Below are 55,431 nucleotides of genomic sequence, written 5' to 3'. Positions count from 1 at the left end.
AGGTCCGCACGGCCGCGTAGATCGAAATCAGGAGCAGGCCCGCGAACGTCGCCAGCGGCGGTAGCCACCACCGGTCTGTGCGCAACGTGCGCTGGGCGATCTGCGCCCTCATACCTCACCTCGTTCCACGTCGTTGTGGTGCGGGACACATTGTGGTTTGGGACACATCACCGGCCCTGAAACGGGAGCGGCCCCCGCGTTCGCACGCGGGGGCCGGTCCTCTCCTCAGCTCAGGTTCGGTGACTGCGGTAGCCGCCGAGTCCTTCGTCGTCGGCGTCGTGCCACAGCTTCGGGTCGTACGGCGTGTCCGGGACGACGACGACCTCCCTCTCGACCCGAGGCGCTTCACGCGGCCGTGGCGTGCTGTCCAGTTCCGCCAGCTCGGTCGCGTCGATGTCCATGCGCTCGACGTCGTTGGCCAGCCTCTGCACCGCGGCCACGTCGCCGTACCGCGCGCGCAGGCCGCCGACGCAGTGGCGCAGTTGGCCAAGCGCCCGACGCAGCTCCACGATCTCGGAGGACGTCATGGTCAGCACCTCCCTCGGGTCGATCCGTGTGCCGACTCTGCCAAGCGGAAGCCCTTGTGACAAGAACCACAGTGTGTCCCGAGTCGCGTCCCAGGATCTGAATCGTTTTTGTCACGATCATGTGTCGTGACATACTGTGCCTGCTGTCACGTCCGTCCGTGCGACGCCAGCGCTGTCGTCCCACCGGGCCCACCACGGCCCGTGATCACCACCGGAGACAGCGAACCATGAGCGTGCATCCCGTCGTCGCCGAAGTGACGGCTCGAATCGCCGCCCGCAGCGCCGCCGGCCGGTCCGCCTACCTGGAACGACTCGCCCAAGCCCAGCAAGACGGCCCCGCCCGCCGCGACATGGCGTGCAGCAACCTGGCCCACGGCTTCGCCGGGATCACGGGCGGTGACAAAGACCTCCTCCGGGCGCTGCGTCGCCCGAACGTGGCGATCGTGTCCGCGTACAACGACATGCTGTCCGCCCACCAGCCGATGCACGAGTACCCCGCGTGGATCAAGGACGCGGCCCGGGCCGTCGGCGGCGTGGCGCAGTTCGCGGGCGGCGTGCCCGCCATGTGCGACGGCATCACCCAGGGCCGCGCGGGCATGGAGCTCTCGCTGTTCAGCCGCGAGGTCATCGCGATGGCCACCGGCATCGCCCTGTCGCACGAGATGTTCGACTCGGCGCTGCTGCTCGGCGTGTGCGACAAGATCACGCCCGGCCTGCTGATCGGCGCGCTGTCGTTCGGGCACCTGCCCGCGATCCTGGTGCCCGCGGGCCCGATGAGCTCCGGCCTGCCGAACTCGGAGAAGGCCCGCGTGCGGCAGCTGTACGCGGAGAACAAGGCGTCCCGCGAGGACCTGCTCGAAGCCGAGGCGCAGTCCTACCACAGCCCCGGGACCTGCACGTTCTACGGCACGGCGAACTCCAACCAGCTCGTGGTCGAGGTCATGGGCCTGCACCTGCCGGGCGCGAGCTTCGTGCCGCCGGGCACCAAGCTGCGCAAGGCGCTGACCGAGGAGGCCGCGCGGCGCGCGGTGGAGATCAGCCGTGGCGAGGACTACACCCCGATCGGGCACGTGGTGGACGTGAAGTCCGTGGTCAACGGCGTGATCGCGCTGCTGGCCACCGGTGGGTCGACCAACCACACCATGCACCTGGTCGCGATCGCGTCGGCCGCGGGCATCGAGCTGAGCTGGGACGACTTCTCCGAGCTGTCCTCGGTGGTGCCGCTGCTGGCCCGCGTCTACCCGAACGGGTCGGCGGACATCAACCACTTCCAGGCCGCGGGTGGCGTGCCGTTCCTCGTCTCCACCCTGCTGGACGCGGGCCTGCTGCACGCCGACGTGACGACCGTGGCCGGCCCCGGGCTCGACCGCTACCGGCAGGAGCCGGTGCTGGTGGAAGGCGTGCTGATGTGGCGGCCGGGCCCGCCGCGCTCGCTGGACACCGACGTGCTGCGGCCCGCCTCGGAGCCCTTCGCGGCCGACGGCGGCCTGCGCATGCTGTCGGGCAACCTCGGCCGTGCGGTGATCAAGGTGTCGGCGGTCAAGCCGGAGAACCGGGTCGTGGAGGCGCCCGCGCGCGTGTTCACCTCGCAGGAGGCGTTCAGCGCCGCGTTCCAGGCCGGTGAGCTGGAGCGGGACGTGGTCGTGGTGGTGCGGCAGCAGGGCCCGCAGGCCAACGGGATGCCCGAGCTGCACAAGCTGACGCCCGCGCTGGGCGTGCTGATGGACCGGGGCTTCAAGGTCGCGCTGGTCACCGACGGCCGGATGTCCGGCGCGTCGGGCAAGATCCCGGCCGCGATCCAGGTCACCCCGGAGGCGGCCGTGGGCGGTCCGCTGGCCCGCGTGCGTGACGGCGACGTGCTGCGGCTGGACGCCGAGACCGGCACGCTGGAGGCGTTCGTGGACCCGGCGGAGTTGGCCGCGCGCGATCTGGTGGACTTCCCGCCGGACGCGCAGGCGTGGACCGGCACGGGCCGGGAGCTGTTCGCCGCGCTGCGCCGGGCGATCGGGCCCGCCGACCGGGGCGCGAGCGTGTTCGGACCGATCGCGGCCTCGCACTTCGAAGGCCAGTTCAACCAGGAGGTGTCCCGGTGACCAACGCCCCGGCTCACGCGACGGCGGCGGACCTGCTCGCGCTGTCCCCCGTCATCCCGGTCGTCGTCGTGGACGACGCCGAGCACGCCGTGCCGCTGGCGGAGGCGTTGCTGCGCGGCGGGGTGCGGGTGATCGAGCTGACGCTGCGCACGCCGGCCGCGCTGGCCGCGATCGAGCGGGTGGCGGCGGAGGTGCCGGGCATCGTGATCGGCGCCGGCACCGTGACCGCGCCGGAGCACGCCGAGCAGGCGGCCAAGGCCGGTGCGGCGTTCCTCGTCACGCCGGGGTCGACCGACCGGGTGCTGGACGCGGCCGAGGACACCGGGCTGCCCTTCCTGCCGGGCGCGGCGACCGTGTCGGAGGCGATGCGGCTGGCCGAGCGCGGGCTGACGTCGCTGAAGTTCTTCCCGGCCGAGGCCGCGGGCGGGGTGGACTACCTGAAGTCCATCGGCGGTCCGCTGCCCGGCCTGCGGTTCTGCCCGACCGGCGGCATCACGCCCGCGACCGCGCCGAACTACCTGGCGCTGCCGAACGTCGGGTGCGTCGGCGGGTCGTGGCTCGCGCCCAAGGACGCGCTGGTGGCCGGCGACTGGGCGCGGATCGAAGAGCTGGCGCGGGCCGCGTCGGCGCTCTGACCCGGGACGTTCCGGTGCGCTGGTCCCGGACGTTCCGGTGCGCTGAACCCGGGCGTTCCGGTGGTCTGAACCCAGGCGTTCCGGGTGCGCTGAACCCGGGCGTTCCGGTGGTCTGATCTCGACGGAGGGCGTCTTCCCGTGACGGGGAGGCGCCCTCGTCGTCAGGCCAGGTGGGCGAGGGCTTCGGGGATCGAGTCGGCGACCGGTGCGCCGGTGCGTTCGAGCACCGCGCGCGAGCTGGTGCCGGTGGCGACCAGGACGACCTGCGCGCCGACGTGCCTGGCGGCTTCGGCGTCGTCGGCCACGTCGCCGATGAGCACGACATCGCGCGGGCGCAGCCGCAGGGCCGCCAGGTGCTCGGCGAGGTGCTCGGCCTTCGAGCCGCCGTCACCCGCGGCCTTGAGTCCGTCGACCCGGCTGAACAGCTCGCCGAGCCCGAAGCGGGCGACCAGCGGCACCAGCTCGTCGTGCAACCACATGGACAGCAGCGACTGGCTGTGCCGCAGCGCCCTCAGGTGGTCGGGCACGCCGGTGGCCAGCCCGCAGCGGTCCATCAACGCGCGGTACTCGGCGTGGTAGACGGTGTCGATGCGAGCCCAGTCCGCCGCCGTCAGCGCACGGCCGAACATCCGCTCGTAGCAGTCCTTGATCGGGCGGCTGAACACCTCGCGCCAGTGCTCCAGCGTGATGGCGGCGTGGCCGAAGTCCGCGCAGACCCGGTTGACGGCGGCGAGCACGGCGTCGTTGTCGGCGAACAAGGTGCCGTTCCAGTCCCAGACGACGTGGTCGGCCCTGATCCTCACTCGAACAGGTTACGACGATAGGTTGAGTGCTCACTTCTGGGGAGGTAGTGGGGGATGGACGCGCGACGAACCACGGTGGTCGCCGAGCCGCGCGGGCAGGTGGCGCTGGTGTCGGTCGGGTTCCCGGTGCTGGGCGCGCTCGTGGTGTGGGGCTTGAAGTCGATCGCCGGGTGGGTGGCCGACCTGTCGTGGGCCCCGATGCAGGGACCGTTCCGGTTGGTGGCGTCCGTGCCGGAGCCGTGGGCGACGATCGGCTCGGTGGCCGTCGGCGCGCTGCTCGGGCTGGTGGTGGCCGGGATCGCGGCGCACGAGCGGCTGGTGGTCGAGGTGTTCAACGAGGGCGTCGAACTGCTCAGGGGCGGCCGGCACCGCAGCTTCGACCGGACGCTGGTGTCCGGGGTGTTCCTGGACGGCAAGAAGCTCGTGCTGCTCGGCGTGGACACCGGCGAGTTGGCCCGGGAGAGCCACGACCTGAAGCCGGAGGTGCTGGCCGAGGCCTTCCAGACCCACGGCTACCAGTGGTTGGACGGCGACCCGTACCGGGAGGACTACCGGCGGTGGGTCGACGGCACGCCGGACCTGCCGCCCGGGGCGAACGCGCTGCTGAAGGTGCGGGCCGAGGCGTTGCGCAAGGAGGACAAGGAGGACGCCGCCGAGTTGCGGGAGGAGTTGAGCCGGCTCGGCGTCGTCGTGCGCGAGGAGAAGAAGCGCCAGTACTGGCGTCTCACCCGAACGCTGCCGTGAGTGCGCATACGCTCACGGAGTGATCACCGGCGGGGGCGGGAACGCCAGGCAGGCGGAGACCGACGGCGCGGGTGGGCGGTTGTGGCTCAGGGGGCAGCGCGGTGCTGTGCCGGCTGTGCGCTCTGATCCCACTCGCGGTGTGGTACCTCGAAGACCTCGACTGGCCGTGGTGGGCGTTGGTCGGCGTGGTCGTCGGGCTGGAGGTGGTCCACCAAGAGGAAGGGCCCGACACCTCGGTGCTGGGCCTGCGCATCAGCGGTGACGACGTGCCGCCGTTCGACGCGACCTACCGCGGCCGGCACCGGCCGGACCACCGGGTGGGCGCCGGCTTCGACGCGGTGGTCGACCCGCCCGACGACCTGTTCGCCCTCAAGCCGGGCCTCGGCCCGCGGTGACCGGTCGCCGCATCCGCTCCCGGCGGCGGTCCGCCCTTCAGTCCTGAGCCAGGTCGTCCAACGTCGTGGTGTCCTCGCCGGCCCGGCGCAGTTCCTCGCGGACCACGCGGTAGGCCAGGCCTTCCGCGTAGCCCTTGCGGGCCAGGGCGGCGACCAGGCGGCGGATCTTGGTGGTGTCGTCCAGGCCCGCCATGATGCGCAGCTTCTTGCGCACCAGGTCGCGCGCCCGGTCTTCCTCGGCCTCGTCGTCCACCGCGGCGACGGCCTCGGCCGCCACCTCGTCCGCCACGCCCTTGCGCCGCAGTTCCACGGCCAGGGCACGGCGGGCCAGGCCCTGGTGCGCGTGCCGCGAGCGGACCCAGACCTCGGCGAACGCGGCGTCGTCGATCAGGCCCGCCCGGTCGAACTTGGCCAGCACCAGCTCGGCCGTCTGCTCGCTGATGCCCTTGCGCAGCAGGGCGTCCTTCAGCTCGACGCGGGTACGGGCCCGGGCGGTGAGCAGCGCGTAGCAGATGTCCGTCGCCTTGCGCTGCTCCTTCGCCGGGTCGACCGGGCGCGGCTCGGTGTCCTCGGCCGAAGGGTCGCGGGACAGCCCGCGACCACGGCCACCTCGTCCCGCCACGCCGGCTTAGAACTCGACCGGCGCCGCGGCGGGCTCCTCGGCGTCGAGGGTGGCGCCGATGCCCAGCTTGTCCTTGATCCGCTTCTCGATCTCGTTGGCCACGTCCGGGTTGTCGCGCAGGAACTTCCGCGCGTTCTCCTTGCCCTGGCCCAGCTGGTCGCCCTCGTAGGTGTACCAGGCGCCCGACTTGCGCAGGATGCCCTGGTCGACGCCCATGTCGATGAGCGAGCCCTCACGGCTGATGCCCTGGCCGTAGAGGATGTCGAACTCGGCCTGCTTGAACGGCGGGGCCACCTTGTTCTTCACGATCTTGACCCTGGTGCGGTTGCCGACCGGCTCGCCGCCGTCCTTCAGGGTCTCGATGCGCCGCACGTCCAGCCGCACCGACGCGTAGAACTTCAGCGCCTTGCCACCGGTCGTGGTCTCGGGCGAGCCGAACATCACGCCGATCTTCTCGCGCAGCTGGTTGATGAAGATCGCGGTGGTGTTGGAGTTGCTGAGCGCGCCGGTGATCTTGCGCAGCGCCTGGCTCATCAGCCGGGCCTGCAGACCCACGTGGTTGTCGCCCATCTCGCCCTCGATCTCGGCGCGGGGCACCAGGGCCGCCACCGAGTCGATGACCAGGATGTCGAGCGCGCCGGAGCGGACGAGCATGTCCGCGATCTCCAGCGCCTGCTCGCCCGTGTCGGGCTGGGAGACCAGCAGCGCGTCGGTGTCGACGCCCAGCTTCTTCGCGTAGTCCGGGTCGAGCGCGTGCTCGGCGTCGATGAACGCCGCGATGCCGCCGGCGCGCTGGGCGTTGGCCACGGCGTGCAGCGCCACCGTCGTCTTACCCGAGGACTCGGGGCCGTAGATCTCGATCACGCGGCCGCGGGGCAGGCCGCCGATGCCGAGCGCGACGTCGAGCGCGATCGCACCGGTGGGGATCACCTGGAGCGGGGCGCGGACCTCGTCGCCGAGCCGCATGACCGAGCCCTTGCCGTACTGCTTGTCGATCTGGGCCAGGGCCAGTTCGAGGGCCTTGTCCCGGTCGGGTGCCTGGGGTGCCATCTGGAAGTCCACCTCGGAGTGTCTTGGGTTCGCGGTGCGATGTCGGGGCCGACGTTACGGGTGGGGTCCGACATTTTCCGGTGGGGACCAGGTCACCCGCGGGGTGGTGTCACCCGGTCGTGTCGGGGAGTGTAGCCGAACAGGTGTTCGACCACCGGGTCGACACGCCGGGTCACCGCCGCTGTTCCGGCACGTCGAAGGCGTCGCAGACGGCCAGCCAGATCTCCTTGGCCTCGAGACCCGCCTCCAACGCCTGGTCGGGAGTCCGACCGCCGAGGGCGGACAGCACGTGGTCCCGGGCCACCATCTCCGCCCTGACCTGGCCGAACTCCCTGGCCATCAGCTTGCGGAACATCGTGATGCGCATCGGGTCCAGCCTAACGCGCGGCCGTCCGGACCGGACCGCCGACGTCGGCGAACGCGCCCGGTCAGCCCAGGGCCGCGGCGACCAGGCCACCGTCGACGACCAGGTCCTGCCCGTTGACGTAGGACGCCTCACCGGAGGCGAGGAACGCGACCGCGGCGGCGACGTCCTCGGCGGTGCCGAGCCGACCGGCGGCCACCGCGGCGACGACGGCGGCTCCCGCCTCGGCGGAGACGTTGTCGTGGAACATCGGGGTCTCGATGTAGCCGGGGCTGACCGAGTTCACCCGCACTCCCCTGGGCGCCAGTTCGGCCGCGAGGGTGTGCGCCAGGTTGTGCACGGCCGCTTTGGTCGCCGCGTAGAGGGACGCGCCGGGCAGGCCGCGGTGCAGCGTCCACGACGCGTTGATCACGATCGCGGCGTGGTCGGCCAGCAGCGGGAGGGTCTTCTGGATGGTGAAGAACACGCCTTTGAAGTTGATGCCCACGAGGCGGTCGAACTCGGCCTCGGTGACGTCGCCGCTCGGCTGGAACGAGGCGACGCCCGCGTTCGCGAAGACCACGTCCAGCCGGCCGTGCCGGTCCCTGATCGCGGCCGTCAGCGCGTCGAGGTCGGTGAGGCTCGCCACGTCGCCGCGCACCGCGAGGACGTCGCCTGCCAGCTCGTCGACCACGGCGTCCAGCCGGGCCTGGTCGCGCCCGGTGACGACCACCCGCGCGCCCTCGGCGAGCAGCCTCCGCGCGGCGGCCAGCCCCATGCCGCTCGTGCCGCCGGTGATGAGCGCGACCTTGTCCTTGAACCGGGAAGTGCTGTGCGTCATGGGATCCAGCGTGCCGACCGGCGCCGCGGGCAGGCAGTGCGCGCTCAACCCGGGAGTGCCACCACCACCCTCGCGCGCCGGTCAGACCGAGACGGCCGCCCCCGCGCGCGCCAGGCGTTCGAGCTGCTCCGCGGTCGCCGTGCCGGGCCGCGGGTTGCACAGCTCCAGGTACCGGTCCGAGCCGTCGGCCACGGCCAGGGTCGTCACGTCGAAGACCAGGTCGCCCGCCTCCGGGTGGCGGACCGCCTTCACCGCCTGCACCTGGGCGCCCACCTCGTGGCGCGCCCACAGCTCGGCGAACTCGGTGCTCACGGCGCCGAGCGCGTCGACCACCCGGTCGAACCCCGGGTCGCCGGGCGCGTGCGCCGCGTCGGCGCGGAAGGCGGCGACGACGACCGGTGCGACCGACGCCCAGTGGACGTGCATGTCGCGGTAGCGGGCGTTGGTGAAGAACGTGACCAGGCAGTTGTGGTCGGTGTCGTCGTAGCCGAACACGGTCCGGGTCGCGTCGTTGATCGCGAGCAGGTTCCAGTACCGGTCCCGGAGGATCGCGGGCCGCGGCATCCACGCGTCGAGCAGGCGGCGCAGCTCCGGGCTGACCTCGTCACCTCGCGCGCCGCCGACCCGCGGCGGGTTGAGACCGGCCAGCAGGTACAGGTGGGCGCGTTCGAGGTCGGTCAGGCGCAACGCCCGGCTGATCGCGTCGAGCACCTCCGACGAGACCGTGATGTCGCGGCCCTGCTCCAGCCACGTGTACCAGGACACCCCGACCCCGGCCAGCGCGGCGACCTCCTCGCGCCGCAGTCCCGGCGTCCGGCGCCTGCCCACCGCCACGAGGCCGACGTCGGCGGGCGTGAGCCGGGCGCGGCAGGTCCGCAGGAAGTCGCGGAGCTGCTCGCGCCGACGCGGTCGGACCGCAAGGGATTCGCTGGTCATGTGCCACGGTAACAACGAGCCCGGTCAGCGCGCCGCCGTCCAGGCCGGGCTGTCGACGTAGTGGTTGTCGAACCGGTCCTGCGAGTCGCGGATCTCCTGAGGGCTCGCCTCGCCGCGCTGCACGCGGTCGAGCAGGCGGTAGTAGTCGAACCGGCCCACGCCCGGCGTGAAGACGTACAGGACGTCCGCGTCGGCGCCCTTGAGCGCACCGAACGCGTGCGGCACGCGTGGCGGCACGACGAGGAAGTCGCCGCGCTCCAGGGTCACCACGTCCTGGTCCAGCAGCACCTGGAGCGTGCCGTCGAGCACGAAGAACAGCTCCGAGGCGCGGGTGTGGAAGTGCGGCGGCGCGCCGTCGGCGCCGTCGCGGAAGGTGGACCGGTTGCTGGTCAGGCCGTCGAGGTCGGCGAGGAGGGTGACGACGGCGGCGGGGTCGGCGGCGAGCTTCTCGGCCTGGTCGGCGCGGACGAGCAGGGTGTTTTCCATGTGGTCGAGCCTCGTCGCCGGCAGGGCCCCGAACAACGACCACGATCGAATGGAACGATAACCTGACGGTTATGGAACGACGTGACCTGGAGGTCTTCCTGGCGCTGGCGGAGGAGCTGCACTTCAGCCGCACCGCCGAGCGGCTGCACGTCTCCCAGGCGCGGGTCAGCCAGTCCGTCAAGCAGCTGGAACGCCGCATCGGCGCGCCGCTGTTCGAGCGGACCAGCCGACGGGTCGCGCTCACGCCCATCGGCCGCCGCCTGCGTGACGACCTGGCGCCGGCCTATCAGCAGATCGTGGACGGCATAGCGCGCGCTGTGGAGGCCGCACGCGGCACGTCCCTGCTGCGCGTCGGCTTCGAGGCGCCGGCCCTCGCCGATCTCGTCGCCGACGTCCTGAACACCTTCCGCGCCCGCCACCCCGACAGCGAGGTGCGCGTGCGGGAGGCGCCGTTCACCGACCCGTTCGCGCTGCTCAGGGCCGACGAGGTGGACGTGCTGGTGACGTTGTTCCCGGTCCGCGAGCCGGACCTGACGTGCGGGCCGGTGGTGCACGAAGAGCCCTTGGTGCTCGCCGTGTCCGACACCCACCCGTTCACGCGGCAGGAGGCCGTGACGCTGGAGGACCTGGCCCGCGACACGGTCTTCCGCGCCGCCTACTGGCGCGACACGACGCCCGCCGGCGCGCCGATCAAGCGAGGTCGGGAGGTCACGACGTTCCAGGAACTGCTCACCGCGATCGCCGACGGCGAGGGCGTCTGCCCGCTGGGTGCGCACGCGGCCGGCTACTTCGCGCGCCCGAAGATCGCGTTCCTGCCGCTGGTGGGCGCACCGCGCCTGGCCTGGGGCATGGTCTGGCGCACGGCGGGCGAAACGGTCCGCGTGCGCGAGTTCGCGGCGGCGGCGCGCTAACCTCGACGTGTGCTGTTGTTGCAGGAAGACCCCACGGGCATGTCGTCGCCGATCGCCACGGTCGCGGTGATCGCCGGCCTGGTCGCGGCGATCGTGGTCGGCCTGCGCGCGCTCTGGTACAACCGCAAGCGCTGATCACCGCACCCGCTGCACGGACGCGAACAGGCACGTCACCAGCAGCGGCAGCGCGGTGAACCCGACCACCAGGCCGAGCGCGGCGTAGGACCACGCGGTCACCACGACGCCCGCCACGACGCCGCCGAGCGCGCCGCCGACGTTCATGCACAGGTCCGACAGGCCCTGCGCGGCCGGCCGGTCCGCCACCTCGGCCGACTCGGTGAGCAGCGCCGATCCCGCCACCACGCCCGCCGACCAGCCGAACGCCAGCAGCGCCATCCCCGCGGCGAGCTGCGGCGCGCCGTGCGACGGCGCCATGCCCGCGATGCCGGACGCGGCGACCACGAGCGCCGCGCCGATCGCCAGCACCGGCACCCGGCCGAGCCGGTCGGCCATCCACCCGAACAGCGGGCTCGCCACGTACATGGCGGCGACGTGCAGGCTGACCACCACGCCCACGACGCGCAACGACGAGCCGCCGTGCTCCATGTGCACCGGGGTCATCGACATCATGCCCACCATCGCGGTGTGGCACAGCGCCAGGCCGCCCAGCGCGAGCTTCCCGGCCGGGGGCAGCGACCGCCACACCACCACCGACCGCCGGGCGCGGGGCGTGACGGCCGCCCTCGCCACCGTGAGCGGATCGGGCCGCAGGAACCGCAGGACGACGAGCGCGGCCAGGCCGAACAGCACCGCCGACAGCAGGTACGGCCCGGCGCCCACCGGCAACCCCAGCCGCACGGCCACCCGCCCCGCCGGGTCGGCCAGGTTCGGCCCGACCACCGCGCCCACCGTCGCCGCCCACACCACCAGCGCCACCGAGCGCGCCCGGCGGTGCGGGTGGGCCAGGTCCGCGCCCGCGTACCGGGCGGCGAGGTTCGCGCCGGCCGCCGCGCCGAACAGCACGAGCGCGACCAGCAGCACCTGCCACGAGCCGAGCACGACCGCGCACGCCGCCACCGCCGCGCCCACCGCGCCCGCGCCGTAGCCGAGGGCCAGCGCCGGACGACGTCCGCTGCGGGCCGCCAACCGGGCCGCGGGCAGCGCGAACACCGCCGCGCCGAGCACCGCGGCCGTCTGCGCCATCCCGCCGACCGCGTCGGAGTCGGCGAGCACGGCCGCGACGAGCGTGCCGACCGCCATGCCGATGGCGACGCCGGCCGCACCGAGGACCTGGGTCACCGCCAGCACCCGCAGGACCCTGCGCTGCACGGCGTCGACCACGGTCACGATCTTGAGGGTGCCAGGGCGGAACGAGCCCTACCAGCCACCGTCCGGGTCTCAGGTGCCGGGTTGGACCGTTGCCTCGAAGAAGTCCGCGACCTGGTCGGCGGTCAGCTCCTCGCCGCCGCTCTTGGTCACGATGCCGAGCAGCGGCAGGTCGTCCGCGGTGAACACGAGCAGCCCCAGCCCGCCGTCCGCGGCGGCCCGGTACTTGCCGGTGAGGCCGTTGCCCGCCCACTGCGCCTCGACCATGTCGGTCTTGAGCGACCGCACGACGGCCTCCGCGCCGTGCTGCGCGCCGACGACCGTCTCGGTGAGCACGTACTGGACCGAGTAGTCGTCCTTCACCGCGCAGCTGACCACGCTGCCCTTGATGCCGTCGACGCCGCCCACGCCGGGCGTGCCGCCCGCCTTGCACGTGCTGGTGTCCGGGATCGTGCCCGCGAGCAGGCGCAGGCACTCGGTGAAGCCCTTGTCGTCCTGCTGGGTGTCGTTCTTGCACTCCTGCGCGCTGGGCACGCTCACCCCGTTGAGCGCGAAGATCCCGCCGACCACGGCCAGCACGAGCACCACGGCCGCGCCCGCCGAGATGAGCACGGTCCGGTTGGGCTTCTTCCGCTCCGGCTTGGCCTGCGCGCGGGGTGCGACGGTCGGGAAGTTGAACTGCTGCGGCCCGGTCTGCGGGTAGACCTGGTACGCGCCGCTGGCGTTCGGGTTCACCTGGTAGGCGCCGCTGGCACTGGGGTTGACCTGGTACGCGCCGCTCGCGCTGGGGTTCACCTGGTAGGCGCCGCTGGCGCTCGGGTTCACCTGGTGCGCGCCGCTGACCGCCGGGTTCGGCTGCTGGAACGCGCCGGACGGCGGGGTCACCGGCTTGGTGACGACCGTGTCGGGCTCCATCGGCCTGGCCGGCTCCTGGGACCGCGGCGTGACGCCGTTCTTGGGCACGTGGTGCGCACCGAGGGCGACCGACGTCTCGGGCTGGTCCAGGCTCGTCGGCACGATCCGCACCTGCTCGGCGATCATGGTCGCCACCAGCGGGATCCGGCTGGCGCCGCCGACCAGGTAGATGCCGGCGAGCTGGTTGGGCGCCATGCCGGTGGAGCGGATCGTGGACTCCAGCAGCTCCACGCTGCGCATCATGCTCGGCCGGACCAGCGCCTCCAGGTCGGACCGGTTGACCAGCACGTCCTCGAACGGCTCCGGCATCGGCACCTCGGTGTGCGCGTGCCGCGACAGCGACTCCTTGGCCGCGCGCACGTCCTCCTGCAACGTGCGGCGGGCCCGGCGGTCGGCCGTCGACTCCGGGCGCAGCAGCCGCTGCCAGGCCGCCGGGTCGCGGTGCGAGACCTGCCTGCCGACGTGCTCGAGCAGCGCCTGGTCGACGTCGAGGCCGCCCAGGTCCGGCAGGCCGTCCTCGGCGAGCACGGTGAAGCCGCTCTGGGTGGCGCCGACGATGGCCACGTCGAACGTGCCCGCGCCGAGGTCGTAGACCGCGAGCGCCTGGCCGACGGCCAGCGAGGCGTAGTGGGAGGCGGCGGCGACCGGCTCGGGCACCAGCACGATCTCGCCGGTCACGCCCGCGAGGCGGGCCGCGGACAGCAGCACGTTGCGGCGCGTCGGGCCCCATTGCGCGGGGTGGGTGAGGCGGACCTCGTCCAGCGGCTCGCCGCCCAGCTGGCGGGTGGTCTCGTCGAGCACGCGGCGCAGCACGGCGGCCAGCGCGTCGGTCACCGGCACCACGTTGTCGCCCAGCAGCAGCACGCCGTCGTCCACCCGGCGCTTGGGGTTGGGCTCGAAGCGGGCGGGGTCGAGGCGGGCGCGGCGCTCGGCGTCACGGCCGACGACCAGCGTGCCGTCCTCCTCGCAGTAGACGGCCGACGGCATGGTGGCCGAGCCGTCCACCTCCACGACCCTGGGCGGCCGTCCGTGCGCCGCGAGCACCGCGACGGTGTTGGAAGTGCCCAGGTCGACGGACAGGACGCGCACGGTGACCCCTTCGGTTCGAACGGGGTGATCGTGCCACAAACGAAAAATGTCGGACCCCTGGTTCAAGATGTGGGGGTGGATGTTCTGGCCGCGTTCTCCCCCGCGACCCGGCAGTGGTTCGCCGGGGCCTTCGCCGCGCCCACGCCGGCGCAGGCGGGCGCGTGGGAGGCGGCGGCGGCCGGTGAGCACGCGCTGGTCATCGCGCCGACCGGGTCCGGCAAGACGTTGGCCGCGTTCCTCTGGGCGCTCGACCGGCTGGCGTCCACGCCGAAGCCCGCCGAGCCGAAGCGGCGGTGCCGGGTGTTGTACGTCTCGCCGCTGAAGGCGCTGGCGGTGGACGTGGAGCGCAACCTCAGGGCGCCGCTGGCGGGCATCCGGCAGGCCTCGCACCGGCTGTCGCTGCCCGAACCGGACGTCACGGTCGGCATGCGCACCGGCGACACACCGGCGGACGCGCGGCGCGCGTTCGCCCGGACGCCGCCGGACGTGCTGGTCACCACGCCGGAGTCGTTGTTCCTGGTGCTCACGTCGGCCGCGCGGGAGTCGTTGCGCGGCGTCGAGACGGTGATCGTCGACGAGGTGCACGCGGTGGCCGGCACCAAGCGCGGCGCGCACCTCGCCCTGTCCCTCGAACGGCTGGACGCGCTGCTGGAGCGGCCCGCGCAGCGGATCGGGCTGTCCGCGACGGTCCGACCGGTCGAGGAGGTGGGCGCGTTCCTCGCGGGCGGGCGGCCGGTGCGGGTCGTGCAGCCGAGGACGGCCAAGACGATCGAGGTCCGGGTCGAGGTGCCGGTCGAGGACATGTCGGTGCTCGGCGAGCCGACCGGCGAGGTGTCGGGCTCGGCGGCGGGCGCGGAGCAGCGGGCGTCGATCTGGCCGTCGGTGGAGCAGCGGGTCCTGGAGCTGGTGCGAGAGCATCGGTCGACCATCGTGTTCGCCAACTCGCGGCGGTTGGCCGAACGGCTCACCGCGCGGCTCAACGAGCTCGCCGAGGAGGCCTTCGAGCTGGAGCGGTTCCCCGCCGAGGCGCCCGCCCAGTCCGGCGTCACGACCCAGCGCTCGGCCGCGATCGCCCGCGCACACCACGGCTCCATGTCGCGCGAGCAGCGGGTGGTGGTCGAGGAGGAGCTGAAGTCGGGGCGGCTGCCGTGCGTGGTGGCCACCTCGTCGCTGGAGCTCGGCATCGACATGGGCGCGGTCGACCTGGTGGTTCAAGTGGAGGCGCCGCCCACGGTGGCGTCCGGGTTGCAGCGCGTCGGCCGGGCCGGGCACCAGGTGGGCGCGGTGTCACGCGGGGTGATGTTCCCGAAGTTCCGCGGCGACCTGGTGTCGTGCGCGGTGGTGGCGGAGCGGATGCGGGACGGCGCGATCGAGGCGGTGCGGTACCCGCGCAACCCGCTGGACGTGCTGGCCCAGCACGTCGTGGCCATGGTGGCGATGGAGACGTGGACGGTCGAGGCGCTGTCCGGGCTGGTGCGGCGGGCCGCGCCGTTCGCCGCGCTGCCGGAGTCGGCGTTGCAGGCGGTGCTGGACATGCTCGCGGGCCGTTATCCGAGCGAGGAGTTCGGCGAGCTGCGGCCCCGGATCACGTGGGACCGGATCACCGGCGAGCTGCGCGGCAGGCCGGGTTCGCAGCGGCTGGCGGTGACCTCGGGCGGCACGATCCCGGACCGGGGCCTGTTCGCGGTGATGACGCCGCCGTCCGAGCGCGGTCCCGGCTCGCGGGTCGGCGAGCTGGACGAGGAGATGGTCTACGAGTCGCGGGTGGGCGACACGTTCCTGCTGGGCACGTCGTCGTGGCGGGTCGAGAACATCACGCACGACCGGGTGATCGTGGTGCCCGCGCCGGGCCAGCCCGCGCGGATGCCGTTCTGGAAGGGCGACGCGCCGGGCCGCCCGCTGGAGCTGGGGCGGGCGCTGGGGAAGTTCCTGCGCGAGGTGTCCACGATGGAGGACGCGTCGGCGGCGGAGCGGACCGCGTCGGCCGGGCTGGACGCGTGGGCGACGTCGAACCTGCTGGCCTACCTGGGCGAGCAGCGCGAGGCGACCAGGCACGTGCCCAACGACCGGGTCGTGCTGGTGGAGCGGTTCCGCGACGAGCTGGGCGACTGGCGGCTGGTGGTGCACTCGCCGTTCGGGGCGCAGGTCAACGCGCCGTGGGCGCTGGCGATCGCGGCCCGGCTGCGGGAGCGGCGCGGCATCGAGGTGCAGGCGGCGCACTCCGACGACGGGATCGTGATCCGGCTGCCCGACGCGGTCGACCTGGACGGCGCGCAGGTCGTGGCGGGCGCGGACGACGTGCTGCTCGACCCGGAGGAGGTCGAGCAGGTCGTGGTGGCCGAGGTGGGCGGCTCGGCGCTGTTCGCGGCCCGGTTCCGGGAGTGCGCGGCGCGGTCGCTGCTGCTGCCCCGGCGCGACCCGCGCAAGCGCTCGCCGTTGTGGCAGCAGCGGCAGCGGGCGGCGCAGCTGCTGTCGGTGGCGGCGAAGTACGAGAGCTTCCCGGTGGTGCTGGAGGCGATGCGCGAGGTCCTGCAGGACGTGTACGACGTGCCCGGCCTGCGCGAGCTGATGACCGACATCCGGGCACGGCGGGTGCGCGTGGTCGAGGTGGAGACGCCGTCGCCGTCGCCGTTCGCGCGCAGCCTGCTGTTCGGGTACGTCGGGATGTTCCTGTACGAGGCGGACGCGCCGCTGGCCGAGCGGCGGGCGGCGGCGTTGTCGCTGGACTCGGCGCTGCTGGCGGAGCTGCTGGGCTCGGAGGCGATCCGGGAGCTGCTCGACCCGGAGGTCGTGGAGGAGGTCGAGCGCAACCTCCAGCGCCTCGCGCCGGACCGGCACGCGCGCGACGCGGAGGGCGCGGCGGACCTGCTGCGGTTCCTCGGCGACCTGTCCGAGGCGGAGGCGCTGGCACGGGGCGTGCGGCCGGAGTGGCTGGCGGACCTGGTGGCGCAGCGGCGGGCGATCCGGGTGCGCATCGCGGGCGAGGACCGGGTGATCGGCATCGAGGACGCGGGCCGGGTGCGCGACGCGCTGGGCGTGGCGCTGCCGGTGGGCGTGCCGGAGGTGTTCACCGAGCCGGTGGCCGACCCGCTGGGCGACCTGCTGGGGCGGTACGCGCGCACGCACGGGCCGTTCCCGGCGGTGGAGGCGGCGGAGCGGTTCGGGTTGGGCGTGGCCGTGGTGACCGGGGTGCTGGAGCGGATGGCGGCCACCGGGCGGCTGGTGCGCGGCGAGCTGCGGCCCGGCGGCACGCACACCGAGTACTGCGACGCCGAGGTGCTGCGGCGGTTGCGGCGTGCGTCGCTGGCCCGGCTGCGGGCCGAGGTGGAGCCGGTGGAGCCGGCCGCGCTGGGCCGGTTCCTGCCGGGCTGGCACGGGGTGGGTCGGCGGCTGCGGTCCGCGCCGACCGTGGACGACGTGTACTCGGTGGTCGAGCAGCTCGCGGGCGCGCCGCTGCCCGCGAGCGCGGTGGAGTCGCTGGTGCTGCCCTCGCGGCTGCCCGGCTACAGCCCCGCGCTGCTGGACGAGCTGACCGCGTCCGGCGAGGTGACGTGGACCGGGTGCGGCTCGCTGGCCGGCGGCGACGGCTGGATCGCGCTGGCGCCGACGGACGTGGCCGACCTGCTGCTGCCGGACCTGGTGCCGGAGGCGATGCCGGACTCGTCGCTGCACACCGCCGTGGTGGAGGCGTTGGGCGGCGGCGCGTTGTTCTTCCGGCAGGTGGTCGACCGGGTGTCGTTGCAGGGCCCGACGACGGACGGCGAGGTCGTCGGCGCGCTGTGGGACCTGGTGTGGGCGGGCGTGGTCACGAACGACACGTTGGCGCCGCTGCGGGCGCTGGTCGCGGGCGGCGGCACGGCGCACAAGCCCCGGCGGGCCGCGCCACGTGGCCGCTACGCGCGGATGCGGGCCGGCAGACCGGACCTGCCCAGCCGCACCGGGCCGCCGACGGTGGCGGGCCGGTGGTCGCTGGCCGTGGTGCCCGCGGTGGACGCGACGCGGCGGGCGCACGCGCGGGCCGAGGCGTTCCTGGAGCGGCACGGCGTGCTGACGCGTGGCGCGCTGGACACCGAGCGGGTGACCGGCGGGTTCAGCGGCGTGTACCGGGTGCTGCGCGCGATGGAGGAGTCCGGGCAGGTCGTGCGCGGGTACGTGGTCGAAGGGCTCGGCGCGGCGCAGTTCGCGGCCCGGGGCGCGGTGGACCGGCTGCGGGCGTCGTCGAGGTCGCCGGGCCAGGAGCACGTGGGCACGCCGGACGCCGTCGTGCTGGCGGCGGCCGACCCGGCGCAGCCCTACGGCGCGGCGCTGGCGTGGCCGGAGCCGTCGGGCGAGGGCAAGCACCGGCCGGGCCGCAAGTCCGGCGCGCTGGTCGTGCTGGTGGACGGGCTGGCCACGCTCTACGTGGAGCGGGGCGGCCGTTCGCTGCTGTCGTTCACCGAGGAGGAGGACCCGTTGCGCGCGGCGGCGCAAGCGCTGAGCCGAGCCGTGCGCGACGGCTGGCTGGGGCAGCTGGCCGTGCAGCGCGCGGACGGCGAGGTGGCGCTGGGGTCGCGGCTGGCGGTCATCCTCCAGGACGCGGGCTTCCGCGCCACGCCCAAGGGGCTGCGGCTGCGGGCGTGAAGGACCTGTCCGGACAACCCTCGCGCGGCGCGGCACGTCCCGCGCACATGGGGTTGCCACCGGACGGGCACGTGCACAGCGAGTGGTCGTGGGACACGCTGCTCGGGTCGATGGAGAGGTCGTGCGCGCGGGCGGTCGAGCTCGGGCTGCCCTCGGTCGCGTTCACCGAGCACGCGGACTTCACGTCGTGGACCGTGCCGGAGGAGTTCGTGCCGAGGCTGCCCGGGCACTTCACCACGCGCATCCGGCCGGACGGCGTCCTGGAACCGCCGGACCTCGACGTCGAGGGGTACCTGGCCTGCTTGGCGCGGTGCCGGGAGCGGTTCCCCGGGCTGCGGGTGGTGTCGGGGGTGGAGTTGAGCGAGCCGCACTGGTACCCGGACCGGGTGGCGGGGGTCATCGGCGGCGCCGGGTTCGAGCGCGTGCTCGGCTCGGTGCACGCGGTGCGGCACGACGGAGGCAACCAGGAGATCAGCGCCCTGTACGGCCGGCTGCCGGCGGACGAGGTGGTGCGGCGCTACCTGGCCGAGGCGCGGCGGCTCGCCGGCTCGTCCGCGCCGTTCGAGGTGCTGGCGCACGTCGACTACCCGATCCGCGACTGGCCGGGCGTGTTCGAGCCGCGCCGGTTCGAGGAGGAGTTCCGGGCGGTGCTGCGGGCGTTGGCGGGCAGCGGGCGGGTGTTGGAGGTCAACACCAAGGTCCCGCTGCACGCCGAGGTGGTGCGGTGGTGGCGCGAGGTCGGTGGTCGGGCGGTGAGCTTCGGCAGTGACGCCCACGAGCCCGCGCTGGTCGGGCACGGGTTCGCCGAAGCCGCGGCGGTGGTCGAGTCGTGCGGCTTCCGCCCGGGACGGACGCCGCACGACTTCTGGGTCCGCTGAGCCGTCAGCGGAACAGCGCGCTGTAGGCGTTGAGCGCGGGCTGGCCGCCCAGGTGCGCGTAGAGGACGTCGGAGTCGCGCGGGATCTCGCCGCTGGAGACCAGTTCCACCAGGCCCGCCAACGACTTGCCCTCGTACACCGGGTCGGTGATCATGCCCTCCAGCCGGGCGCCGAGCTTCATGGCGTCCACTGTGGACTCACCCGGCACGCCGTAGATGCCTTCGTGGAAGCGGTCGTCGAGGATGACGTCCTCGTCGGTCACCTTCACGCCCAGCAGGTCCGCCGTGTTCTTGGCGATGCGCGTGATCTGCGCCTTGGTGTCACACGGCTCGGCGGAGGCGTCGATGCCGATCACCCGCCGGCCGCTGCCCGCGAACCCGGCGACCATGCCCGCCTGCGTGCTGCCGGTCACCGAGCACACGACGATCGTGTCGAACCGCACGCCCAGCTCGGCCTCCTGCCGCTCGACCTCGGCCGCCCACCCGGCGAACCCGAGCCCGCCGAGCGGGTGGTCCGACGCGCCCGCCGGGATCGCGTACGGCTTGCCGCCGGCCGCGCGCACGTCCTCGATCGCCTGCTCCCACGCGGGTTTCACGCCGATGCCGAAGCCCGCCTGGACCAACCGCACCTCGGCGCCCATCAGCCGGCTGAGCAGGATGTTGCCCACCCGGTCGTACACCGCGTCCGGCCAGTCGACCCAGCTCTCCTGCACCAGCACGCACTTCAGCCCGGCCCGCGCCGCCGCCGCGGCGACCTGGCGCGTGTGGTTGGACTGCACGCCGCCGATCGACACCAGCGTGTCGCAGCCCGTCGCCAACGCCTCCGCCACCAGGTACTCCAGCTTGCGGGTCTTGTTGCCGCCGTAGGCCAGCCCGGAGTTGCAGTCCTCCCGCTTGGCCCACACCCGCGCGCCGCCGAGGTGACTGGTGAGCCGCTCCAGCCGGTGCACCGGGGACGGGCCGAAGGTCAGCGGGAAACGCTCGAAATCGCCCAGCGCCATGTCAGTTCTCCTCAACCCGGAACAGGTCTGCCAACGTCGCCCAGTTCCGCTCGACCAGCCGTGCCGCGAGGTCGGCGTCGGCCGCGGCGAAGGCGGTGATGATCTCGTCGTGCATCGCCACCGAGTGGCGGCCGGTCGGCGCGGCGAACCGCAGCCGTTCCAGCCTGCGCACCAGGGGCGTGTAGCGCTCGATGGTGGCCGTGACGGCGAAGTTGCCGCCACGCCGCACGGCCACCGCGTGGAACTCGTCGTCGGCGGCGAGCGCGGCGGGCACGTCGCCGGAGGCGAGGGCGCGGGCGAACGCCGTGTTCGCCGCGCGCATCGCGTCCAGGTCCGCCTCGACGAGGCGTGGCGCGGCCAGCCGGGCGGCGACCGCGTGCATGGCCTGGACGACCACGTGCGCGTCGCGCACCGCCGCCGTGTCCAGCGGCGTGACCCGCGTGTAGCTGTGCGGCTTGCTCTCGACCAGGCCTTCGTCGGTCAGCCGCGCCAACGCCTCGCGCACCGGCGTCCGGGACAGGCCCAGCCGTTCGGCCAGCTCCACGTCCTTGATCGGCACGCCGGGCGCCAGGTCGCCGCCCAGGATCGCCTCGCGGATCGCGATCAACGCCTGGTCGCGGTAGAGGGCGCGACTAATATATTGCATACTGGCGCACTGTAGACGGTCACCGACCAGAGCACCAGGAGCCGTGCGAGCCGGGGAGATCGGCCGGCGGCAGGAGCGGGTTGCGTCCACCGGGTTGCGCCCACTCCCCTTCGCCAGGTTCAGGGGCGATCCGAGTAGTGCGAGTTCACCGCGGGTTGGCCGGTGTAGTTGGGGCCGGCCTGGTCGTCCGCGCCGAGGTAGCGGAACGGGAGGTCGACCTGCCGGCGCCCGACGCACCTGACGCGGCGCCGTCGCGAGTCGTAGTCGAACCCCGCCGACCGCAGCGACCCGGTCAGCCGCCGGCCCCACGGACGACCCTCCGCCGACACGACCGCGGCGAGGTCGAGGTTCGCCACCAGGACGCCGTCCTCGGTCAGCCAGGACGCCGCGCGGGCGAGGACGCCGAGCTTGTCGCCGACGTAGTGCAGGCCGTGGACGCAGGTCACCAGGTCGAAGGACCGTCGCGGGGCGAAGGACTCCACCGGGCCCGTGACGAACTCCACCCCGGCGGGCGGCGGTCCGGCGAAGAAGTCGACGAGGTCGACGCCGGTGATCCGCAGCCGCGGGTCGTCCACCAGGCGGGCGCATTCGAGCAGCGCCGTGCCGGTGCCGCAGCACAGGTCGAGCCAGTGGAACGCCTCGGCGCCCCGCGACAGGCGGTCGGTGATCAGGTCGACGACGTCGAGGCCGAGTTCGCGGCCGTAGCCGTTGGAACCGGTGAGCCCGCGTTCGCGGTTCATGGCGCAGTTCGCCACGACCGACGACCGTTCCAGCGACTCGTCGTCCAGCAACCTGACCACGCTTCAGCCTAGCCGTCGCGGCGGGACGAGTGATCCGCGCCACGCGCCTGTCACAACTCTCGACCACGCGGCGTCTTGTGACCGCCCCGGGAGCGAAGGAGACACCATGGCGCAGCTCGAGACCGGCGTGGACCGGCCGATGGCCGAGCACACCACCGACCAGGCGACGGCGGCGTTCGTCACCCACCGCAACCTGCTCTTCACCGTCGCGTACGAGATGCTGGGCTCGGCCGCCGACGCCGAGGACGTGTTGCAGGAGGTCTGGCTGCGGTGGGTGGAGGTCGACCTGGCGCACGTGCGCGACCAGCGCGCCTACCTGGTCCGGATCACGACCAGGCAGGCGCTCAACCGGCTGCGCACGATGCGGCGCCGGAAGGAGGCGTACGTCGGCTCCTGGCTGCCCGAGCCGATGCTCACCGCGCCGGACGTGGCGCAGGACGTCGAGCTCGCCGAGAGCGTGTCGATGGCGTTGATGCTCGTCCTGGAGACGCTGTCGCCGACCGAGCGCGCCGTGTTCGTGCTGCGCGAGGCCTTCGACGTCGGCTACGACGAGATCGCCGCCGCCGTCGACAAGACCCCCGCGGCCGTCCGCCAGATCGCGCACCGCGCCCGCCGGCACGTCGACGCCCGCCGCCCCCGTGAGGCGGTCTCGCCGGGCGAGGCCCGGGAGGCGCTGGAGTCGTTGCGGCGCGCCCTGGAGGCCGAGGACGTGCCGGGACTGCTCGCGGTGCTCGCCCCCGACGTCGTGCTGATCAGCGACGGCGGCGGCGTCAAGCGGGCCGTGCCGCGGCCGGTCACCGGCGCCGACAGGGTGATCCGGATGGTCCTCGGCGGTCTTGGCCGGCTCGAGAGCACGTTCACCGGCGAGCCCGTCGTGGTCAACGGGAACCCGGCGCTCGTCGTGCGCTTCGACGGCGAGGTCGACGGCGTCATGGCGATCAAGGTCGAGGAGGGGCGCATCACCGGCCTCTACTACGTCCGCAACCCCGAGAAGCTGACCCGGGTCGGGGCCGAGACCGCGCTCACCCTGCGGTGAGGCCCGGTGAGGGCTGGTGAGGCCGGTGAGGTCGGGTGAGTCGGTGAGGTCGGGTGAGTCGGTGAGGTCGGGTGAGGCGAGGCTAGGGAGGCCGAGTGAGTCGGGGAGGTGGGAGATGACGGCCTCTTCAGCGAGGTGTCAGCACGCAGAACTCGTTGCCCTCGGGGTCGGCCAGCACGACCCACGGCACGTCGGCCTGCCCCACGTCCACCCGCACGGCGCCCCACGCCTCCAGCCGGGCCACCTCGGTCGGCAGGTCGTCGTCCGCGAACGGCGCGAGGTCGAGGTGCAGCCGGTTCTTCACCACCTTCGGCTCGGCCACCCGCACGAACTCCAGGGACGGCCCGGCCTCCTGCGCCAACGACGCGAAGTCGGCCGCCGAGCGCGTCACGGGCAACCCGGTCGGACCGGCCCAGAACGCGGCCAGCGCCGGCGGGTCGGACGCGTCCACCACGACCGCCGCCACCGGACCGGTGTGCGCGTACTCGTCGCGCTGCTCCAGCACGCAGAACTCGTTGCCCTCCGGGTCCGCCAGGACCACCCACGGCACGTCGCCCTGCCCGACGTCGACCGGCTTCGCGCCCAGCTCGACGGCCCGCGCCACGATCGCCGCCTGGTCCTCCGGCGACGTCGACGCCAGGTCGAGGTGCACCCGGTTCTTCACCTGCTTCACGTCCGGCACGAGCCCGAACACCAGCTCCTGCCCGGGGCTCAGCTCCACGTCGACCTCGTCGGCGCTCTCACCGGTGACCGGTCGACCCAGCAGCGCCGACCAGAACCGGCCGAGCGCGGCCGGATCGGCCGAATCGACCACCACATCGCACCACCTCGTTGCCATGGTCCGAAGGTAACGTCTGCGCAATGGCTCAGCTCGTTCTCGGTCCGGTGCTGCGGCACGTCGACTCCCTCTCGGCCACGGTGTGGGTCGAGACCGACGCGGCCTGCGAGGTCGCCGTCGCCGGCCATCGCGCCGAGACGTTCCAGGTCGGCGAGCAGCACTTCGCGCTGGTGGTGGTCGAAGGGCTGGAACCGGGCACGACCACGCCCTACGACGTGCGGCTGGACGGTGACGTGGTCTGGCCGCTGCCGGACTCGCCGTTCCCGGCCCCGAGCATCCGCACCACGCCGGTGCGGCGGCTGCTGTTCGGGTCGTGCCGCGCGGCCAAGGGCGAGGGCACGCCGGACAAGCTCGGGCCGGACGCGCTGGACGCGTACGCGTTGCGGATGAAGGACGAGCCGCAGGAGCGGTGGCCGGAGGCGCTGGTGCTGCTCGGCGACCAGGTCTACGCCGACGAGCCGACGCCGCGGATCAAGCGGTGGCTGGCCGAGCGCAGACCGGAGCCGGCGGGCGAGGTGGTGTCGTTCCGCGAGTACGCCGAGCTGTACCACGAGTCGTGGGCCGACCCCGAGATCCGCTGGCTGATGTCCGTCGTGCCGACGTCGATGATCTTCGACGACCACGACGTGCGCGACGACTGGAACACCTCGCGGACGTGGCGCGAGCAGATGGCGACCAAGCGCTGGTGGCCGGAGCGCATCCGGGCGGGACTCGCGTCGTACTGGGTCTACCAGCACCTGGGCAACCTCAGCCCGGACGAGCTGGCGACCGACGAGCTGTACGCCAAGGTGCGGTCCACCGGTGGTGACGTGCGGGAGTTGCTGGAGGACTTCGCCGAGCAGGCGGACCGGGAGGTCGACGGCGGCAAGTCGACGCGGTGGAGCTACCGGCGCGACTTCGGCCGCGTGCGGCTGCTGGTGATCGACACGCGCAGCGGGCGCATCCTGGCCGGGCCGCGGCGGCTGATGGTGGGCGACCGGGAGTTCGACTGGATCGAGGAGAACGCCCACGGCGACGTCGACCACCTGCTGGTGGGCTCGTCGCTGCCGTGGCTGATGCCGCACGCGTTGAGCCACTTCCAGTCGTTGAACGAGCGGATGGCCGGTCTGCCGGGGTGGCGCGGCCGGGTGGGCGAGAAGGTGCGGCAGGTCGCGGACCTGGAGCACTGGCCCGCGTTCCGGGCGTCGTTCGAGCGGATGGCACGGCTGGTGGAGCGGATCTCGGGGGCCGAGGACGCGCCGGGCACGGTGTGCGTGCTGTCGGGGGACGTGCACCACAGCTACGCGGCACGGGCGACGTTCGGCTCGTCGGTGCGGGCGAAGGTGTACCAGCTCGTGTGCTCGCCGGTGCACAACGAGCCGCCGTGGGTGTTCCGGCCGGCGTTCCGGTTGTCGTGGTCGAAGCCGATCGCGAGGCTGCTGCGGTGGTGGGCCGACCGGCGCGGCATCTCGCCGGACCCGGTGGCGTGGCAGAAGCTGAGCGGCCCTCACTTCGGCAACTCGGTCGGCGTGCTGGAGATCGACGGGCGCGCGGCGCGCTTCCGGTTGGAGACGGCGACGGGTGCGGGGTTGGCGGAGGTCACCGCCCTGGAGCTGTGAGTTTGTGTGCGCGGCGTGTGGTGATCGTCAGTAGCTTCTCCGGGCGCGTGAACCATCACAGCCCACCTGTTGGAGAAGCATCTTGAGAATGTTCGTTCGCGGCCTGCGCGCGTCGGGCCTGGTGGCGGCGGTGGTCGCCGCATCGGTGGCGTCGGTCGGCGTGGCGCCCGCGTCGGGGGCGTCGGTCGGCGTGGCTCCCACGTCGGTCGGCGTGGCCCGCGCGTCCGCTGCTCCCGTGCCCATCGGCGAGGTCCTCACCTGGGGCACGGCCGCGGTGGCGAAGGTCCCGATCCCCGAGGAGGCCAGGTCGGGGGTCACCGCCATCTCCGCCGGGTTCAAGCACAACCTGGCGATCAAGGACGGCAAGGTCCTGCTCTGGAGCAATCCGGGGTCGCTCGAAGGCGATCACCTCCGGGTGCCGCTGGCGCTGTGGGACGGGGTCGACGCGATCGCCGCCGGGACCTACCACAGCTTGGCGATCAAGGACGGCCAGGTGATCGCCTGGGGCCGGTCCCTGCTCACGCAGGTGCCCGCGGAGGCGACGTCCGGCGTCACCGCCATCGCCGCCGGCCAGCACTTCAGCCTGGCGGTCAAGGACGGCGGAGTCCTCGTCTGGGGCTGGGAGTCGGGCGGCGCCGGCATCAACTTCGGCCAGTTCGACGTGCCGAAGGAAGCGACGTCGGGCGTCACGGCGATCGCCGCGGGACTCGGTCACGCGCTGGCCCTCAAGAACGGCGGGGTCATCGCCTGGGGCTGGAACAAGTACGGCCAGGTCGACGTGCCGGAGGCCGCCCGGTCCGGTGTCGTCGCCATCGCCGCCGGCGCCCAGCACAACCTCGCGCTGAAGGACGACGGCGAGGTGATCGCCTGGGGCTGGAACGAGTACGAGCAGGCCTCGGTGCCCACGATCGCGAAGACGGGGGTCACCGCGATCGCCGCCGGGCAGATCCACAACACGGTGCTCAAGGACGGCAAGGTCATCGTCTGGAACTACAACGGCCAAGGGCAGATGGACGTGTCGACCCAGGTGCGTGAGGGCGGTATCCAGAAGATCAGCTCGGCCTACTACCACAACCTGGTGCTGAGGTGAGGCAGGGAGTGCTGAGGTGAGGCAGGGAGAAGTGCAGGGGTAGGAGATGAAGGTGCGGAGGTGAGCGCGTCCGCCGCCGGTACCGCTCTCTGCGGCGGCGGACGCACGTCCAGCCGGTTACTTGGTCGCCAGCCTCAACAAGGCCCACAGCTGCGCGATCGCGTCGTGGTCGCCGGTCGTCGGGGGCAGGTCGCGGTCCGGGATCCGGCCCCACAGCCAGCGGTACACCTGCATGGGGGTCCCGGTCACCTCGCCGTTCGCCGACGAGACCTCCCCGTCGGTGACGAGCCGGGCCACCGCCGGGTCGGGGCCGGTGGTGGCCAGCCACACCTTGTCGCCCGTGCGGATCGCCACCGTCCCCTCGCGCGTGCCGCGCACGCCGAGGATGTCGAGCCGGTGCCCCAGCCAGAGCGTGAGGATCTCGTCCACGCCGTCCTCGGCCACGTCGTCGTCCACCGGGTCGATCGGCAACCCGGCCGCCGCCTGCACGTCCATCCGGTGCACGGTCGACTCGTGCGCCAGCCGCCGTGCCCAGAAGTTGTGGTTGCGCTCGGCGGGCCACCACGTCTCGCACGGGTCGTCCGGCTCGTGCGGCCGCAACGCCCGCACCAGCGGCCGCACGCCCGCCCGCACGTACTCCGGCAACGGCTGCCCCGGCTCCGGGTCCTGTTGCCACACCAGGGGTTGGCTGCCTTCCCTCAGCCACGTCGCCACCATCCGGTACGTGCTGCCCACGTGTCGCGCGGTCTCCCCGAGGTTGAGCCCGGGGCACGCGGGCACCTGGCGTTCCGGGCGCTGTCCCTCGGCCGACGCCGCCAGGCGCTCGGCTTCGGCCTCCACTACGTCGATCAGGCGGTCGTAGGCGACCAGTCCCCTGCTCACAGTCCGTCCTCGTACATGATCTCGTCGACCAACTCGGTGAACTGCGCCGCTTGGCGCACCAGGTCGTCGGCTGCGCGCTGGGTGACCTGCCTGGTGATGCCCGCCAGCACGGCCGCGCGCGTCGCCGAGCACTCGGCGAAGAACGCGGCCCACTCGCGCAGCTCCGGCGCGAGGGAGGGCAGCAGGACCCACACGCTGGTCGGCTTGGCCCGGCCCCGGTGGGGTCGGCCCCTGGCCGCCAGCACGGCCGCCGCCGCCCGCATCGCGGCCAGGTAGGCCGTGGCGAAGCGGGCGGGCGGGTTCGGGTCCCGTTCGGCCTCGGTCAGGCACTCGCGGGCCTGTCCGAGCAGGGTCACCGCCGACGCCGGTGGTAGCGGGAGGGGAATGCGGCGGGGGAAGGTCTGAGTCATCTCGCGGCCTCCTCGCGGCGTCGGGACAGCGACGACCGCCGCGGGGAGACGGCGGCACTTGGTGGTGGGGCGCTTCCCCCGCCCCACCACCAAGGCATTGCTCGAACAAACGTTCGAGCAGGACCAGACTATCCTGCCGGCCCGGAACTCCTCAAGCCGACCGCCCGTGGTCTTATGAACAGGTGAGCGCACTCGACCACCCCGGCATCCGCAAGGTGGCCGCCGCACTGTCCGAGGCGGGCCATCATGATGCGGCGAACGGGATCCGCGTGTTGGCCGACGCCGTCCGCACCGCCGCCGCGGCGGCCGAGGCGGTGGGCGTGCCGGTCGGCGCGATCGCCAACAGCCTGATCTTCGCCGCGGTCCGCGACGGGGTCGCCACGCCGTTGCTCGTGCTCACCTCCGGCGCGCACCGCGCGGACACCGTGAAGCTCGCCGTGCTGGCGGGCGCGGACGCGATCGAACGGGCCACGCCCGCGTTCGTGCGCGAGCACACGGGGCAGGTGATCGGCGGCGTCTCCCCCGTGGGGCACCCGGCGCCGATCACGACGTTCGTGGACGTCGCGTTGGAGCAGTACGAGGTGGTGTGGGCAGCGGCCGGGCACCCCCACGCGGTGTACCCCACGACGTACGCGGGCCTGCTCGACCTGACCGGCGGCACATCCGCGGAGGTCGCGCAGTGACCGCCGCGCCGTCCCAGCGGGTCGTCGCGCTGTCCGCGCGGGAGTTGAGCTCCCGGCTGGACGAGGCGCTCGCGCTCTACGTCAGCGCGATGGAGTACCCGCCCGGCACGGCCGAGCAGCGCGCACCCATGTGGTTGGCGCACATGCTGCGCGACGGGTGGCGGTGCGTGGTGGCGCTGGGCGAGCAGGACGAGCTGATCGGGATCGGGTACGGGTACCGGGGTTCGGTCGGCCAGTGGTGGCACGAGCAGGTGCGGCACGGGTTGACGATGGTGTCCGGGCCGAGGGCGGTCGAGGAGTGGATGCACGACTACTTCGAGCTGACCGAGCTGCACGTGCTGCCGCGGGCGCAGGGGCGCGGGGTCGGCGAGCAGTTGCTGCGGAACCTGGTGGAGGGTGTGCCCAGCTCGCGGGTGCTGTTGTCCACGCCGGAGGGGCCCAGCAAGGCGTGGCGGTTGTACCGGCGGGTGGGGTTCGTGGACGTGCTGCGGCACTACCAGTTCACCGGCGATCCGAGGCCGTTTGCGGTGTTGGGGAGGGTTTTGCCGCTCGGGTGAGGGTGGGGGGAGCCCTGGGTGGTGGGTTAGAAGATCAAAAGATTGAAAGAGTCCTCGCCGGACGGGCAGATCAACAGGATGACGGCTCTTTGGGTGGTTCTGCGCCGGGTCCGTTGTGGTGCGGGTTTCGTGTCATCCCACCGACCTCCCTACGGGCTACCACACGTATCAAGGGGGCAGGTATAGGTGAATGCCGCGAGGTATCGGTGAACAGGCCCCCTTGACACGCGCGGTAGGGCGGAGCCAGGTCGGCGGGATGACACGAAGCCCTTCCTTTGGGGAAGGGTGTGGGCAAGGGCGTGTCAGTGCACGAGGTGAGGGTCGGGGTAGGGCGCGGGGGGTTGAGCGGGATTTAGGGCGGGGGTTGGGGCGGGAGTTAGAAGGGGGAGACGAAGCCGGAGGCTTGGAGGTACTTGCCGGCGTTCAGGCCTTCGATCTTGCGCAGCTTCGAGTAGACGACCCGTTCGCCGAAGTTGCCCTCGACGGTGCGGACGTGGGTGGCCTTGCGGCCCGTCCGGTCGTACTTGACCTCTACGACGACGCCCACGTGGGCGTGCATGTCCGGGTAGTTGCCGTAGACGACGGCGTCGCCGGGTGCCACGTCGCGCTCGGAGATGTCCTTCCAGCGGCCGGTGGCCTTGCCCCACTTCTGCCAGTAGGTCGCCCAGTGGCCCTGGTCCAGGACGGAGGCGCCGGGTGCGGGGCGCATCGACGGCCGGTCCGGCACGCCGGCGGTGGTCCAGGCCCAGTTCACGAAGACGCCGCACCACTCGGCCGGGCGCAGCACGCCCTGGCCCGCCACCTGGTACTGCGGCGGGTAGTAGTTGCCGTTGCCCTCGCGTTGGCCGACCTGGCGCAGGGCGTTGTCGACGATGTCCTGCCGGACGCGCCACTCGGCCTGGTCGCCCAGCGGTTGGGCTTGACCGAGGGCTGGTGACCCGGCGACCAGCAACGCGCCGGCCAGTACCACGCCGAGTGCGGCACGCATCGCACGTCCGGTCATCAGGTCCCCCTACGGTCGTTCGCCCACAACATCAAACACCTGATCCGGTGACCTCGGCGTGAAACCGAGGTCACCGGGTCGGGTCAGAGTTCCGTGAGCCGTTCACGAAGAGTGTCCAACCCCATGGCCCCCATCTCCAAGGCCTGCCGGTGGAACGCCTTGAGGTCGAACGCGTCACCGTGCCGGGCGCGGGCGTCGTCGCGGGCCGCCAGCCACAGCCGCTCACCCAGCTTGTAGGACGGGGCCTGGCCCGGCCAGCCCAGGTAGCGGTCGATCTCGTCGTGCACGTGCGCCGGGTCGGTGATGGTGCGGGTCAGCATGAACTCCAGACCGAGGTCCGGGGTCCACCGCTCGCCCTCGTGGAAGCCGGTGCCCTTGGGGATCTCCAGCTCCAGGTGCATGCCGATGTCGATGATCACGCGGGCCGCGCGGAACAGGTGCGCGTCGAGCATGCCGAGCAGGTCGCCGTCGTCCCCGAGGTAGCCGAGCTCGCGCATCAGCCGCTCCGCGTACAGCGCCCAGCCCTCGCCGTGGCCCGACACCCAGCACATGAGGCTCTGGAACTCGTTCAGCTTGCCCGCCTGGTAGACGGCCGTGGCGACCTGGAGGTGGTGGCCGGGCACGCCCTCGTGGTAGACGGTCGTGACCTCGCGCCAGGTGGAGAAGGTCTCCTTGTCGTCCGGCACGGACCACCACATGCGGCCGGGACGGGAGAAGTCCGGCGTGGGGCCGCTGTAGTACGCGCCGACGCCACCGCCGGGCGGCGCGATGCGGCACTCCAGCTTCATCAGCTCGTCCGGCAGGTCGAAGTGCACGCCCCGCACGTCCTGCAACGCCTTGTCCGACAGCTCCTGCATCCACGAGCGCAGGCCGTCCTTGCCGTGCACCAGGTAGCGGGAGTCGGCGTCCAGCGCGGCGGCGGCCTCGGCGAGGGTGGCGCCCGGCTTGATCCGGTTCGCGACCTGCTTCATCTCGGTCTCGAGGCGGGTGAACTCCTCCCAGCCCCACTCGTAGGCCTCGGCCAGGTCGAGGCGGGACCCGGTGAAGTAGCGGGACTGGAGCCGGTAGACCTCCTCGCCGACGGCGTCCTTCTTCGGCGCCTTGGGCGCGAGGTCGTCGCGCAGGAACGCGGCCAGGTCGCCGTAGGACTCCGCGGCGGCCCTGGCGCCCGCTTCGAGCTCGGTGCGCAGCGCGCCGTCCACGGGGGCGTCGGCGATCAGGTTGGCGAAGAACGACTTGCCGCCGGCGCGACCCGCCCAGGTGTCGCACTGCTCGGCGACCTTGCTGACCTGCCGCAACGCCGAGACGTGGCCCTTGTCGGCGGCGTAGGCGAGACCCGCGCGCAGGTTCGCCACCGCGTCCGGCAGGGCGGTGAGCCGCTTGGCGATCACGGCCCAGTCGTCGGCGGTCTCGGTGGGCATCTGGTCGAACACCTCGCGCAGCGACTGCACCGGGCTCGCGATGACGTTGAGGTGGCCCTCCATCTGGCCGGCCTCGTGCAGCTCGACGTCGAGGCCGACCCGCTCCAGGAACACGGCCTTCGCGTCGGCCTCCGACTTGTCGGCGGGCTCGGCGGCGGTGATCGCGGCGAGCGCCTTCTGCGACAGCTCCTTGCGGGCGGCGTGCCCCTCCGGCGAGTAGTCGGTGAGCCGGTCGTCGTGGCCGGGCTTGCCGATGAACGTCGCGGTCAACGGGTCCGCGGCCGCGTAATCGGCTACGAACTGGTTGCTGATGCCGTGCACGCCGGCGGAGGAGGTTGCCATGAGCCGCACGTTACCTCCGGCCCGTGTCCCTCCAACAGGTAATTAGCCACGCTCACGATCGGGTGTAGTCGGTCAACTTTTGACCGTGGCCGGCAGGATGGCCTGGTGCCCAGGGCCTCCGCGCTCCTCCTGCCGGTTCTCCTCCTCGCGCTGTTCGCGCTGACGGGGTGCGTCCGGCTGCACGCCGCCATGGCGTTGTCCACCGACGACCGCGTGTCCGGCGAGATCACCGCCGCCACCCCACCGACCAAGGACAACGACCCCGGCCCGCAGTTGAAGGTGCCGAACGAGCTGGCCAGCCGGGTCAGCACCAAGCCGTACAAGGTGGACGACTACGCCGGCACGCAGCTGTCGTTCAACGGGCTGTCGTTCGACGAGGTGCGGGCGCTGTCGGTGGCGACGAGCGCCTCGTCGAGCCGCTACCAGCTGACGTTCCGGCGCTCCGGCGACCTGGTGACGCTGTCGGGGTCGGTCGACTTGACGCAGGTGCCGCCGGAGCGCGCCGACATCCAGGTGAAGATCAGCTTTCCGGGTGAAATCATCGACACGAACGGGCAGGAGGAGGACAACGCGACCATCGCGTGGTCCCCGAAGCCCGGCCAAGCGTCGATGTTGAGCGCCACGGTGCGCTACGCGGGCGCGAACTCGGTGTCGTACCTCGGCTGGACCATGCTGGTGGCCGGGCTGACCGGCGGGGCCGCGCTCATCGTGGTGATCCTCGCGATCGTCGCCCACCGCCGCCACCAAGTCGCCTGAAACACTGATTCGGTTCCGACGCCTGCCCGCCAGATCGACTGAGACCGGTCAAGTCCGTTCCGACGCGCCGGGCCCGTCAGGTCGCCTGAGGCCAAGGTCGGGGGTCGGGATCCGGTCTTCGGTTACGCCCCGACGTCGCCTGGGGCCGTCATCGTTCACACCCCCGCGAGGTCGCGTCGATCGTTCGCGTCCTCATTCTCCGGCGATCACGCTTTTCGATCGTCGGAGAATCAGGGCGCGAACGGTCGACTTCCCGGCGACCTCGCCCGCGACGCCGGAGGCGGCGCAATTCTACAGAGCGCGGGCCGGGACAAGGCCCAGGCGGCCGACGATCTCCCTGGTCGCCTTCGACCGGTTGAAGGTGTAGAAGTGCAGGCACGGCACGCCCTCGGCGATCAGCCGCTCCCCCACCTCGGTCACCAGGTCGATGCCCGCCGCGCGGAAGCCCGCCGGGTCGTCGGCGTACGGGTCGAGGCGGCGCGCCACCGAGTCCGGGACGGACGCGCCCGACAGCTCCACCGTCTTGGCCAGGGTCCGAGGCGTCGTCAGCGGCATGATGCCGGGGATCAGCACGGTGTCGCAGCCGCGCGCGGCGACGCGGTCGCGCAGGCGCAGGAAGTCCTCGGGCTCGAAGAACAGCTGCGCGATGGCGAAGTCGGCGCCGGCGCGCAGCTTGCGCACCAGGTACTCGGTGTCGGAGTCGAGGTCCGTCGACCGGGGGTGGCCGTACGGCGACGCCGCCACGCCGACGCAGAAGTCGCCCAGCTCACGGCACAGCCGGACGAGCTCCTCGGCGTAGGTCAGGCCCTCCGGGTGCGCCACCCACTCGCCGTTCGGGTCGCCAGGGGGGTCGCCGCGCACGGCGAGGATGTTGCGCACGCCGACGGCCGCGTACCAGCCGATGACGTTGCGCAGCTCGGCCACCGAGTGGTCGACCAGCGTGAGGTGGGCCATCGGCAGCAGGGTCGTCTCCTGCGCCACCCGGCTGGTGGTGCGGATCGTCCGGTCGCGCTGCGAGCCGCCCGCGCCGTAGGTGATGGACACGAAAGCCGGGTCGAACGCCTCCAGCTCGCGGATCGCCCGCCAGAGGATGGTCTCCTCGGACTCGTCGCGCGGGGGGAAGAACTCGACGGAGAACACGGGGGATCCCCGGTGCAGGCGTTCGACCACCGACGTCATGCCGCACAGCCTAGAGGTTCGCCCGAGGCGTGGAAGCAGGCTGTCACTGGATGGGACGAGCCCCCCGGTTGGGCACCCCGAAGTCGCAGAGGTGACCATAGACGGGTGCCGCCCCACCCGTTGGACCTCGAACTGCCCAAGCACGTCGACGAAGCGTTGGCCGCTTACCTGGCCGACCGCCGGGCACTGGGTGCGCGCATGGAGGAGAACTTCACGAGCGCGGTCGACGCGCTGGCCGACTTCGTCCTCGGCGGCGGCAAGCGGATCCGGCCCACGTTCGCCTGGTGGGGTTGGCGCGCCGCGGGTGGCGACCCGGAGGGCGAGCTGGCCGACGCCGTGCTCACGGCGGTCAGCTCGCTGGAGCTGATCCAGGCCTGCGCGCTGGTGCACGACGACCTGATGGACGCCTCCGAGACCCGCCGCGGCATGCCGACCGTGCACGTCCGGTTCGCCCGCAGGCACCGCGACGAGGGCTGGCTCGGCGAGCCGGAGCGGTTCGGGCTGGCCGCGTCCGTGCTGATCGGGGACGTGGCGCTGGCCTGGGCGGACGACATGCTGTTCGCCGCCGGCCTGCCGACCGACGCGTTGCAGCGGCTGAGCCTGCCGTGGCGGGACATGCGCACCGAGATGCTGGCCGGCCAGTACCTCGACGTGCTCACGCAGGCGCGCGGCGACAGCTCGCCGGCCGCGGCGCTGCGCATCGACCGGCTCAAGACCGCCGCCTACACCGTGGAACGGCCGCTGCACATGGGCGCGGCGATCGGCGGGGCGTCACCGGAGCTGGTGGACGGCCTGCGCTCGTTCGGCACGGACATCGGCGTGGCGTTCCAGCTGCGCGACGACCTGCTCGGCGTGTTCGGCGACCCGACGGTCACCGGCAAGCCCGCGGGCGACGACCTGCGCGAGGGCAAGCGGACGCTGCTGGTCGCGCTGGGCATGGAGTTCGGCGCGGACGTGCTGCACGAGGCGCTGGGCAAGCCCGACCTGGACGTGGCCACGGTGGACGAGGTGCGCGCGCGGCTGCGCGAGGTCGGCGCGGTGGACGCGGTCGAGGAGCGGATCGCCGAGCTGACCGAGTCGGCTCTGCGGGCGCTCGACCGGGCGCCGATCGCCGAACCGGCGGGTGAGCGGCTGGCGGAGCTGGCGATCAGCGCCACGAAGCGGACCTCCTGACGATGCGCACGGTCACCGGCCGCACGGACCACGTCGTCGTGGTCGGCGCGGGGCTGGCGGGGCTGTCCGCCGCGCTGCACCTGCTCGGCGCCGGTCGCCGGGTCACCGTGGTCGAGCGCGACGCCGTGCCCGGCGGTCGGGCCGGTCGGCTGGACCTGGGCGGCTACCGGTTCGACACCGGGCCGACCGTGCTGACCATGCCGGAGCTGGTGGACGAGGCGCTCGACGCGGTCGGCGACTCGCTCGCCGACCGGCTGGACCTGCGGCCCGTGCACCCCGCCTACCGGGCCCGCTTCGCCGACGGCAGCACGCTGGACGTGCACTCCGACGGCGAGGCGATGGAGGCCGAGGTGCGCCGGTTCGCCGGTCCCCGCGAGGCCGCGGGGTACCGGGCGCTGCGCCGCTGGCTGACCGAGCTGTACCGGGTGGAGCGCGAGCAGTTCATCGGCGCGAACTTCGACTCGCCGCTGTCCCTGCTCACGCCCCAGTTGGCGAGGCTGGCCGCGCTGCGCGGGTTCGGCAGGCTCGGGCCGTCGGTGGCGCGGTTCCTGCACGACGAGCGGTTGCAGCGGGTGTTCTCGTTCCAGTCGCTGTACGCGGGCGTGCCGCCGCGCAAGGCCCTCGCCGCGTACGCCGTCATCGCGTACATGGACACCATCGCGGGCGTGCACTACCCCGAGGGCGGGATGCGGGCGTTGCCGGACGCGTTGGCGGCGGCGGCCCGGGACGCGGGCGCGGACCTGCGGTTCCAGACGCCCGTGGCGTGGCTGGAGCGCATCGGCGGCCGGGTCACCGCGGTGCGCACCACGCACGGCGAGCGCATCCCGTGCGACGCGGTCGTGCTCACGCCGGACCTGCCCATGGCGTACCGCCTGCTCGGCCACCGGCCGCGCCGTCCCGTGCCGATCACGTGGTCGCCGTCGGCGGTCGTGCTGCACGCGGGCGTGGACCGGACGTGGCCGGAGCTGGCGCACCACACGCTGTTCTTCGGCCGCGAGTGGGACCGGACGTTCGACGAGCTGACCCGCCGCGGCACGTTGATGAGCGACCCGTCGTTGCTGGTCACGGCGCCGCCCGGGCAGGGGATGTTCGTGCTGGCGCCCGCGCCGAACCTGCGCGTCGGCCCGGTCGACTGGGACCGCGTCGGCCCGGCCTACCGAGACGAGCTGGTCGGCGTGCTGGAGGCGCGCGGGCTCACCGGGTTCGGTGACGCGATCGAGGTCGAGCACCTGGTCACGCCGGCGGACTGGGCCGCGATGGGCCTGGCCGCGGGCACCCCGTTCTCGGCCGCGCACACGTTCGCGCAGACCGGGCCGTTCCGGCCGCGCAACCTGGTCCTGGACAACGCGGTGCTGGCCGGCTGCGGCACCACGCCGGGCGTGGGCGTGCCGCCGGTGCTGATCTCCGGCAAGCTGGCCGCCCAGCGGATCACGGGGACGACGGGGGCGAGGTCGCGGCGCCCCGCGGCGGCGAGGCGGGCGCAGACCCGGCGCTGAGCGCGCGGGTGACGAGGCCGTCACGTCTGGCGTTGTGCGACGATGTCGGCGCGATGGCCGCGACCACGTCCCTCCCCCGATCGAGCGCCGCACTTGTCGAGCCGGTGCGGTCGTCGGCTACCCGGGCGGCGGACCGGCGGTGACCGACCTGGCCGCGGCGTACGCCCGCTGCCGCGAGCTGAACGCCCGGCACGGCCGCACGTTCTTCCTCGCCACCCGCCTGCTCACGCCCGCGCAGCGGCCCGCCGTGCACGCCCTGTACGGCTTCGCCCGGTGGGCCGACGAGATCGTGGACAGCGGCGACTCGGCCGACCCGGCCGGTGACCTCGCGCTGCTGGACGCCCAGTTGGCCGACGAGCTGGCGGGACGTCGGACCGGCCACCCGGTGCTCGCCGCGCTGGTGGACACCGTGCGCCGCTACTCGATCGACCCCGGGCTGTTCACCGCGTTCCTGACGTCCATGCGGATGGACCTGACCGTCACGTCCTACCCGGACTTCCCGGCGCTGGAGCGCTACGTGCACGGCTCGGCGGCGGTGATCGGGCTGCAGCTGCTGCCGGTGTTCGGGACGGTCGTGCCGCGCGCGGAGGCCGAGCCGTCCGCCGCCGCGCTGGGCCGCGCGTTCCAGCTGACGAACTTCCTGCGCGACGTCGGCGAGGACCTCGACCGGGGCCGGCTGTACCTGCCGCAGGACGTGCTGACGGCGTACGGCGTCGACCGGGAGCTGCTGGTGTGGTGCCGGCGGACCGGGAAGGCCGACCAGCGGGTGCGGCGGGTGACGGGGCACCTGGTCGCGCGCACGCTGGCCGAGTACCGGGAGGCCGAGGCGGGTGTGCCGATGCTGCGGCCCGTGTCGCGGCCGTGCGTGCGGACCGCGCTCACGCTGTACCGGGAGATCCTGGACGAGATCGCGGCGGCCGACTACCAGGTGCTGGACCGGCGGGTGGTGGTGCCGACCCCGCGGCGGCTGGCGGTGGCCGTGCCCGGGTTCGCGCGGGCGCTGGTGGCCAGGGCCACCGGGCGCTAGGCCGGGGGGCACGGCGTCCGGGCGGCTGGGCAGCCGCCCGGACGCGGACGGTCGTCTGGGGGGTGGTGCGGTGCTCGTCAGAAGGCCAAGGCCTGTGCCCGCCGCTTCACCTCACGGCCGCGGTCGCCGCGCAACGCCTCGACGGGCGTGCCGGGCAGGGTCTCGTCCTCGGTGAACAGCCACCGGAGGATCTCCTCCGGGGAGAAGCCGGAGTCCCGCAGCACCGTGATGGTGCCGGGCAGGCCCTTCACCACGCCTCCGGCGGCGAGGAACTGCGCGGGGACGACGAGGACGCCGTTGCGCCGCTCGGCGATCAGCTGACCGTCGCGCAGCAACTGGTGGACTCGGTTGATGGGCAGGTCAAGACGCTCGGCGACCTCGGGGAGGGGCAGGACCTCCAGGTCGGGAGCCAGCACATCCGCAGCGGCAGGAATCGCACTCACGTGCGTCACGATGCCACAACGACGTGAACGACGCCCTGCGCCAACCGGGTGGTGGCGGTACACCCGCGGGTCGGGTTGCGGCTACCCCCTGTTTCACCCGACTTTGACACGGATCCCACAAGCGCGCGTGGGATGCTCCAGCGCACAGCACTCGGTCGGCACCACCCACCGTACGATCCACGGCTGTGGAAAGGTCGGCGACGAACGTGATCGGCGGGCTGCTCGAACAGCGCTACCGGGTAGGCGCCCTGGTCGCGCGGGGCGGCATGTCCACCGTCTACCGAGGTGTGGACACGCGCTTGGAGCGGACCGTGGCCATCAAGGTCATGGATCCCCGGTTCTCCGCCGACCCGCAGTTCGTGGCGAGGTTCGAGCGCGAGGCGCGGTCCGCGGCGAAGTTGCACCACCCCGGCGTGGTGCAGGTGCACGACCAGGGCGTGGACGAGGACCGGGTCTACCTGGTCATGGAGCTGGTCGACGGCGGCACGCTGCGCGACCTGCTCACCGCGCGCGGCAAGCTGGACGTGCCGCTGGCGCTCACCGTCATCGAGAAGATCCTCTCGCCGCTGGCCGCCGCCCACCGCGCGGACCTCGTGCACCGGGACGTGAAGCCGGAGAACGTGCTGATCGGGCCCGGCGGCACGGTGAAGGTCGCCGATTTCGGCCTCGTGCGCGCGGTGTCGACGGCGGGCGTGACCAGCGACACCATGATCCTGGGCACAGTCGCCTACCTGTCACCCGAACAGGTCACCACGGGCACCACGGACGCGCGCAGCGACGTGTACTCGGCGGGCGTGCTGCTGTACGAGATGTTGACCGGCGCGCCGCCGTACGTGGGCGACAACGCCATCTCGGTGGCCTACCGGCACGTGAACGACGAGGTGCCGCCGGTGCCGGACGTGCCCGCCGAGGTGGCGGAGCTGGTGCGCCGGGCGACCCGCAAGGAGCCCTTCCTGCGGCCCGCGGACGCCGAGTCGTTCCTGTCCGAGGTGGAGACCGCGCGGGCGAAGCTCGGCATCGCCGCCGTGGACGTGCCGGTGCCCGTCGCGGCGGCGGTCGCGGACGAGGCCACCGAGCACGTGCCGGCGCCGGTGAGCACGGCCGAGCAGACGTTGCGGGTGGAACCGGTGCGGGTGGGCGTGGGCGCGCCGTTCGCCGAGCCGACCGTGCCGGTGCACCGGCCGAACCCGCTCGTGCCGCCGGCGAGCGGTCCGCAGGGCACCAGGGCGATCTCCCGGGCCGAGCTGCTCGCGCCGCCCGAGCCCAAGCCGGCCGGCCCGACTCCCCCGGCCCGCCCGCGGCCCAAGAGACCGCCGAAGAAGAAGACGCCCGAGCAGCTCTACGAGGAGATGCGGGCGCGCGGCAAGCGGCAGTTCATCACGTGGCTCAGCGTCGTCGTGGTGGCCGCGATCCTGATCGGCGTCACGATCTGGTGGCTGGCCATCGGCCGGGTCGCGACCGTGCCGGACCTGGTCGGCCAGGACGAGACCGTCGCCACCGCGCTGCTGGACGAGGCGTCGCTGAAGAAGACGGTGCGCCGGGAGAACAGCGACACCGTGCCGAGCGGGCAGGTGATCAGCACCGACCCGCCCGCCGGGACGAAGGCCAACCAGGGCGACCTGGTGCGGCTCGTGGTGTCCGCGGGCAAGCCGGTGGTGCCGCAGGTCAACGGGGGCGTCGAGGTCGCCGCGGCCGAGCGGGAGATCACGTCGGTCGGGCTGAAAGCGCAGCTCAACCCCGCCGAGGACGAGTTCAGCGACCGCGTGCCCAAGGGCAAGGTCGTGACGTTGAAGCCGGCGCCGGGCACGCCGGTGCCGATCGGCTCGACGGTGACGATCGTGCTGAGCAAGGGCTCGGAGCCCAAGCCGGTGCCGAGCGTCACGGGCAAGACCAAGGACGAGGCGTTCGCCGAGCTGAGCGCGGCCGGGTTCGAGCCGGTCGAAGGCCCGACGGAGTTCTCCGACAAGGTCGACGGCGGCAAGGTGATCCGCACCGACCCGCCGGCGGGCACGAACCTGCCACCGGGCAACCGGCGGGTGACCGTGGTGGTGTCCGCGGACTCGGTGACCGTGCCCCAGGTCGAGGGCAAGTCGGTCAAGGAAGCGAAGAAGATCCTGGAAGAGGCGGGCCTGAAGGTCGACGTCCAGTTCAACGACCGGGACCGGGCACGCGTGGTCAACCAGTCGGTGCGGGCCGGTGAGCGCGTCCCGAAGGACACGAAGGTCACGATCATCGCTGTGTAGGCTGCGCCGCCTCCGGCGTCGCGACCCCTGAGCGCCCGGTGGCCCCCGACTCGTGGAGTCGGGGGCCACCGGGCGTTTCATGGTCTGCGCTGTCCCGTCGGCGGACTCGACCACCACGCGAGGTCGCGTCGATCGTTCGCGCCTCCTTTTCCGGCGATCACGCTTTTCGATCGTCGGAAAACGAGGCGCGAGCGGTCGACTTCCAGGCGACCGAGCCGCCGTCTGCGGAGCAGCGGCAATTCAACTCCGCAGCATTTCGGCGACCAGGAAGGCCAGCTCCAGCGACTGCTGCGTGTTCAGCCGCGGGTCGCAGGCGGTCTCGTAGCGGCCGGCCAGGTCCAGGTCGGAGATCTCCTGCGCGCCGCCGAGGCACTCGGTGACGTCCTCGCCGGTCAGCTCGATGTGGATGCCGCCGGGGTGGGTGCCCAGGCGCCGGTGCACCTCGAAGAAGCCCTGCACCTCGTCGACGATCCGGTCGAAGTGCCGGGTCTTGTAGCCGGTGGACGCCTCGTGCGTGTTGCCGTGCATCGGGTCGCACTGCCAGATGACCTGGTGGCCGGAGGCGGTGACCTTCTCGACGATCGGGCCGAGCACGTCGCGCACCTTGCCGTTGCCCATGCGGCTGATCAGGGTCAGCCGGCCGGGCTGGTTGTGCGGGTCGAGCCGCTCGACGTACTCGACGGCCATCTCCGGCGTGGTCGTCGGGCCGATCTTCAACCCGATCGGGTTGGACAGCAGCTCGGCGAACGCGATGTGCGCGCCGTCCAGCTGCCTGGTCCGCTCGCCGATCCACAGGAAGTGCGACGACAGGTCGTACAGCCTGGGCTGCTCGCCGTTGGTGTCCAGGCGCAGCAGCGCCCGCTCGTAGTCCAGCAGCAGCGCCTCGTGCGAGGCGAAGATCTCGGTGGTGTGCAGCGACGAGTCGTTCACGCCGCACGCCGACATGAACCGCAGGCCGCGGTCGATCTCGCCGGCCAGCGCCTCGTACCGCTCGCCGGCGGGCGACTGGCGGACGAAGTCCTTGTTCCAGTCGTGCAGCCGGTGCAGGTCGGCCATGCCCGCGGTGGTCATGGCGCGCAGCAGGTTCATCGCCGCGCCCGCGTTGGCGTAGGCGCGGATCATCCGGGACGGGTCCGGCACGCGCGCCTCGGGCGTGGCGACCAGCGAGTTCACGATGTCACCGCGGTAGGACGGCAGGCCGAGCGCGTCGATGCCCGACGAGCGCGGCTTGGCGTACTGGCCCGCGATGCGACCGATCTTCACCACCGGCAGGCTCGCCCCGTAGGTGAGCACGACGGCCATCTGGAGCAGGGTCCGGACGTTCGCGCGGATGTGCGGCTCGGTGTTGTCCGCGAACGTCTCCGCGCAGTCGCCGCCCTGCAGCAGGAACGCCTCGCCGCGGGCGACCTCGGCCAGGTTGTCGCGCAGCCGGTCGATCTCGGCCGGCACGGTGATCGGCGGCACGCTCTCCAGCACGGCGCGCACCCGGCGCACCTGCTCGGCGTCCGGCCACTCCGGTTGCTGGGCGGCGGGGCGGCCCAGGGCGTCGTCGAGCCGGTCGCGCAGCTCGGGCGGGAGGGGCGGAAGCTCGGGAAGCGTGTCCACGGGCACGTCCACGGTCCAGTTCACACGTTAAAGATAGCTGTCCACATCGAGAGACGGACGCGGGTCCGACCTGTGCATTATGTGGACCATGTCGGACACCCGATCGGATGACAACACGGCGGCGAGGCTGCTGGCGACCGCGGTGGAGAACCTCCAGCGGGACTACCCGACGCACTGGTCGCACGTGGTGAGCGGCGACGGCGACCTTGTGCCCCAGCGGGTGCTGCACCCGATCTTCGCCGGTTCGTTCGACTGGAACTCGTGCGTGCATCAGACCTGGTTGGCGGTCCGCCTGCTGCGGTTGCGGCCCGAGGTCGAGGGTGCGGCACAGGCCCGTCGGGTGCTGGACTCGTTGATCACGCTGGAGCACGCGGAGGTCGAGGCGGCGTTCTTCGACGGGCCGAGCGGCGGGTTCTGGGAGCGCCCCTACGGGTGGGCGTGGCTGCTCGTGCTCGACGCCGAACTCCGCACCTGGGGCTCGCCGCTGGCGACGGCGCTGCGGCCGTTGAGCGAGGTGCTGCGTGACCGGTATCTCGCCAAAGTGGCCAACGCGCGGCTGCCCGTGCGGACCGGCACGCACGGCAACACGGCGTTCGCGACCGGGCTCGTGCTGGACGCGGCACGCGCGGTCGGTGACGAGGAGCTGGCCTCGGCGTGCGCGGAGGCGGCGTTGCGGTGGCACCGCGAGGACGTCGGGTACGGCGGGTTCGAGCCGGACGCGGCCGACTTCCTCTCGCCCGCGCTGACCGAGGCGGACCTGATGCGGCGGGTGCTGCCGGCCGACGGGTTCACCGCGTGGTTCGAGGCGTTCCTGCCGCACCTGGAGGACTCGCGCTGGAAGGTGCTGCGCGAGCCCGTGCCCGTGGACGACCCCGGTGACCCGTACGGCTCGCACCTGGTCGGGCTGGCGCTGTCGCGGGCGTGGCAGTGGCGGGCCGTCGCCGACGCGCTGCTGCCGGAGCACCGGTACGCCGACCTGGCCCGCACGGCGGCCGAGGCGCACCGGGAGACCGGCCTGCGGCTGGTGTTCGGGCACGGCTACTACGCCGAGCACTGGCTGGGCACGTTCGCCGCCTACCTGGACGTCGGCGCGTTCACGGATCGCTGAGGGACGCGGCGGCGTCCCGGCACCGGCGCTCTTCCAGCGGTCGGCGCATCGCCGCGAACCGCTCGGCCGCCTCCAGGAACAACGCCGACGCCTGCGTGCGGTGCCCTTGGGCGCGCCGGAGCTCGGCGCGCACCTCCCACAGCGCCGCCGTCCACGGGCCGCCCTGCCAGAGGCCGCTGATCCGCTCCGCCTCGGCCAGGTGCGGCCCGGCCCGGCTCGGGCTGCCCGCGTTCGCGCACGCCGTGGCCGCCGCGATCCGGAAGCCGATCGAGCACGGGTCGCACACGTGCGGCGCCTCGCCGAGCCACCGCTCCGCCTCGCGGATCGCACCGAGCGCGCCGCCGAGGGTGCCCGCGGCGAGCACGCGGACCCCGTGCACCCGGATGACCAGGTGCGACGGTATGCGTGACGAGCGGGCCAGCGGCAGTGCCCGGTCGAGGTCGGCGCGGGCCGCCGCGCGGTCGCCGCGCCGGGCCTCGGCCTCGGCCCGCCGTTCCAGCGCGAGGCACTGGGCGGACACGCAGCCCGCGCGCTCGGCCTCGGCCAGGGACTCGCCCAGCGCGGCCACCGCGTCGTCGAGGCGCCCGGACAGCAGCGCGAACTCGCCCAGCAGCAGGTGCGCCAGCGCCTTGCCTCCCGCGGAACCCGCCCGTGACGCGATGGCGAGCAGGTCGCGGCCGAACGACTCCGCGCCGTCGTGCCCCTCCGGCCCGTACAGGTAGAACTCCTGCAAGCACAGGTGCGCGTCGTAGACCTCGGGACGGGGCGGCTGCCGCACCGCGTCGGCGAACTCCTCCCGGAACAGCCGGTGCCACGTGCCGCGGGCGTGCGCGACGAGGGCCAGCAGGGTCGAGGCCTCGCCCAGCTCGTGCCCGAGGTCGGCGTCCAGCGCCAGCACCCGCGCCTGCCTGGCGAGCCGTTCGGCTTCGGCGAGGTGACGTCTCCCGAACGCCACCAGGCCGTTGGCCAGCGCGACCGCCGCGCGCTGCGCGGGTGACGGCGGCTCGGCGGCGTCCAGGGTGAGCGCCGACTCGTACAGCGCGACGGTCTCCGCGTCCGGCCCGACCCCGATCCGCTCGCGCAGCGTGCGGCGCAGCCGGTCGAACTGGCGCAACGCCTCACCGCGGCGACCGGCGGCCAGGTGGCGGCGCATCACCGCGCGGTGCGCCTGCTCGTCGGTCTCGTCCAGCTCGAGCAGCCGTTCCCAGGCGCCGGCGGCCCTCAGCAGCGCGACGTACCGGCCCTCGACCTTCTCGTGCGGCTCCGCGACCCAGCCCTCGTAGCGGTCGTCGACGAGCAGGCCGCCGTGGTACTCGGCGGCGACGAGCGCGCACCGGCCGGCGTCCCCCGAGGCCAGCGCGGCGTCGGCGGCCCGTTCGAACCGGTCGAGGTCCACGTCCACGACACCACCGGGCCACAACGTCAGCAGCCGTCCCTCGCAGCGGACGGCGTCGGCACGTCCCAGCGCGCGCCGCGCGTAGTACACCGCCTTGCGCAGGTTCGCCCCGGCCGCGTCGGCCGGCAGGTCGGGCCACAGCCGGTCCATCACCTGCTCGCGGTGCAGCCGGTGGTCGGGCGCCACGGCCAGCAGCTTCACCACGTCGGCCGCGCGCCGGTTGCGCCACACGTCACCGGGGACGGGCCTGCCGTCGACGGTGACGGCGAACCTGCCCAGCACGCGCACCTGGCAGGTGGACGGCATGGCGGCACCCTACGTCCGGCCCGGCGGGACCGCCGTGGGAACGGTTTGGGAACGCCGCGACGCCTAGCGTGTCCCGATCCACTCCGAGTCTGGAGGACCCCATGTTGTTCATGGACGTGCACAACCACCTGCCCGAAGGCGCCGGTCCCCAGGACGTGGCCGAGGCGCACGCCGCCGACCTCCGCACCCAGGACCAGTACGGCGTCCGGTACCTCAACTACTGGGTCGACGAGCAGGACGGGAAGGTCTTCTGCCTGGTCGACGCGCCGGACGCGGAGACGGCGCACCGGGTCCACCGCGAGGCGCACGGCTTGGTGGCGGACGAGATCTACCCCGTTGTCCAGGGCTGAGAAACGACGAGAGGTGACGAAGATGTCTGTGTTGGCGTCGAAGAGCTTCACGGAGCCGGAAGAGGTGCGGGAGTTCCCGCACGGTCACGTCGACCTGGTCACCGTCGGTGACACGACGGTCGGCAGAGCCGAGTTCGAGCCGGGTTGGAAGTGGTCGCGGGACGTGAGCCCCATCGCGGGCACCGCCTCGTGCCAGGCCGCCCACACCGGGTACGTCCTGTCCGGTCGGATCCACGTCGTCATGGACGACGGCGCCGAAGGCGAGGCCGGGCCGGGCGACGCGGTCATGGTCGAGCCCGGCCACGACGCGTGGGTCGTCGGCGACGAGCCGTGCGTGATGGTCGACTTCACGGGTCTGCGCGACTACGCGAAGAAGTGAGGGGCGCGGGAAACCGAGAGCGCCCTCGGACGCGGAGTCCGAGGGCGCTCGTCGTCGTCGATCGGCTCAGCCGAAGAAGACCTCGGCCTCGGCGTAGCGGTGCACCGGAACGGTCTTCAGCTCCGCCGTCGCCTCCGCCAGCTTCACCCGGACGATCTCCGTGCCGCGCAGCGCGACCATGACGCCGAAGTCGCCCTCGGCGACCGCGTCCACCGCGTGCAGGCCGAACCGGGTGGCGAGCACGCGGTCGTAGGCGGTGGGGATGCCGCCGCGCTGGACGTGGCCCAGCACGACCGCGCGGGACTCCTTGCCGGTCCGCTCGGCGATCTCCTCGGCCAGCCAGGTGCCGACGCCGCCCAGCCGGACGTGGCCGAACGCGTCCTTCTCACCGGAGTGCAGCACCTCGGCGCCGCCCTCGGGCATCGCGCCCTCGGCGACCACGATGATCGGGGCGAACTGGCGCTCGAAGCGCCGCTCCACCCACTCGACCACCTTGTCGACGCTGAACTGCTTCTCCGGCACCAGGATCACGTTCGCGCCGCCGGCCAGGCCCGAGTGCAGCGCGATCCAGCCCGCGTGGCGGCCCATGACCTCGACCACGAGCGCCCGGTGGTGCGACTCGGCCGTCGTGCGCAGCCGGTCGATCGCCTCGGTGGCGATGTGCACGGCGGTGTCGAAGCCGAACGTGTAGTCGGTCGCGCCCAGGTCGTTGTCGATGGTCTTCGGCACGCCCACGACGCCGATGCCGTCGTCGGTGAGCCGCTTCGCGACGCCGAGGGTGTCCTCGCCGCCGATGGCGATCAGCGCGTCGACCTTGTTCGCCGCGAGGGTCTCGCGGATGCGGTCGACCCCGCCGTCGATCTTGTACGGGTTGGTGCGCGACGAGCCGAGGATGGTGCCGCCCCTGGTGAGGATGTCCTCGACGTCATCGAGCCCGATCGGCTTGGTCAGGTTCTCCACGGGGCCCTGCCACCCGTTGCGGAACCCCAGGACGTCCCAGCCGTGGGCCTCGATGCCCTTGCGGACCACGCCGCGGATGACCGCGTTGAGGCCGGGGCAGTCGCCACCGCCGGTGAGCACACCAATGCGCATTTGCTTAGCCAATCTCTTCTCGTGGCGTTGGTCACCCAAGCCTGACACGTGCTGGATCGGTGCAGCAAGCGAGGGTCCACCTACCGGACCGAGAAACCCTTCCGCAGCCGTTCGGACTCGATCACCTTCCAGCGCGCGAGGTTGTGCCGCGCGTCGGCCAGGGCATCGTGCGCGTCCGCGGGCGCCGGCGGGAGGTGGGGTTTGCCCACGTCCTCCCAGCGTTGGCGCAGGTCGCGGGTGAACCGGGGCAGGCAGCGCGGCAAGGCCGGCATCGGGCCCCAGAGCTGCGCCAGCGCCACGTGGTCGTAGGCGGCGAACCACGCCCACAGCTCGATGTCGTCCCGGTTGGCCTTGGGCCCGCCGAGGAAGTCGAGGAGGTCCGCCCGGATCCGCTCCCGGCTGCGCCACGCCCGGTCGGCGGGCGACGGCAGCTGGTTGAGCACGTTGGCGCGCACCCACGGTCCGGCCTTGGCCGGGTCGAACTCGGTCGACACGGCGTAGAACTCGCGGCCTTCCTCGTCGACCACTCCGATGGAGACGAGGTCGATGGTGACCCCGTCCTCGATGAACTCACAGTCGTAGAAGAACCGCACCCCGCCAGCCTAGGGGTGCCGATCAGCCCGCCTTCGCCTCGGGCAGCCGATCGACCGCTTTCGCGGGCTTCTCGTCGCCCTGCCCCTCCTTGGCCTTGGCCGCGTACACGTCGACGTACTCCTGGCCGGACAGCTCCATCAGGGCGTACATGATCTCGTCGGTGATGGACCGCAGCACGAACCGGTCGCCGGACAGTCCCTCGTAGCGGGAGAAGTCCAGCGGCTTGCCGATCTTGATCCGGATCGGGTACGGCCGCCACATGCGCGAGCCGATGGGGTTGGCCTTGTCGGTGCCGAACATCGCGACCGGGATGACCGGCGCGCCGGACTCCAGCGCGATCCACGCCACGCCGACCTTGCCCTTGTACAGCCGGCCGTCGGGCGACCGCGTGCCCTCGGGGTAGATGCCGAGCAGCTTGCCCTCGCGCACGATCCGCACGCCGGTGTCGAGCGCGCCCTGGGCGGCCGACGCGCTGGAGCGGTCGATCGGCACCTGACCGACGCCGTAGAAGAACCAGCGCTGGAACCGGCCCTTGAGCCCCTTGCCGGTGAAGTACTCGATCTTGGCCGGGAACGTGACCCGGCGTGACAGCTTCAGCGGGAGGAAGAACGAGTCGGAGACCGCGAGGTGGTTGCTCGCCAGGATGGCGCCGCCGTCCTTGGGGATGTTCTCCGCGCCCTCGATGATCCGGGGTCGGAAGAACAGCTTCAGGAGCGGCCCGAGAAAGATGTGTTTCATCAACCAGTAGAGCACCGCTGCCAGCGCCTCCTCGACGTGCTTGATCCCCGGCGCCAGCCTACGGAGCCGGCGCCGAAACACACAACGAACACCCGCGCGGAGGCGGTACGGTCCCAAGTGCCACCGGCTGCCGTAATCCGCGACACAACGGGCTCGTGGGACGATGGACCCTGGCAGAGGATTGGCCTTCACGACCCGGAGGGCTGGAGCACGCCGATGAACTCCCGACGCGACTCGACCGACGGCCCGGAGGACGTCGACGCGACCTTCGCCGAGATCGTGGCGGGTCTCGAACGCGAGGGCGTGGGCCGACAGGCCTACTCCGACGAGGCCGAGCCGGACGAGGACGACGAGGCCGAGCCGGCGCGGTCGGTGCGGCCCGAGGGCCAGCCCGCCGTGGCCACGGCGGACGACGACCCCGACGCGTACCCGGACCCCGACTCGGACGACCCGAACGACCACTACGTGCCGCCGGAGCCGCCTCCGCTGCCCGCGTTGCGGCCGGGCACGATCGCGGCGCTGCTGCTGATCGCGCTGGGCGTGGTCGTCCTGCTCTTCCCGGGCCTGTTCGGCCTGACCGGCGTGATCGGCACCCCGCTGGCGCTGATCGTGATGTGCTCGGGCGCCGGCTGGCTGATCCTGCGCATGCGCAACACCCAACCCCCGGACTCGGGCTGGGACGACGGCGCCGTCCTCTGAACCCCCGCGCGTGTCCGACGTGGAGGTAGGACGCGCGCGAGGGTCAGGTGCCGCTGAGGATGCGGATGGTGAAGCCCTCGGCGTCGCGGCTCATGCTCACGTCGCGGCACGTCCGGTGCGTCAGCCACAGGCCAACGCCCGCCGTCGCGGTCCGGTCGGTCGGCACGAGGCCGGCCAGCGGTGACGCGGGCCCGTCGCCCCGGTCCGTCACGGCCACCAGCACGTGCGTCGGCCCCGCCCACGCCCGCAGCCGCACGGGCGGCCTGCCGTGCGCCTGCGCGTTGGTCACGGCCTCGCTCGCCGCGTACACGATGTCGTCCACCTCGTCGTGGCTCAGCCGGGTGCCGACGCACGCCGTGGTCACCGCACGCCTGGCCTCCGCGGGCGTCGGGTCGGTCAGCTCGACCAGCGGCCGCCCCGCCTCGAACGCCGTCGGCCCGGTCGGCGGCAACGTCCACGACGACCGGTACCGAGGGTTCGGCAGGTGCGAGCCGTCCGTGCCGGCCACGTGCGGGTGGGTGCGCACCACGTCCGCCAGCACGCGCGCCGGGGTGGTCCGCAGGTCGTACGGGCACAGGCCCCACAGCGGGTACTCCGCGAAGACCTCGTTCACCGCCGCCTCGTAGCGCGACCACCAGTCCCACGCCGCGCCGACTCCGGGGTGCGGCACGTCGCCCACCACCCGGATCTGCGCCGCGCCCGCGTACTCGGCGAACAGCTTCCGGTAGCCCATGATCGCCTCGGTCGGCCGGTCGTACTGGTCGCCGCCGGGCAGGAACACGACGCCGGACGGGTCGGCCACCGCGTCCCGGATCAACCGCTCGTTGGCCGGGCGGCACGCCACCAGCACCGGCTCGCACGCACCCACGCCCTCGTCCACGAACGGCACGACGACCGACCGGTAGTCCTCGTCGCTGCCGTAGAACGCGGTCTCGTGGAAGTAGCCGACGTGCCCGCTCGCCGCGCCGGACCTCATCGGCGCACCACGAAGTCGACGGAGGACTCGCGGACGTGGTGGTCGCGCGGTCCCCTGATGACGGCGGTCCGCATTCCGCGATGCTACGCGGAACGCGGGGCTCAGCGGTGCCTGCCGTTGCGGGCCGTGCTCGCCGCCACGTCACGCGCCAGCGTGGCCACGCCGACGATCCCGGCGTCGTCACCGAGCTGCGCGGTCCGGATGCGGGCCAGCGGCCGGTGCCCGGCGCCGGTCACCACGGCCGCGTACCGCTCGCGCGCGTCGTCCAGGAACAGCGGCGCGGACTCCGACACACCGCCGCCGATCACCACGACCTCGGGGTCGTACACGTCCGCGACCAGCGCCAACCCCTCGCCCAGCCACCGGGCCAGGTCCGCCATCGCCCGTTGCGCCAACGGGTCGCCGTCACGCGCCGCGCCCGCCACCCGACGCCCGGTGACGGCCCGCGAGTCGCCCAACGCCTCCCGCGCCAGCACGGTCGACTGGCCGGGGTAGCGGGCCAGCAGCTCGACCGCCGTCGTGCTCAACGCCGTGCCGCTGCAGTACCGCTCCCAGCAGCCGTGCTTGCCGCACGGGCAGGGCCGGCCGTCCGGCACCAGCCGCAGGTGACCCAGTTCGGGGGCCACGCCGTGCGCGCCGCGGAACACCTGCCCGTCGATCAGCAGCGCGCCGCCGATCCCGGTGCCGATCGCGACCAGCGCGGCGATCTTCGCCCCGCGCGCCGCCCCGAACCGGTGCTCGGCCAGCGCCGCGGCGTTCGCGTCGTGCTCCAGCACCACCGGCATGCCGATCCGCCGCGAGATCCGGTCCGCCACCGGCGCCTGCCGCCACGCGAGGTGCGGCGCGAACCGCACGGTCCGCCGGTCCGAGGCCACGAACCCGGCCACGGCCAGGCCGACGCCGGAGATCCGGTGCCGGGCCGCCAGCTCGGCGACGGCCTGCCCGATCGCCTCCTCCAACGCCTCCTCGCCGCTCGGCGTGGCCGCGCGCGCCGTGTCGAGCACCGCGCCGTCGCCGTCGACCACCCCCGCGCGCACGCTCGTCCCGCCGACGTCGACGCCGACAGTCAGCACTGCGCCCCCCGGTCACGCCGCACCACGGGGATGTGCTGGACCCGCGGCTTCTCCGGCCGCACCGGCTCGTCCTCCGACACCGGCGGGGACGGCTCGGCCAACGCCGCCCGCAGCACCGCGATCAGCCCGGCCACGTGCTCGGCCGCCTTGGCGGCCAGCTCGGACCGGTCGCCGCGGGCCAGCGCCACCGCGTTGCACAACGGGCACCAGCCGCACGTTCTCGTGTCGTGCTCGCCCTCGGCGGCGGCCACCCGGTGCAGCCACGGCTGCGCCCGCTCGGCAGCGGCGTCGAGCAGCAGGCGCAGCTCTTCGGCGAGCTTCGAGTCCACGTGCCTCACCGCATCCACAGATCGGGGTCGGGTGCGAACCGCACCGCCAACCCGGCCTCGTCCAGCTCCGCGCCGGTCACCAGGCAGCGCTTGAGCAGCGACGGCAGCGCGACCAGCCGCCGCCTGCCGTCCACCGTCACGGCCAGGTCGTCGCCCACCCGCGCCAGGTCGAGCGACGAGTCGCCGACCGGCAGCGCGACGCGCAACGTGTACTCCAGCTCGCCGGTCCGCTCCACGGTGAGCAACTGCCGGTCGTCGTGGGCGCCGTCCAGCGGGTCGCGCCCCTGGTAGAGGCCCTCGGCGACGTCCAGCAACGCGGCCGTGCCGACCGGTTCGGCCGCCCGGTGCTCCACCGTGCGCACCGACCCGAGGTCGGCCAGCCCGGCGAGCACGGCGTCCTGCTCGGCGCGACGGGTGCGCAGCCACTCGGCGGCCGGACCGCCCTCGGCGCCGGGGTCCGGCACGACCCGGTTGGCCACCACGCCGTCGACCCGGATGCCCTGCAGCGCGAGCGCCGTCACGGTGCGCCTGGTCTCCGCCGCGACCACCCGTTCGGGGGTCAGCACCAGCCGGACGCTGGTCGTCGGCGAGGTCAGCAGGCCGCGCAGCTGCTCCAGGTTCTCCGCCAGCCTGCCGAGCGCGTCGGCGGTGGCGTCCCACTTCTCCACCGCGTCGCTGCCCGCGACACCGGCCAGCAGCCCGCGCACCACCCGGCGGTGGGTCGGGAACAGCCGTTCCAGGTAGGAGGCGAACGCCTCGGGCAGCGCCAGCAGGCGCAGCGTCTCGGCGGTCGGACCGCAGTCGACGACCACCACGTCCCACGGCCCGGTCGCGGCCAGCCGCCGCACCTCCGAGAGCGCGAGCAGCTCCTCGACGCCGGGCAGGACGGTCAGCTCCTCGGCGTCCAGCTCGTCCACGCCCGCGCCCGCGAGCACGGTCCGCAGGTGTCCGCGCAGGTCGCGCCACGCGTCGTCGACCAACGCGCGCGGGTCGAGCTGGGCCGCGTGCAGCGACGCGAAGGACCGGCCGCCGTCGACCTCGGCGACGTCCCCGGACAGCGGCACGCCGAACGCGTCGCCCAGCGAGTGGGCCGGATCGGTGGACACGACCAGCGCCTTGCGGCCACCGGCGGCGAGCGCGGTGGCGGTGGCGGCGGCCAAGGTCGTCTTGCCGACCCCGCCCTTGCCGGTGAAGAGCAGCAGGCGGGCGCTCATCCCGCCTCGTCCACCCGGTTTTCCACCCGGCGCTTGAGCTCCTTGAGCGCGGTGTCCATGATCATCTTCTCGGCCTTGCGCCGGAACAGGCCGATCATGGGCACGACCAGCTGCACCGACAGGGTGTAGGTGACCTCGGTCGAGCCGCCCTTGGGCGCCAGCGCGTAGCTGCCCTCCTGCGACTTCTGCATCTGACCCTTGACCAGGTGCCACGAGATGCGGCTCGGCGACCACTCGTCGTAGGCGAGCACGTACTCGTCCTTGATCGGGCCCTGGTCGATGTTGAACTTGACCTGCGCCGCGCGACCGTCCGCCCCGGTCTCCAGCACCTCGGCGCGCTTCACCCCGTTGGCCCACTCCGGGTAGGCGTCGAAGTCGGCGATGACCGCCGCGATCTCCTCGGGCGTCGCGTCGATGACGATGGACTGGGTGGACTCGTCGGCCATGTCGGGGAGGCTACCCGGTGGTTCGGCTCACCAACGCAGGACGTGGGGCGTGCCGGTGCGCTGGAAGTGGCCGACGTTGACGCACTCGGTCCAGCCGACCCGGACCCGGCGGGACAGGGGCTGGTGCACGTGCCCGAACACCGACCACCGCGGCCGGTCGCGCTCGATCACCTTCAGCAACGACGTCGAGCCGAGCTCGGGCCGGCGGGCCACCACGTCGTAGGTCAGCTCGGCCACGGCGGGCGGCACGTGCGTGCACAGCACGTCGACCTCGCCCAGCCCGGCGAGGCACGCGCCGAACTCCTCCTCGGTGCGCAGGTAGGGCCGCCACGGACCGCGCCTGCTCGGCACGAAACCGGGGTGCAGCAGCGCGCCGCCCGCGAAGCCGAACCGCAGCCCGCCGATCTCGGCCACCTGCCCGTCCAGCACGTGCACGCCGTCGTGGGCGAACAGCGGCCACAGCTCGGGGCTGTCGACGTTGCCCGGCGTGGCGTAGGTAGGCGCGCTCATCACCGCGAACAGCGCGGCGTACTGCTCCATGACCGCCTCTTGGACGACGTCCGCCGCGTTGTCCAGGCTCTCCCACAGCGACCGCATGTAGCGGACCGTCTCCGCGCCGAACCGGCCGCGCCGCAGCCGGGCGAACACCTCGACCTTCTCCGCGCCGAACACCCGACCCAGGATGCCCTTGCCGTGGTCGTAGTAGTCGACGAAGTCGACCAGGTCGCCGAGGACGACCAGCGCGTCGGCCCCCTCGCCGGCGCGCGCGAGCGCCTCCGCGTTGCCGTGGACATCCGAGACGACGTGAACCCGCACAAGACCCGAATCTACGGCAGCACGGGCGGCTCACCAGGCGGCCGACCGGCTTCCAAGATCATTTTGAGGCCGAGTGACACCTCTTTGGCGGCCAACTGGCGGCGCCGCACCTCGCGGCGTATCCGCTGGTCGGACGCCTCGCCCGGCAAGTCGGCACGCAGGAAGTAGTGCAGCAGGGTGCCGTCCAGGACCGGCTCCAGCCACACCTCCATCGTTCCGACCAACGCGCCCGCGACCGTCCAGCGCAACCCCTGAGTGCCCCGATCGGCGTACACGTCCAGCGTCAGGTCCGGCCAGAACTCCGCCCACGCGGCGGGCGGCGCGAAAGCGGCGGCGACCACCGGCGGAGGCACTGCGAGGAACGTCTCGTCAACGACGTCGACACTGGGCACGGGTGGGAAGAGTGCCACGACACGGTCACGGAACGACCCGCCGGCCTGGTGTATCGCCGGAATCACAGGCTAAGTTTCCCCACCGGTAACAAACAACGTCCGGAGGTCGACGTGCGCGAGTTCAGCGTCCCCGCCACCGCCACTGTGGCTGCCGAGGAGAACCTCACCGACATGGTGTGGGCGAACGCGGAGCGCTTCGGCAACGCCGTCAGCTTCCGCCGCCGCGTGGACGGCACGTGGGTGGACGTCACCGCCCGCGACTTCGCCGCCCAGGTCCTCGCGGTCGCCAAGGGGTTGGTCGCGGCGGGCTTGCAGCCAGGCGAGCGGGTGGGCCTGATGTCCAAGACCCGCTACGAGTGGACCCTCCTCGACTTCGCCATCTGGCACGCGGGCGGTGTCGTGGTCCCGATCTACGAGACCTCCTCGGCCGAGCAGGTCGAGTGGATCCTGTCCGACTCCTCGGCCAAGGCCGTGTTCGTGGAGACCTCCGAGCACCGCGCCACAGTGGACTCGGTGGTGGCCGGCCTGCCCGAGGTGCGGCACGTGTGGCAGGTCGACGGGCCGTCCGGCGACGCGGCGGGCGCGATCGACGAGCTGACCGCGCTGGGCGCCTCGGTGTCCGACGACGACGCGCGGGCCCGGCGCAAGGTGGTCGGCGCGGACGACACCGCGACCATCGTCTACACCTCGGGCACCACCGGCCGCCCCAAGGGCTGCGAGCTGACCCACCGCAACCTGCTGGCCGAGGTGCGGGCCGGGATCACCGCGTTCCCGCAGCTCATGCAGGCCGGCAACTCGCTGCTGGTGTTCCTGCCGCTGGCGCACATCCTGGCCCGCGCGCTGGCCCTGTGCGGCGTGTACACGCGGGTGACCATGGGCCACACGTCGGACGTGAAGGCCCTGGTGCAGGACCTCCAGTCGTTCCGGCCCACGTTCGTGGTGGCCGTGCCGCGCGTGTTCGAGAAGGTCTACAACGGCGCGAAGCAGAAGGCGCACGCGGCGGGCAAGGGCAAGATCTTCGACGCCGCCGAGGCGACCGCGGTGGCCTACAGCGAGGCGCTCGACAAGAGCGGCCCCGGCCTCGGGCTCAAGATCAAGCACGCGTTGTTCGCGAAGCTCGTCTACAGCAAGCTCCTCGCGGCGCTCGGCGGCCGGTGCACCAACGCGGTGTCGGGCGGCGCGCCGCTGGGCGAGCGGCTGGCGCACTTCTTCCGCGGCATCGGCGTGCCGGTGTTCGAGGGTTACGGCCTGACCGAGACCAGCGCCGCGTCGAACCTGAACACCGCGTCGGCGTTCCGGGTCGGCACGGTGGGCCGGCCGGTCAGCGGCACGTCGATCCGCATCGGCGAGGACGGCGAGGTCCTGATCAAGGGCGGCGTCGTGTTCCGCGGCTACTGGAACAACCCGGAGGCGACGGCGGAGGCGCTGGAGGACGGCTGGTTCCACACCGGTGACATCGGCGAGCTGGACGACGACGGCTTCCTGAAGATCACCGGGCGCAAGAAGGAGATCATCGTCACCGCCGGCGGCAAGAACGTCTCGCCCGCCGTGCTGGAGGACCGCCTGCGCGCCCACCCGTTGATCAGCCAGTGCATGGTGGTCGGTGACGCGCAGCCGTTCATCGGCGCGCTGATCACGATCGACCCGGAGTTCTTCCCGGCGTGGAAGGAGCAGAACGGCAAGCCGGGGTCGGCGACCGTGGCCGACCTGATCGACGACGAGACGCTGCGCGGCGAGATCCAGGCCGCGGTGGACGAGGCCAACCAGGCGGTGTCCAAGGCGGAGGCGATCAAGAAGTTCCGCATCCTGCCGGTGGACTTCACCGAGGCCGGCGGCGAGATGACCCCGAGCCTGAAGCTCCGCCGCTCGGTGGTCGCCTCGACCTACAAGCAGGACATCGAAGCCATCTACAGTGCCTGATTGCCGCTGCTCCGCAGACGGCGGCGAGGACGCCTGGAAGTCGGCCGCTCGCGCCTGATTTTCCGGCGATCGAAAAGCGTGATCGCCGGAAAATGAGTCGCGAACGACCGACGCGACCTCGCGGGGTGGTCGCGGCCATCCAACACAGACGAGTGGGCGGG

General features: G+C 72.9%; 56 protein-coding genes (1 of these 56 only partly in view). 23 read left to right on the top strand and 33 right to left on the bottom strand.

All coding sequences use genetic code 11. The annotated features are described in order from the left end of the window. Positions 1–112 carry the 5' portion of a succinate dehydrogenase subunit SdhC gene (gene sdhC / locus AB0I91_RS26220; protein WP_387488424.1) on the bottom strand. 650 nt of this gene lie to the left of the window's left edge, so the window shows 112 of its 762 coding nt (coding positions 1–112); it begins with the start codon at positions 110–112; its stop codon lies off the left edge, out of view. Positions 113–230: 118 nt separating this feature from the next. After that, the gene (locus AB0I91_RS26215) at positions 231–527 is read right to left on the bottom strand and encodes an Rv0250c family protein (RefSeq protein WP_498773766.1); all 297 of its coding nucleotides are present in this window, start codon (positions 525–527) and stop codon (positions 231–233) included. A 227-nt stretch (positions 528–754) separates the two neighbouring features. Here AB0I91_RS26215 and edd point away from each other — a divergent pair, with 227 nt between their 5' ends. Further along, positions 755–2,620, top strand: a complete 1,866-nt coding sequence (gene edd, locus AB0I91_RS26210) for a phosphogluconate dehydratase (RefSeq protein WP_499615488.1) — start codon at positions 755–757, stop codon at positions 2,618–2,620. Continuing rightward, a complete protein-coding gene (gene eda, locus AB0I91_RS26205) occupies positions 2,617–3,255 on the top strand; it encodes a bifunctional 4-hydroxy-2-oxoglutarate aldolase/2-dehydro-3-deoxy-phosphogluconate aldolase (RefSeq protein ID WP_498773762.1) in 639 nt (212 codons plus the stop codon). The genes edd and eda overlap by 4 nt, the downstream gene beginning before the upstream one ends. 161 nt (positions 3,256–3,416) lie before the next feature. Here the strand turns inward: eda and AB0I91_RS26200 are convergent, their stop codons facing one another. Then, a complete protein-coding gene (locus AB0I91_RS26200) occupies positions 3,417–4,058 on the bottom strand; it encodes an HAD family hydrolase (protein WP_499639289.1) in 642 nt (213 codons plus the stop codon). 54 nt (positions 4,059–4,112) lie between these two features. Between AB0I91_RS26200 and AB0I91_RS26195 the strand changes: the two genes are divergently transcribed. Then, positions 4,113–4,802, top strand: a complete 690-nt coding sequence (locus tag AB0I91_RS26195) for a YqeB family protein (RefSeq protein ID WP_498773758.1) — start codon at positions 4,113–4,115, stop codon at positions 4,800–4,802. Between the two features lie 137 nt (positions 4,803–4,939). Next, positions 4,940–5,197: a hypothetical protein gene (locus AB0I91_RS26190; protein ID WP_499615480.1), complete on the top strand. Its 258-nt coding sequence runs from the start codon at positions 4,940–4,942 to the stop codon at positions 5,195–5,197. A gap of 37 nt (positions 5,198–5,234) precedes the next feature. Here the strand turns inward: AB0I91_RS26190 and AB0I91_RS26185 are convergent, their stop codons facing one another. The 6 genes from AB0I91_RS26185 to AB0I91_RS26160 form a co-directional block, all read right to left on the bottom strand. Further along, positions 5,235–5,789: a regulatory protein RecX gene (locus AB0I91_RS26185; RefSeq protein WP_499639334.1), complete on the bottom strand. Its 555-nt coding sequence runs from the start codon at positions 5,787–5,789 to the stop codon at positions 5,235–5,237. A 36-nt stretch (positions 5,790–5,825) separates the two neighbouring features. Then, a complete protein-coding gene (gene recA / locus AB0I91_RS26180; RefSeq protein WP_498773754.1) occupies positions 5,826–6,869 on the bottom strand; it encodes a recombinase RecA in 1,044 nt (347 codons plus the stop codon). A gap of 172 nt (positions 6,870–7,041) precedes the next feature. Further along, positions 7,042–7,236, bottom strand: a complete 195-nt coding sequence (locus tag AB0I91_RS26175) for a DUF3046 domain-containing protein (RefSeq protein WP_498773752.1) — start codon at positions 7,234–7,236, stop codon at positions 7,042–7,044. 61 nt (positions 7,237–7,297) lie between these two features. Then, positions 7,298–8,053 carry a glucose 1-dehydrogenase gene (locus AB0I91_RS26170; RefSeq protein ID WP_498773750.1) on the bottom strand — a complete coding sequence of 252 codons (756 nt, stop codon included), beginning with the start codon at positions 8,051–8,053 and terminating at the stop codon, positions 7,298–7,300. Between the two features lie 81 nt (positions 8,054–8,134). Continuing rightward, positions 8,135–8,989 (bottom strand): helix-turn-helix transcriptional regulator, encoded by an 855-nt coding sequence (locus AB0I91_RS26165; protein ID WP_499639287.1) that lies wholly within the window; start codon positions 8,987–8,989, stop codon positions 8,135–8,137. Between the two features lie 24 nt (positions 8,990–9,013). Then, on the bottom strand, positions 9,014–9,475 hold the full coding sequence (locus AB0I91_RS26160) for a cupin domain-containing protein (protein WP_498773746.1): 462 nt from the start codon (positions 9,473–9,475) through the stop codon (positions 9,014–9,016). A gap of 71 nt (positions 9,476–9,546) precedes the next feature. Here AB0I91_RS26160 and AB0I91_RS26155 point away from each other — a divergent pair, with 71 nt between their 5' ends. Together AB0I91_RS26155 and AB0I91_RS26150 are read left to right on the top strand one after the other, a co-directional pair. Continuing rightward, a complete protein-coding gene (locus tag AB0I91_RS26155) occupies positions 9,547–10,386 on the top strand; it encodes a LysR family transcriptional regulator (RefSeq protein ID WP_499639285.1) in 840 nt (279 codons plus the stop codon). Between the two features lie 9 nt (positions 10,387–10,395). After that, positions 10,396–10,521: a hypothetical protein gene (locus AB0I91_RS26150; RefSeq protein ID WP_498773742.1), complete on the top strand. Its 126-nt coding sequence runs from the start codon at positions 10,396–10,398 to the stop codon at positions 10,519–10,521. Here AB0I91_RS26150 and AB0I91_RS26145 read toward each other — a convergent pair whose 3' ends face one another. Both AB0I91_RS26145 and AB0I91_RS26140 read right to left on the bottom strand, forming a co-directional pair. Then, positions 10,522–11,733, bottom strand: a complete 1,212-nt coding sequence (locus AB0I91_RS26145; RefSeq protein WP_499639283.1) for an MFS transporter — start codon at positions 11,731–11,733, stop codon at positions 10,522–10,524. A gap of 51 nt (positions 11,734–11,784) precedes the next feature. After that, entirely contained in the window at positions 11,785–13,716 is a 1,932-nt protein-coding gene (locus AB0I91_RS26140) for an Hsp70 family protein (protein ID WP_499639281.1), read from the bottom strand. A gap of 75 nt (positions 13,717–13,791) precedes the next feature. Here AB0I91_RS26140 and AB0I91_RS26135 point away from each other — a divergent pair, with 75 nt between their 5' ends. Further along, positions 13,792–18,336 carry an ATP-dependent helicase gene (locus AB0I91_RS26135; protein ID WP_499639279.1) on the top strand — a complete coding sequence of 1,515 codons (4,545 nt, stop codon included), beginning with the start codon at positions 13,792–13,794 and terminating at the stop codon, positions 18,334–18,336. Further along, positions 18,333–19,214, top strand: coding sequence for a PHP domain-containing protein (locus AB0I91_RS26130; RefSeq protein ID WP_498773734.1), 882 nt, complete (start codon positions 18,333–18,335; stop codon positions 19,212–19,214). The genes AB0I91_RS26135 and AB0I91_RS26130 overlap by 4 nt, the downstream gene beginning before the upstream one ends. Positions 19,215–19,218: 4 nt before the next feature. Here the strand turns inward: AB0I91_RS26130 and AB0I91_RS26125 are convergent, their stop codons facing one another. The 3 genes from AB0I91_RS26125 to AB0I91_RS26115 all read right to left on the bottom strand — a co-directional run bounded on the left by AB0I91_RS26125 (position 19,219) and on the right by AB0I91_RS26115 (position 21,660). Continuing rightward, a complete protein-coding gene (locus tag AB0I91_RS26125; RefSeq protein ID WP_498773732.1) occupies positions 19,219–20,214 on the bottom strand; it encodes a 1-aminocyclopropane-1-carboxylate deaminase in 996 nt (331 codons plus the stop codon). Between the two features lies 1 nt (position 20,215). Continuing rightward, complete coding sequence (locus AB0I91_RS26120) at positions 20,216–20,860, bottom strand: GntR family transcriptional regulator (RefSeq protein WP_499615465.1); 645 nt, start codon at positions 20,858–20,860, stop codon at positions 20,216–20,218. Between the two features lie 119 nt (positions 20,861–20,979). Next, entirely contained in the window at positions 20,980–21,660 is a 681-nt protein-coding gene (locus AB0I91_RS26115; RefSeq protein WP_498773727.1) for a class I SAM-dependent methyltransferase, read from the bottom strand. A 139-nt stretch (positions 21,661–21,799) separates the two neighbouring features. On the opposite strand from AB0I91_RS26115, the gene AB0I91_RS26110 reads away from it, so the two are divergent. After that, positions 21,800–22,696, top strand: coding sequence for an RNA polymerase sigma-70 factor (locus AB0I91_RS26110; protein WP_499615537.1), 897 nt, complete (start codon positions 21,800–21,802; stop codon positions 22,694–22,696). Between the two features lie 127 nt (positions 22,697–22,823). Here the strand turns inward: AB0I91_RS26110 and AB0I91_RS26105 are convergent, their stop codons facing one another. Then, positions 22,824–23,534, bottom strand: coding sequence for a VOC family protein (locus AB0I91_RS26105; protein ID WP_499615462.1), 711 nt, complete (start codon positions 23,532–23,534; stop codon positions 22,824–22,826). A 23-nt stretch (positions 23,535–23,557) separates the two neighbouring features. Between AB0I91_RS26105 and AB0I91_RS26100 the strand changes: the two genes are divergently transcribed. Both AB0I91_RS26100 and AB0I91_RS26095 read left to right on the top strand, forming a co-directional pair. Continuing rightward, positions 23,558–25,132: an alkaline phosphatase D family protein gene (locus AB0I91_RS26100; protein WP_498773723.1), complete on the top strand. Its 1,575-nt coding sequence runs from the start codon at positions 23,558–23,560 to the stop codon at positions 25,130–25,132. 88 nt (positions 25,133–25,220) lie between these two features. Beyond that, complete coding sequence (locus AB0I91_RS26095) at positions 25,221–26,222, top strand: RCC1 domain-containing protein (protein WP_499639277.1); 1,002 nt, start codon at positions 25,221–25,223, stop codon at positions 26,220–26,222. Between the two features lie 117 nt (positions 26,223–26,339). On the opposite strand, the gene AB0I91_RS26090 is transcribed toward AB0I91_RS26095, so the two are convergent. Both AB0I91_RS26090 and AB0I91_RS26085 read right to left on the bottom strand, forming a co-directional pair. Next, positions 26,340–27,104: a maleylpyruvate isomerase family mycothiol-dependent enzyme gene (locus AB0I91_RS26090; protein ID WP_498773719.1), complete on the bottom strand. Its 765-nt coding sequence runs from the start codon at positions 27,102–27,104 to the stop codon at positions 26,340–26,342. Then, complete coding sequence (locus AB0I91_RS26085; protein ID WP_499639275.1) at positions 27,101–27,514, bottom strand: SAV_6107 family HEPN domain-containing protein; 414 nt, start codon at positions 27,512–27,514, stop codon at positions 27,101–27,103. The genes AB0I91_RS26090 and AB0I91_RS26085 overlap by 4 nt, the downstream gene beginning before the upstream one ends. A gap of 182 nt (positions 27,515–27,696) precedes the next feature. Between AB0I91_RS26085 and AB0I91_RS26080 the strand changes: the two genes are divergently transcribed. Then, on the top strand, positions 27,697–28,197 hold the full coding sequence (locus tag AB0I91_RS26080) for a YbaK/EbsC family protein (RefSeq protein ID WP_499639274.1): 501 nt from the start codon (positions 27,697–27,699) through the stop codon (positions 28,195–28,197). Beyond that, positions 28,194–28,754, top strand: a complete 561-nt coding sequence (locus AB0I91_RS26075) for a GNAT family N-acetyltransferase (protein WP_498773713.1) — start codon at positions 28,194–28,196, stop codon at positions 28,752–28,754. The genes AB0I91_RS26080 and AB0I91_RS26075 overlap by 4 nt, the downstream gene beginning before the upstream one ends. Before the next feature lie 376 nt (positions 28,755–29,130). Here AB0I91_RS26075 and AB0I91_RS26070 read toward each other — a convergent pair whose 3' ends face one another. Next, on the bottom strand, positions 29,131–29,757 hold the full coding sequence (locus tag AB0I91_RS26070; protein ID WP_499615449.1) for a CHAP domain-containing protein: 627 nt from the start codon (positions 29,755–29,757) through the stop codon (positions 29,131–29,133). Between the two features lie 83 nt (positions 29,758–29,840). Beyond that, positions 29,841–31,520 (bottom strand): DUF885 domain-containing protein, encoded by a 1,680-nt coding sequence (locus AB0I91_RS26065; protein WP_498773709.1) that lies wholly within the window; start codon positions 31,518–31,520, stop codon positions 29,841–29,843. Positions 31,521–31,625: 105 nt separating this feature from the next. Between AB0I91_RS26065 and AB0I91_RS26060 the strand changes: the two genes are divergently transcribed. Continuing rightward, positions 31,626–32,276: a DUF3153 domain-containing protein gene (locus AB0I91_RS26060; RefSeq protein WP_499639272.1), complete on the top strand. Its 651-nt coding sequence runs from the start codon at positions 31,626–31,628 to the stop codon at positions 32,274–32,276. Between the two features lie 291 nt (positions 32,277–32,567). Here AB0I91_RS26060 and AB0I91_RS26055 read toward each other — a convergent pair whose 3' ends face one another. Next, positions 32,568–33,455, bottom strand: coding sequence for a methylenetetrahydrofolate reductase (locus AB0I91_RS26055; protein ID WP_498773705.1), 888 nt, complete (start codon positions 33,453–33,455; stop codon positions 32,568–32,570). A gap of 105 nt (positions 33,456–33,560) precedes the next feature. On the opposite strand from AB0I91_RS26055, the gene AB0I91_RS26050 reads away from it, so the two are divergent. From AB0I91_RS26050 to AB0I91_RS26040, 3 genes are all read left to right on the top strand, one after another. Further along, positions 33,561–34,628, top strand: a complete 1,068-nt coding sequence (locus tag AB0I91_RS26050) for a polyprenyl synthetase family protein (RefSeq protein WP_498773703.1) — start codon at positions 33,561–33,563, stop codon at positions 34,626–34,628. A gap of 2 nt (positions 34,629–34,630) precedes the next feature. Further along, positions 34,631–36,124 (top strand): phytoene desaturase family protein, encoded by a 1,494-nt coding sequence (gene crtI / locus AB0I91_RS26045; RefSeq protein WP_499615442.1) that lies wholly within the window; start codon positions 34,631–34,633, stop codon positions 36,122–36,124. A gap of 139 nt (positions 36,125–36,263) precedes the next feature. Further along, positions 36,264–37,151 (top strand): phytoene/squalene synthase family protein, encoded by an 888-nt coding sequence (locus AB0I91_RS26040; protein ID WP_499639270.1) that lies wholly within the window; start codon positions 36,264–36,266, stop codon positions 37,149–37,151. Positions 37,152–37,228: 77 nt separating this feature from the next. On the opposite strand, the gene AB0I91_RS26035 is transcribed toward AB0I91_RS26040, so the two are convergent. Further along, positions 37,229–37,594: an Rv2175c family DNA-binding protein gene (locus tag AB0I91_RS26035; RefSeq protein ID WP_498773697.1), complete on the bottom strand. Its 366-nt coding sequence runs from the start codon at positions 37,592–37,594 to the stop codon at positions 37,229–37,231. Positions 37,595–37,779: 185 nt separating this feature from the next. Here AB0I91_RS26035 and AB0I91_RS26030 point away from each other — a divergent pair, with 185 nt between their 5' ends. Then, on the top strand, positions 37,780–39,837 hold the full coding sequence (locus tag AB0I91_RS26030; RefSeq protein WP_498773695.1) for a Stk1 family PASTA domain-containing Ser/Thr kinase: 2,058 nt from the start codon (positions 37,780–37,782) through the stop codon (positions 39,835–39,837). A gap of 240 nt (positions 39,838–40,077) precedes the next feature. Here the strand turns inward: AB0I91_RS26030 and AB0I91_RS26025 are convergent, their stop codons facing one another. After that, positions 40,078–41,466, bottom strand: a complete 1,389-nt coding sequence (locus tag AB0I91_RS26025) for a class II 3-deoxy-7-phosphoheptulonate synthase (protein ID WP_498773693.1) — start codon at positions 41,464–41,466, stop codon at positions 40,078–40,080. Positions 41,467–41,530: 64 nt separating this feature from the next. On the opposite strand from AB0I91_RS26025, the gene AB0I91_RS26020 reads away from it, so the two are divergent. Next, positions 41,531–42,550: a DUF2891 domain-containing protein gene (locus AB0I91_RS26020; RefSeq protein WP_499639268.1), complete on the top strand. Its 1,020-nt coding sequence runs from the start codon at positions 41,531–41,533 to the stop codon at positions 42,548–42,550. Here AB0I91_RS26020 and AB0I91_RS26015 read toward each other — a convergent pair. Further along, positions 42,537–44,252 carry an AfsR/SARP family transcriptional regulator gene (locus tag AB0I91_RS26015; RefSeq protein WP_499616594.1) on the bottom strand — a complete coding sequence of 572 codons (1,716 nt, stop codon included), beginning with the start codon at positions 44,250–44,252 and terminating at the stop codon, positions 42,537–42,539. The two genes, AB0I91_RS26020 and AB0I91_RS26015, sit on opposite strands and share 14 nt — an antisense overlap. A 101-nt stretch (positions 44,253–44,353) precedes the next feature. On the opposite strand from AB0I91_RS26015, the gene AB0I91_RS26010 reads away from it, so the two are divergent. Together AB0I91_RS26010 and AB0I91_RS26005 are read left to right on the top strand one after the other, a co-directional pair. Then, positions 44,354–44,602, top strand: coding sequence for a DUF4242 domain-containing protein (locus AB0I91_RS26010; RefSeq protein ID WP_498773687.1), 249 nt, complete (start codon positions 44,354–44,356; stop codon positions 44,600–44,602). Between the two features lie 22 nt (positions 44,603–44,624). After that, on the top strand, positions 44,625–44,981 hold the full coding sequence (locus AB0I91_RS26005; protein WP_498773685.1) for a cupin domain-containing protein: 357 nt from the start codon (positions 44,625–44,627) through the stop codon (positions 44,979–44,981). A gap of 66 nt (positions 44,982–45,047) precedes the next feature. Here AB0I91_RS26005 and AB0I91_RS26000 read toward each other — a convergent pair whose 3' ends face one another. The 3 genes from AB0I91_RS26000 to AB0I91_RS25990 all read right to left on the bottom strand — a co-directional run bounded on the left by AB0I91_RS26000 (position 45,048) and on the right by AB0I91_RS25990 (position 47,420). Continuing rightward, on the bottom strand, positions 45,048–46,073 hold the full coding sequence (locus AB0I91_RS26000; protein ID WP_498773683.1) for a 6-phosphofructokinase: 1,026 nt from the start codon (positions 46,071–46,073) through the stop codon (positions 45,048–45,050). 80 nt (positions 46,074–46,153) lie between these two features. Next, complete coding sequence (locus AB0I91_RS25995; protein ID WP_498773681.1) at positions 46,154–46,666, bottom strand: polyadenylate-specific 3'-exoribonuclease AS; 513 nt, start codon at positions 46,664–46,666, stop codon at positions 46,154–46,156. 22 nt (positions 46,667–46,688) lie between these two features. Further along, positions 46,689–47,420 carry a lysophospholipid acyltransferase family protein gene (locus AB0I91_RS25990; RefSeq protein ID WP_498773679.1) on the bottom strand — a complete coding sequence of 244 codons (732 nt, stop codon included), beginning with the start codon at positions 47,418–47,420 and terminating at the stop codon, positions 46,689–46,691. Between the two features lie 201 nt (positions 47,421–47,621). Here AB0I91_RS25990 and AB0I91_RS25985 point away from each other — a divergent pair, with 201 nt between their 5' ends. Beyond that, entirely contained in the window at positions 47,622–48,104 is a 483-nt protein-coding gene (locus AB0I91_RS25985; protein WP_498773677.1) for a hypothetical protein, read from the top strand. 43 nt (positions 48,105–48,147) lie between these two features. Here the strand turns inward: AB0I91_RS25985 and AB0I91_RS25980 are convergent, their stop codons facing one another. From AB0I91_RS25980 to AB0I91_RS25950, 7 genes are all read right to left on the bottom strand, one after another. Continuing rightward, positions 48,148–49,080 carry an anti-sigma factor RsbA family regulatory protein gene (locus AB0I91_RS25980; protein ID WP_499639266.1) on the bottom strand — a complete coding sequence of 311 codons (933 nt, stop codon included), beginning with the start codon at positions 49,078–49,080 and terminating at the stop codon, positions 48,148–48,150. Positions 49,081–49,181: 101 nt separating this feature from the next. Then, positions 49,182–50,153, bottom strand: coding sequence for an ROK family protein (locus tag AB0I91_RS25975; RefSeq protein WP_498773673.1), 972 nt, complete (start codon positions 50,151–50,153; stop codon positions 49,182–49,184). After that, complete coding sequence (locus AB0I91_RS25970; RefSeq protein ID WP_498773671.1) at positions 50,147–50,482, bottom strand: hypothetical protein; 336 nt, start codon at positions 50,480–50,482, stop codon at positions 50,147–50,149. Before AB0I91_RS25970 ends, AB0I91_RS25975 begins: the two co-directional genes overlap by 7 nt. 5 nt (positions 50,483–50,487) lie before the next feature. Beyond that, entirely contained in the window at positions 50,488–51,696 is a 1,209-nt protein-coding gene (locus AB0I91_RS25965) for an ArsA family ATPase (protein WP_499639264.1), read from the bottom strand. Beyond that, positions 51,693–52,142: an SRPBCC family protein gene (locus tag AB0I91_RS25960; protein ID WP_498773667.1), complete on the bottom strand. Its 450-nt coding sequence runs from the start codon at positions 52,140–52,142 to the stop codon at positions 51,693–51,695. Before AB0I91_RS25960 ends, AB0I91_RS25965 begins: the two co-directional genes overlap by 4 nt. 27 nt (positions 52,143–52,169) lie before the next feature. Further along, positions 52,170–52,958, bottom strand: a complete 789-nt coding sequence (locus AB0I91_RS25955; RefSeq protein WP_498773665.1) for a metallophosphoesterase family protein — start codon at positions 52,956–52,958, stop codon at positions 52,170–52,172. An 11-nt stretch (positions 52,959–52,969) separates the two neighbouring features. Then, positions 52,970–53,350: a polyketide cyclase / dehydrase and lipid transport gene (locus tag AB0I91_RS25950; RefSeq protein ID WP_498773663.1), complete on the bottom strand. Its 381-nt coding sequence runs from the start codon at positions 53,348–53,350 to the stop codon at positions 52,970–52,972. A gap of 111 nt (positions 53,351–53,461) precedes the next feature. Here AB0I91_RS25950 and AB0I91_RS25945 point away from each other — a divergent pair, with 111 nt between their 5' ends. Continuing rightward, positions 53,462–55,270 (top strand): AMP-dependent synthetase/ligase, encoded by a 1,809-nt coding sequence (locus AB0I91_RS25945; RefSeq protein ID WP_499639262.1) that lies wholly within the window; start codon positions 53,462–53,464, stop codon positions 55,268–55,270. Positions 55,271–55,431: the final 161 nt, after the last annotated feature.

It is taken from the genome of Actinosynnema sp. NPDC049800 (assembly GCF_040656635.1).
Classification (GTDB): domain Bacteria; phylum Actinomycetota; class Actinomycetes; order Mycobacteriales; family Pseudonocardiaceae; genus Actinosynnema.
This window is presented reverse-complemented; position numbering and strand designations above follow the sequence as displayed.

What these genes read in the sequence shown, in the direction of transcription:
- AB0I91_RS26215 (WP_498773766.1), bottom strand. Translation starts at nt 527, where the DNA reads ATGACGTCCTCCGAGATCGTGGAGCTGCGTCGGGCGCTTGGCCAACTG.
- edd (WP_499615488.1), top strand. Translation starts at nt 755, where the DNA reads ATGAGCGTGCATCCCGTCGTCGCCGAAGTGACGGCTCGAATCGCCGCC.
- AB0I91_RS26195 (WP_498773758.1), top strand. Translation starts at nt 4,113, where the DNA reads ATGGACGCGCGACGAACCACGGTGGTCGCCGAGCCGCGCGGGCAGGTG.
- recA (WP_498773754.1), bottom strand. Translation starts at nt 6,869, where the DNA reads ATGGCACCCCAGGCACCCGACCGGGACAAGGCCCTCGAACTGGCCCTG.
- AB0I91_RS26175 (WP_498773752.1), bottom strand. Translation starts at nt 7,236, where the DNA reads ATGCGCATCACGATGTTCCGCAAGCTGATGGCCAGGGAGTTCGGCCAG.
- AB0I91_RS26170 (WP_498773750.1), bottom strand. Translation starts at nt 8,053, where the DNA reads ATGACGCACAGCACTTCCCGGTTCAAGGACAAGGTCGCGCTCATCACC.
- AB0I91_RS26165 (WP_499639287.1), bottom strand. Translation starts at nt 8,989, where the DNA reads ATGACCAGCGAATCCCTTGCGGTCCGACCGCGTCGGCGCGAGCAGCTC.
- AB0I91_RS26160 (WP_498773746.1), bottom strand. Translation starts at nt 9,475, where the DNA reads ATGGAAAACACCCTGCTCGTCCGCGCCGACCAGGCCGAGAAGCTCGCC.
- AB0I91_RS26155 (WP_499639285.1), top strand. Translation starts at nt 9,547, where the DNA reads ATGGAACGACGTGACCTGGAGGTCTTCCTGGCGCTGGCGGAGGAGCTG.
- AB0I91_RS26125 (WP_498773732.1), bottom strand. Translation starts at nt 20,214, where the DNA reads ATGGCGCTGGGCGATTTCGAGCGTTTCCCGCTGACCTTCGGCCCGTCC.
- AB0I91_RS26120 (WP_499615465.1), bottom strand. Translation starts at nt 20,860, where the DNA reads ATGCAATATATTAGTCGCGCCCTCTACCGCGACCAGGCGTTGATCGCG.
- AB0I91_RS26110 (WP_499615537.1), top strand. Translation starts at nt 21,800, where the DNA reads ATGGCCGAGCACACCACCGACCAGGCGACGGCGGCGTTCGTCACCCAC.
- AB0I91_RS26105 (WP_499615462.1), bottom strand. Translation starts at nt 23,534, where the DNA reads ATGGCAACGAGGTGGTGCGATGTGGTGGTCGATTCGGCCGATCCGGCC.
- AB0I91_RS26100 (WP_498773723.1), top strand. Translation starts at nt 23,558, where the DNA reads ATGGCTCAGCTCGTTCTCGGTCCGGTGCTGCGGCACGTCGACTCCCTC.
- AB0I91_RS26095 (WP_499639277.1), top strand. Translation starts at nt 25,221, where the DNA reads ATGTTCGTTCGCGGCCTGCGCGCGTCGGGCCTGGTGGCGGCGGTGGTC.
- AB0I91_RS26085 (WP_499639275.1), bottom strand. Translation starts at nt 27,514, where the DNA reads ATGACTCAGACCTTCCCCCGCCGCATTCCCCTCCCGCTACCACCGGCG.
- AB0I91_RS26070 (WP_499615449.1), bottom strand. Translation starts at nt 29,757, where the DNA reads ATGACCGGACGTGCGATGCGTGCCGCACTCGGCGTGGTACTGGCCGGC.
- AB0I91_RS26065 (WP_498773709.1), bottom strand. Translation starts at nt 31,520, where the DNA reads ATGGCAACCTCCTCCGCCGGCGTGCACGGCATCAGCAACCAGTTCGTA.
- AB0I91_RS26055 (WP_498773705.1), bottom strand. Translation starts at nt 33,455, where the DNA reads ATGACGTCGGTGGTCGAACGCCTGCACCGGGGATCCCCCGTGTTCTCC.
- crtI (WP_499615442.1), top strand. Translation starts at nt 34,631, where the DNA reads ATGCGCACGGTCACCGGCCGCACGGACCACGTCGTCGTGGTCGGCGCG.
- AB0I91_RS26020 (WP_499639268.1), top strand. Translation starts at nt 41,531, where the DNA reads ATGTCGGACACCCGATCGGATGACAACACGGCGGCGAGGCTGCTGGCG.
- AB0I91_RS26015 (WP_499616594.1), bottom strand. Translation starts at nt 44,252, where the DNA reads ATGCCGTCCACCTGCCAGGTGCGCGTGCTGGGCAGGTTCGCCGTCACC.
- AB0I91_RS26010 (WP_498773687.1), top strand. Translation starts at nt 44,354, where the DNA reads ATGTTGTTCATGGACGTGCACAACCACCTGCCCGAAGGCGCCGGTCCC.
- AB0I91_RS26005 (WP_498773685.1), top strand. Translation starts at nt 44,625, where the DNA reads ATGTCTGTGTTGGCGTCGAAGAGCTTCACGGAGCCGGAAGAGGTGCGG.
- AB0I91_RS26000 (WP_498773683.1), bottom strand. Translation starts at nt 46,073, where the DNA reads ATGCGCATTGGTGTGCTCACCGGCGGTGGCGACTGCCCCGGCCTCAAC.
- AB0I91_RS25985 (WP_498773677.1), top strand. Translation starts at nt 47,622, where the DNA reads ATGAACTCCCGACGCGACTCGACCGACGGCCCGGAGGACGTCGACGCG.
- AB0I91_RS25980 (WP_499639266.1), bottom strand. Translation starts at nt 49,080, where the DNA reads ATGAGGTCCGGCGCGGCGAGCGGGCACGTCGGCTACTTCCACGAGACC.
- AB0I91_RS25965 (WP_499639264.1), bottom strand. Translation starts at nt 51,696, where the DNA reads ATGAGCGCCCGCCTGCTGCTCTTCACCGGCAAGGGCGGGGTCGGCAAG.
- AB0I91_RS25960 (WP_498773667.1), bottom strand. Translation starts at nt 52,142, where the DNA reads ATGGCCGACGAGTCCACCCAGTCCATCGTCATCGACGCGACGCCCGAG.